The sequence below is a fragment of the Rhodanobacteraceae bacterium genome, assembly GCA_016713135.1.
Taxonomy (GTDB): Bacteria; Pseudomonadota; Gammaproteobacteria; order Xanthomonadales; family SZUA-5; genus JADKFD01.
Genome location: JADJPR010000003.1, coordinates 115,344 through 172,153 on the forward strand (window position 1 = coordinate 115,344; position 56,810 = coordinate 172,153).

The following is a 56,810-nucleotide window of genomic DNA, read 5'->3' on the forward strand; positions in this document are numbered from 1 at the left end:
CGAGCCTTGGGGCGTGGGTGGATCCAGCGCATGAATGAGGCGCAGCAGATCGACATGGCCTGCAAGGGCCGCTCGGCGGGCGAACCCTGGGTGGAACTCGAGCGCTGGCTCCTGCGCAGCACGCTGCCGGCCGCGCGCGCGGCGCGCTTCGCCGCATGAAGCCGCTGGCACTCCTCGGTGGCACCTTCGACCCGATCCACGTCGGGCATCTGCGCGCCGCCATCGAAGCGCGCGAGGCGCTCGCTGCGGAGGAACTCCGCCTTCTGCCGTGCGCCTTGCCGCCGCACCGGGAACAACCGCAGGTCGGCGCCGACCAACGCCTGGCGATGCTCGAAGCCGCGATCGCCGGGATTCCGGGATTGCGCAGCGACGATCGCGAACTCCGCCGCAGCGGACCTTCCTACACCTACGACACGCTGGTCGGCATGCGCGCCGAGGTCGGCGCGAAACGTCCGCTGGTGCTGGTCCTGGGGGCGGATGCCTTCGCTGGCCTGGCCACCTGGCACCGCTGGCGCGAGATTGTCTCGCTCGCCCACATCGCCGTGCTGACCCGCCCCGATGCGCACGGGTTGATCGACCCGCGAATCGAGGAATTGCTGGCGACCGCCGGCACCCAGGACGCCGCAAGCCTGCGCACGGCGCCCGCTGGCCGCGTCCTGCGGCTGCAGATTCCGCCGTTGCCGGTGTCGTCCACCCTGGTTCGCGAACGCCTGCGCGAAGGTCGCTGCGTGCGTTTCCTGGTCCCGGATGCGGTGATCGAGCTGATCCGGCGCCACGGCTGGTATGGCGCAGCGCCGGTCGCCAACCGCTGAACGCTGCCGCGGCGCCCGACCAGTGGCGCGCGGCAGCGGTTGCGCCGCGGACCTATAATTCCCGCCGTGTCCCACCCGAGGTTGTTCCGCATTGAATACCACGCGTAACCGGAAGTCCGCCCCCGCCGTCGAGTCCGCAGAGTCCGCGGCCGCCCCCAGCCCGAAGCGCGCGACCAAACCCAAGGCAAGCAAGGCTGCGACAACCAAACCAGCCGCCGCCAAACCGCGCCGTGCGGTGGAAAAAACCGAAGCCGCGGCGAAGCCGGTACGCAAGAAGGCGCCGGCGGCCAAGGACGGCGCCCAGCCGGCCGCGCCTGCCGCGCGCCCGGCGGCGGATGCAGCGCCCATCGCTGTGCCGAAGAAGAGCCGGGCAAAGAAGGTGTCCGAGCCGACCATCGACGTGCGCGTGCGCGACGCCGTGATCGCGCGGCTGGATGCGATGAAGGCGGTCGACCTCAGGATCATCGACGTGCGCGGCAAAACCAGTGTCACCGACTGCATCGTGATCGCCAGTGGCACCTCGACGCGCCATGTGAAATCGATGGGCGACGAGGTGGTGGTGACCGCCAAGAAGCACGGCATGCCACCGCTGGGCGTCGAGGGCGAAAAGGACGCCGAGTGGATGCTGGTCGACCTCGGCGACACCGTGGTCCATGTGATGCTTCCGCGCACTCGCGAGTTCTACGGCCTGGAGCGCCTGTGGACGCTCGCCGAGGAATCGCGCGCCGCCAGCGCCGTCTGAGCCCCGCTCTTGCGCGCGCACGTGCTGAGCATCGCCGAGCGCGCGCCTGCCTGGGTCAAGGAGGGCTTCGATGAGTACGCGCGACGGCTGGCCCACAAGTTGCCGCTGTCGCTGACCGAGTTGCCGCTCGGCGCGCGCGGCAAGAATGCCGATCTAAAGCGCGCCATGGCCGACGAAGGCCAGCGGATGCACGCCGCGCTACCTAGGAATGCGCGGGTCATCGCGCTCGACGGCCGCGGCGAGTCCTGGTCCAGCGAGGCCCTGGCCAAGCACCTGAACGCCTGGATGATCGACGGTCGCGACCTCTGCTTCCTGATCGGCGGGCCCGACGGATTGGCGCCGCAATGCTTGATGGTCGCGCACCAGAAATGGTCGCTCGGCCCGTTGACCCTGCCGCATGCGCTGGTACGCATCGTGCTGGCCGAGCAGCTCTACCGCGCGGTCAGCATGCTCGGAAACCACCCCTACCACCGCGCCTGATGCCATGCCGACCTTGATCCTCGCCTCGGCCTCGCCGCGCCGGTTGCAATTGCTGACCCAGATCGGCATCGGTGTCGACGTCATTCCCTGCGACTTGCCCGGAGTCAGGGCTGCCGGGGAATCGCCGTTGGCGTACAGCCAGCGGGTCTCGCGCGAGAAGGCCGAGGCCGGCTGGCGCGCAGCCGGTTGCCCGCGCGATCGCATCGCGCTCGGCGCCGACACGGAAGTGGTCCTGGGTGACCGCGTGTTCGGCAAGCCCGCTGACGCGGCCGACGCGCGCGCAATGCTCGCGGAACTCGCCGGTCGCGAGCACCAGGTGTTGAGCAGCGTTGCGCTGAGGGGCGCCAAAGTCGACCGCGTGCTCACCTCAACCACGACGGTGCGCTTCGCGGCGTTGACGCCCGAACAGATCGCGCGTTACGTCGACAGCGGCGAGTCGCTCGGTCGCGCCGGCGCGTATGCGATCCAGGGCCTCGCCGGCTGTTTCGTGGAGCGCATCGACGGCAGCTATTCCGGGGTCATGGGATTGCCGCTGTGCGAGACCACCGAACTGCTGCACGGGATCGGACTCGACCCTTTGCTGCGCTGAACCGGCGGTTGGCTGCGCCCGATGTTCAGCCTCGCCACACTCGCGGTTCATCGCCTCGCAGTTACTCTGGGTGGCCATGGATGGCCGCCACGCGCGCCCATCCGTTATAAGCCGATCATCCCGCTGCCGACCGCCAACGCCCCGTGTCCGAAGAAATCCTGATCAATGTCACTCCCCGTGAGACCCGCGTCGCGCTGGTGGAAAACGGCATGCTGCAGGAGGTCTACATCGAGCGCGCCCGGCGGCGCGGCTATGTCGGCAACATCTACAAGGGGCGCGTGTCGCGGGTGATGCCGGGCATGCAGGCGGCGTTCGTCGAGATCGGGCTGGAGCGCACGGCTTTCCTGCACGCCAACGACATCGCGCGCATGCCACAGGACCCGGAAGCCACAGATCCGCCGCAGACCGCCGTGCCGCCGATCGCGGAGCTGGTGCGCGAGGGCCAGGAGATCGTGGTCCAGGTGGTCAAGGACCCGATCGGCAGCAAGGGCGCGCGGCTCACCACGCATTTGTCGATTCCCTCGCGCTACCTGGTGCTGCTGCCCTACGCCCGCAGCCTCGGCGTGTCGGTGCGCATCGAGGACGAGGCCGAGCGCGCGCGCCTGAAGGAACTGATGCAGGCGAACAGCGCCGAACGCACCCAGGGCTACATCGTGCGCACCAACGCCGAGGGCGTCGGCGCCGAGCCACTGCGCGCCGACATGGCCTTTCTCGACCGCCTGTGGCTGTCGGTCGGCGATGACATGGCGCGCGCCAAGGTGGGCGAGCGCATCTACGAGGAACTGCCGCTGTCGCTGCGTGCGCTGCGCGACTTCCTCAAGCCGCATGTGGAGAAGGTGCGCATCGACTCGCGCGAGACCTTCGACCGCGCGGTGCGCTTCACCGAGGAATTCATCCCCGAGTACACCGAGCGTCTGGAGCACTACCCGGGCGAGCGCCCGATCTTCGACCTGTACGGCGTCGAGGACGAGATCCAGCGCGCGCTGCGCAAGGAGACGCCGCTGAAGTCGGGCGGCTACCTGATCATCGACCAGACCGAGGCGATGACCACCATCGACGTCAACACCGGCGGTTTCCTTGGGCACCGCAACCTCGAGGAGACGGTGTACAAGACCAATCTGGAAGCGGCCCAGTCGATTGCGCGGCAACTGCGGCTGCGCAACCTCGGCGGCATCATCATCATCGATTTCATCGACATGACCGATGACGAGCACAAGCGCCAGGTGCTGCGCACGCTCGAGAAGTCGCTCGCTCGCGACCACGCGAAAACCACCACCTATGAAATGAGTCCGCTGGGCTTGGTGGAAATGACCCGCAAGCGCACCACCGAGAGCCTCGAGCGCCAGTTATGCGAGCCGTGTGCGGCCTGCGCCGGGCGCGGCACGGTCAAGTCGGCGGAAACCGTGGGCTACGAGATCTTCCGCGAGATCACCCGCGCGGTGCGCCAGTTCGAGGCGCGCAGCGTGCTGGTGCTGGCCTCGCCGACGGTGGTGCAGCGCGTGCTCGACGAAGAATCTGCGGCTCTGGTCGAACTGGAAGGATTCATCGGCAAGCCGATCCGGTTCCAGCCGGAAGAGCAGTATTCGCCGGAACAGTACGACGTGGTTGTGCTGTGACCAGCATGAACCGGCGAGGCTGCAGGTGAAATCGGCGCAGCGCCGTCTGCGCCGGCTGCGCCGCTGGCTGTCGGCGAGCGTCGCCGCATTGCTCGTGAGCGCTGCAGCGCTGATGGCGTCGGGACGGCTGCTGGTTCCCTGGTTGATCGACTCGCCGGAACAGGTCGCTGGCTGGCTCAGCGAGCGGATCGGGCGCAGTGTCGAGCTGGAATCGGTTTCGGCCTATTGGGATGGCCCCGGCCCGGTGTTGGACCTCGGCGGATTGAAGATCTCCGCGATGGCCGGGGAGCAAGCCGCGATCACCCTCGGTCGTGCCCGGGTCCATACCGATGTGTACGCGCTGCTGCTCCCCGGAAGACATTTGATCCGCGACTTCCTGCTGGTGGATGCCAGCCTGGCGCTGGTGCGCGAGACCGATGGCAGGGTCACGCTGGAGGGGTTCGGGCGCAGCGTGCCTGGTGGCCAGGGGCTCTCTCAATGGCTCGGCCGGGTCGGGCACGTCGGCCTTAGCGGCGGGCGCCTGGGCCTGGTCGACCGCGCCAGCGGGCGCAGCTTCGAACTGGATGCGGTCGAACTCCGGATGCGCCAGCAGGGCGACCGGCTGACGCTGGGACTGGAGCGACACGCGGCGGTCGGCGACGGCCGGCTGAGGGTCGTGCTGGAACAGCGCGGGCCGTTGCAGTGGCCGCCGCGCGACGCAGAGCTGTACCTGGAGGCCGCCCGCTTCCCGATCGCCGATCTCGGTGGCCTGAGCGCGGCCTTCGATATCCAGGTGCGTACAGGTGTCCTCGACGGCCAACAATGGACCGGCTGGCGCGAGCGCGGATTGGCGTCCTCGGTGGGCGACTGGCAGGTGCAGGGTCTGGTGCTCTCGGCACCCGGTTTCGACTGGACCGACGGTGGCATTGTCGAGCCAAACCTGCATCTCGAGGCGGGGCGCCTGGTCCTCGATGGTCGCGACGATGGAACGGGCTTCGTGGCCGACATCCAGCTCAGGGCCGGCGAAGACGGCGCGGCACCGGAGACTGCAATCAGCTTGCGAATGCCGCACGGAGGCGGTGTGCGGGTGACTGCGAGCGATTTATCCTTGGCGGTGCTCGCGGGCACGGCGCAATTGGTCTCGGCACTCCCGTCGAAGCTGCGGTCGGGGCTGTATGTCGCCCAGCCGCAGGGCGTGATCCGCGAACTGATGGCCCGTGTCGAGGATGGCCGCTGGCAGGTGCACGCCGATGTCGCGGATGTCTCGCTGCGCCCGGCCGCGCCACGCTGGCCCGCGGTACAAGACCTCGACCTCAACCTCTCCGGCGGACGCGGCGGGCGTCGTTGTCCGGGTGAACGCGGATGCCATGCAATTCGCCATCCCCGGAGTTTTCCGGGAGCCGGTCGACGTGGCATCGCTCGACGGGCTGGCAGGCATCTACGCGAGCGCCGGGGGGTGGACCACCGAAGTACCGATCGCGCGCGTCCAGGGCGTTGGTTTCGCCGCTGACCTGGCGTTGCGAGTCGACCAGGATCCGGACAGCGGCCCCCTGCTGCAGGCTGTTGCGCACGTGCCGGGCGCCGAGATCGAGGCCGCCAAGGCCTTCTGGGCGATCAACAGGATGCCGCCGCGGACAGTCCAGTGGCTGGACGCGGCGCTCGGCGTCGGTCACGTCGACACCGGCCAGGTGGTGTTCCGCGGCGCCCTGCGTGACTGGCCATTCGTCGACCACCAGGGGCGTTTCGAGGCGCGCTTCGCGGTCTCTGGCGCCGGCCTTGACTACCACCCGGACTGGCCCGCGGCCCAGGACCTGAGCGCGGAAGGCGCGTTCATCAATTCCAGCATGGTGATCGATTCGGCCACGGGAACCTTGCTCGGCAATCGCGTGGTGCGCGGTCGCGGCGGCATCCCGGCGATGAAGGATCCGATCCTCGAACTCGATCTCGGTGGGGTCGGCGACGCCGCGAACTGGCTGCAGCTGATGAAGGCCTCGCCTTTGCGGCGCAGCCATGCGGACGTCCTGTTCGGCATGGACATGCGCGGACCGGCCTCGGTGGACGCGAAGATCATCATTCCTTTGCGGCCGGACCTGGGCCGCAGCAGCGTGGAAGGCAAGGCGCTGCTGGATGGAATCGCATTCAGCGACACCAAGTGGGACCTGGAATTCGCCGAGGTGCGCGGCCGCGCTGACTTCAGCGATTCGGGCTTCGCCGCCGATCGCCTGACGCTGGACCTTGGTGGCCACGGCGGCGAGTTGTCGCTGGCGGTTGGCGCATTCAGCTCCGACCCGGCGCTGCAGGTGGAGGCCGCGCTGCATGGGCAGGTATCGGCGCAGGCACTGTTCGGGCATCACGCCCAACTGGCGACAATCCTTGGCCAGGTCTCCGGCAGCGCCGCCTGGGATGTCGATGTCAAGGTGCCGCGCAAGCTGCTGAATGGCGCACCGGTGCGCTCGCAGATCCGCTACCGTTCGGATCTTGTGGGCATCGCGGTCGCGTTCCCGACGCCGCTCGGCAAGCCGGCCGAGACCCGGTTGCCGCTGCAACTGATGGTCGAACTGTCATCCGACGAGGCGGTCGCGCCCCAACTGCGCCTGGACCTCGGCGACCGCGCGCGGCTGCTGGCCGTGGTCGGAACGCGCACTTCGGATTTCCGCGGGCAACTCCAGCTCGGAGCGGAGGTCCCGCGAGACCTGCCGGCGCGCGGCCTGCGCGTGTCCGGTCGTGCGGACGAGATCGACGTGGCCGGCTGGGCCGGTTGGGTATTCGCGACGACCACCGGAGCGCCTGGGGATGCTGTGCTGTCCGATATCGATGTCGGCATTGGTGGGGCAGACCACCTGCGCCTCGATCGCAGCGAAGGCCCTTGGGTCCTGCATCTGGACGGGCCCACTGCCGCGGGACAGGTGCGTTTCGAGGGCGAGGGCGAGCGCCCGGCCGCGGTGGTCGCCCAGTTCGAGCGCTTGCACCTGCCTGAGCCGGGGGCGGGCGTCGGCGAGATGTCGATCACGCCAGCCATGGTGCCGACCTTGCATTTGTGGGTTCGCGACCTGCGCATCGGCGATGCACAGCTCGGCGAGGCGCGCCTGGAGGCCTTCGCCAGCGACGGCGGACTGCGCGTGGACCTGCTTGAAGCGCGCTCGCCGCATTTGCAGATCCACGCCAGCGGCGATTGGTCGATGACGGCCGGTGGCGCCCAGTCGCGCTTCAAGATCCGCATGGTCGCGGAGGATCTGGGGCGGATGCTGAGCGGACTCGGTTTCGCCGGGGTCATTGCCGGCGGCCAGACGCTTGCGGAGATCGACGCCCACTGGCGCGGCGCTCCCTACGCCTTCGCGCTGGAGCGGCTCAGCGGATTCATCGATGTGTCGATCGGCCAGGGGCGCTTCCTCGATGTCGACCCCGGCGCCGGGCGGATCTTCGGATTGCTGTCGCTGCGTGAGTTGCCGCGTCGCCTGACCCTGGATTTCCGCGACCTGTTCCAGACCGGCATGAGTTTCGATCGCATCGAAGGCCGCTTCCAGCTCGCTGACGGCAATGCCTGGACCGAGAACCTGACGGTCCGCGGGCCGGCAGCGGATATCCTGATCATCGGTCGCACCGGCCTGGCGTCGCGCGACTACGACCAGCAGGTCATGGTGGCGCCGCATGTTTCAGGCATGCTGCCGGTCATCGGCGGTCTCGCTGCAGGACCGGTGGGCGCCGCGGCAGGCTTCCTGGCGCAGGGCATGGTGACCCAGGGCGACGACATCGAGAGTTCTTCACGGGTTCACTACAGCATCGCCGGATCATGGGAGAAGCCCGTGGTGGCGCGCCTGACCCCGGTGCGTCCGGATGCGCCGGTGCGTCGGCGCGAGAGCAGCCCGCCGGGGCGGGCTTGGTGTTCCCCTCGCCGCTCGGGCCACTAGCAGGTGGGCTCGCTTGAAGTAGGCTAAGCTCGAAAGCGCGGCGCAGGTGGCGCGGCGAGAATCTGGATGTTGCCGAAGGTGGGTGGACACATACGATGATCGACCTGCATTGCCATCTGTTGCCGGGCATCGATGACGGCGCCAAGGACCTGGCCACCTCACTGGAGATGGCGCGGGTGGCCGTGGCCGATGGCATCCATACGATTGCCTGCACTCCGCACATCTACCCGGGTTTGTACGAGAACGACGCTGCTGGCATTCGTCGGGGCATCGCCGCGCTGCAGAGGGAGCTGGACCATGCCGGCATCGCGCTGAAACTGGTCGAGGGCGCCGATGTGCACCTGACGCCAGACTTGGTGGCCGGGATCAAGGCCGACCGCATTCCGCGCCTGAACCGCACGCGCTATCTGTTGCTGGAACCGCCACACCACGTCGCACCGCCGCGCTTCGAGGAGCAGGTGTTCAACCTGCAGGCGCATGGATTCGTACCCTTGATCACGCATCCGGAACGGCTGACGTGGATCGAGGACAACTACCCGATGTTCCTGCGCCTTGCGCGCGCCGGCGCCTGGCTGCAGATCACGGCCGGCGCGTTGACCGGCCGCTTCGGCCGGCGGCCGAAGTACTGGTCGCAACGACTGCTCGACGAAGGTCCGGTGCACATCATTGCCAGCGACGCGCACAGCGTGCACCGGCGCCCGCCCTTGCTGGCCGAGGCGCAGGTGGCCGCAGCGAGGCAGGTCGGCGACGACGAGGCCTGGGCGCTGGTGCGTGAACGGCCACAGGCGGTGCTGAAGAATCTTGCCCCGGAAGCGCTGCACCCTGCCACCCGACCTCCGGCGGGACTCGTCGCCAGAACGACCGGGTTTGTGCGGCGATGGCTGGGTCGCGGATAATGCCCAAATGTGAAATGGAGATGCCCTTGATGTTCCTCAGAGTCTGCCTGTGCCTTGCGCTGCTCTGCCTCGCTGCCTGTGCTGGCGACGGCATGCGCGACGTGCGCGACGGCCGTGCGCGGATGGTGACCACGACCGACACCTTGCGACCACCAGACACCACAGGTGCCACCGGCGCCTACGAGGGGGTTTCCGAATACCGGCTCGGCGCGCGCGATGTACTTGATATCGAGGTCTACCAGATGGCCGAATTGACCCGCCGGGTGCGAGTCAATTCGAAGGGCATGATCTCTCTGCCACTTCTTGGACCGATCAAGGCGGTCGGAAAGACCGCGTCGGAACTCGAAGACGAGATCACCAGGTTGCTCGCGGACGACTTCCTCCAGGATCCGCAGGTCACGGTGTTCGTCGCCGAGTACACCAGCCAGCAGATCACCGTCGAAGGTGCCGTCAATGCCCCGGGGATCTACCCGCTGAACGGAAAGACCAGCTTGCTGCAGGCGATCGTGCGTGCTGGCGGCGTCAGCGAGTACGCCAACCCGCGCGGCATCATCATCTTTCGCGTGATCGACGGCCAGCGCATGGCGGCGGTGTTCGACCTGCGCGAGATCCGCGGCGGCAATGCGGAGGATCCGCAGGTCTATGGCGACGATCTGATCGTCATCGATGAATCGGGGTCGAAATCGGCCTGGCGGACCCTGCTCGGCGCGATGCCCGTACTGGGCATGTTCCGCGTCTTCTGAACAGTCCGCGCCAGCGATCCATTTCCGGAGCAAGACATGCAGGATGCAGTACCCAACCATGACCCGGCTCGTGGGAATCTCCCCGCGGCGTTGCCTTCCCGTAGCCAGCAACTGGCCCTGCTGGATCCGCGCACGCAGGCCCTGTCCACTTTGCTGCGCGGCGGCGGTGGGGAAGGGGACCAGGATGAGGGCGGTCTCGACCTGCTGAAGTACTGGCATGTCATCGTCAAGCGCAAGTGGACGGTGCTCAGCGTTTTCGTGATCGTGCTGCTGACCGGCGTGATGATGACGATGCTGACCACGCCGATGTACCGTGCCACGGCGACCGTGCAGATCGAGCGCCAGGCCGCGCGGGTAGTCAATGTGCCAGGCATGGAGCCGATCGAAGGCATCTACGACTTCGAATTCTACGAAACCCAGTTCCAGTTGCTGCGCAGCCGATCGATGGCCGAGAAGGTCGCCGCGGGCCTCGATCCTGAGGACCCCGTGTTCGCGGTCATGAGCGCTCCGTCGCCGATGGCCAAGCTGATGCAGATCGTCCTTGGCTTCGGCGATGACGATGGCGCCAGGTCGATCCCGGAACAGAAGCGCCAGGATCTGGTCAATCTGGTGCGCTACGGCCTGACCGTGGAGCCGGTACCGAGGTCGCGCCTGGTACGCCTGCATTTCGACAGCCCGGAAGCCGCGTTGTCGGCAACCATCGCCAACGCGGTGGCCACCGGTTTCATCGAGTCCAACATGGAACGGCGGATCGACAACAGCTCCTACGCGCGTGAGTTTCTCGAAGATCGCCTGGAGCAGGTCAAGCTAAAGCTCCAGGACTCCGAGCAGGCCCTAGCCGACTATGCGCAAAAAGAGCAGATCATCAATATCGAGGGTCGCGAGACGATGCTGTCGAACGACCTGACCTCCCTGCGCGCAGCGCTGACGACGGCGCGCCAGGAGCGCATCGATGCCGAGGCGCGCATGCGGCAGGGGAGTGGGGTCAGTGCTTACTCGCATCCATTGATGCTGCAGAACGAGGGGGTGCAGGCGCTGCGCGCGACACGCGGCAAGCTGGAGGCGGAGTACCAGGAGAAATTGCTGGTCTACAAGCCCGGCTATCCGTTGATGGTTCAGATCCGGAGCCAGATCGAACAGATCGACAAGCAACTGGACGCCGAGGTCAAGCTGATCAAGTCGGGCCTGACAGCGGCCTATGAAGCTGCGCGCGACAAGGAGTCGATGCTCCAGGCGCAGGTCGACCAATTGGCGAAATCGGTGCTGGAAGTGCAGGGCAGCACCACCAACTTCACCCTGCTGGAACGCGAAGTCGAGACCAATCGGCAGCTCTACGATGCCCTGCTGCAGCGGTACAAGGAAATCGGCATCACCTCCAGCGTGGATTCCAACAACGTCAGCATCGTGGATACGGCGTTGCCCCCAGGTGGTCCTTACGCGCCGAATGTATTTCGCAATGTGCTGATGTCCCTGATGCTGGGACTGGTGCTTGGTGTGTTGCTTGCGCTGTTGTTCGAGTTCCTGGACGACACTCTGAAGCGACCGGACGAGATCGAGAAGCATCTGGGCATCGGCGTGCTCGGCGTGATTCCGAAGCTCGAGGGTGTCGGTCCCGAGGAGGCTTCGCTGGACCCGCGTTCGGCTTTCTCCGAGGCTTACCGTTCGGTGCGTACATCGCTGCAGTTCTCCACCGAGGCCGGTGTGCCCAAGGTATTGCTGGTCACCAGCGCGTCGGCCGCGGAAGGCAAGACCACCACGGCGTTGACCTTGGCGCGCAACTTTGCGCAGCTCGGACGCCGCGTCCTGCTGATCGACGGAGACCTGCGCAATCCTTCCCTGCACCGGGTGCTGGGTTGCGACAATTCGGTTGGCCTGTCCAACTTCCTGGCCGGCAGCATCAAGCCCGCCGCCGCGATCAAGCCGACCAAGACGCTGCGCCTCACCTTCATCCCCTCGGGGCCGCTGCCGCCGAATCCGGCGGAACTGCTGGCGGGTCCGAAGATGGTCTCGCTGCTCAGCCTTGCCGGCGAGAAGTTCGACCAGGTCATCATCGACGGCCCGCCCATCATGGGACTGGCGGACTCGCCGATATTGTCCAACTTGTCCTCAGGTACCCTGCTGGTCATCGAGGGTGGCGGTACGCGCATCGCAACCGCGAAAGAGGCGCTGAAGCGATTGATTGGCGCCCGCGCGCACGTGGTAGGCGCGCTGATCACCAAGTTCGACGCGCGCGTTGCCGGCTACGGCTACGGCTATGGCGGTGACTATGGTGGCTACCAGTACTATGCATACGGTGGCTCGACGCCGGCCCGATTGACCAAGGACTGATCGCGTGCGTCTGACGCCCGACTGCCGCAACTGCACCCAGCTGTCCGTGGTCTCGGGCCGCGCGCCTGATGCTCTCGGCGCCACTTGCCGGGCGCGTCTGCAGCGGCCGTTCGCAGCAGCCTGCGCCGGATGTCGCCGTCATTCCCCTTACGGGTGCTGATCCGTGCCCCAGGCCGCCCTCGATCTGGTCTTGGCGCTCTTCAGGGATCCTGGCCTGGTGGCGGAGTTCCGCGAGCGCGCGCTGCCGGGTGACATCGGGCAAGTCATCCGCATCGCAGCCGGGGAGGGCGCGGCGACTGATGCTGCCGTGGAGGCGACCGGATTGCCTGCCGAGACCTTGGGTGAGGCTTGCGTGTTCTTCCTGCAGCAGATGCTGTTTGCGCCAGGAGCGGATTCATACCGGGTTCTCGGGGCACTTCCCGAAGACCCCCAGGAACGCTTGCGCGAACACTATCGCTGGTTGATGAAATGGCTGCACCCCGACCGCAATCAGGATGGCTGGGAGGCCGTCTATGCGGAACGTGTCACGACTGCCTGGCAGGATTTGAAGACACCAGACCGACGCGCCGAATACGATGAGCGCGCGCCATCCGTTGCGCTGCCGATGGTGCCGGTGTCCCAGTCGGGTTGGCGCCTGCCGGTCGCTGACTCGGTGCCGCGGGGACCCTTGCTCTCCGGTCGAGTCGTTCGCAATCTTCCGGGCATTGTGTTGGGCACTCTCGCCAGCCTGGCGGTCTTGATGGTTGCTGCGACTTACTGGGCGCGCTCGAGCGCGGAACGCCACTGGTCGGACCGCGAGGCAATTCGCGAACCGACGGGTTCCCAGCTTGTCCCGGAGCCGCCGGCGACAACTGCCGATGCCGCGGACCCCACGCCTGCTGCCCTGGCGACTGACGGCGGTGATCCGGCAAGCACAGACAAGCTGCCGGCGCTGTCCGGGGAAGCGGTTACCAGCCCCCAGGTGAGCTCGCAAATGCTCGTGCTGGCGGATGATCCACAATCGCCGCGGGCATCCGAAGCGGTGGCGATCGCGCCTGATGTTGCGACCGCCCCCCGTGGTGGCGCTCCCTCCCGCAGCCGAGGCCGCTGACGGCGCGACTGAACTCGACTTGCCGCTTGCGCGGGAAGCGGCGGCTCCCGCGGCTGACGTTGCGACCGAACCCCCCGTGGTGGCGCTCGCAGCCGCTGCCGGAGCCGACGCGATTGATCCGGATTTGCCGCTTGCGAAGGAAACGGTGGCTTCCGCGCACGATGCCGAAACCGATCACGTCTCGGTTGCCCGAGCCGACCCAATCAAGACGACGGTGTCGCAACCTGAGCAAGTGGCGACGGACGCTGTCGCCCAGGCAGCCCCCGAGCAGGCAGATTCGCCGCCGTCGCCCGCGTACACGCCCCAGGCACCGGCACCGGCATCGGTGTTCGTGACTGCGCCCGAGCGCCGTCCCGCTTCGACTGCGCCGGCATTGCCGCCGCCGGCCGTGTCGCTGGTGATCGCGGCTTCGCCCGAGCGCAACCACCCGCCCGTTTCCGCCGAAGGCGAGATCTCGCCGCTGTCAGCGGATGCGACTTCGGCCGGCAACAGTCTGGTCAGTTCGCCGGCACGATCGGAGCCCGATTCTGTTCCCTCGGATCCGGTCGTACCGACCATCGCCGTGAATGTGCCGGTGCCAGCGCCGGCGGAATCCGAGCCCGCAGACGAACCCGCAGCCCCAACAACTGCAGTGGCCAATCCGGTCGCGACTCAGGCGAGCGTCGCCCCGGCGCAAGGCCGTGCCGAGGAACTGGTTCGTGAGTTCGTCGCCGCCTATGCCGCAGGTGACCGCGGGCGCTTCGACCGCCTGGTGACTGCAAGTGGTCGCGATCAGCCCGCGCTGGCTGACATGCGTCGACGTTTCGACACGACCGAAATGCGCTTCCTCGAGATCTCCCAGGTGCAGTGGCGGCTGGATGCGGATACCGCGCAGGCCTCTGCAAGTTTTCGCGACACCTATGTTCCGCGCGGCTCCCGACGAGCGGTGACCGAGGCAGGACGGATTGCCTGGGAGATCCGCATCGAGGATGGGAATCACCGCATCGCGGGGCTCGCACGCAATGCTGCACGCTGACAAGGCGGGCATCTCGGCCGCGGGTCCGTGGTCTACGCCAGCCGGTCGCTACGACCGATGAGGCGCGTGCCACGAACGATCATCGCGGCTGTGGCGCTCGGTGCGCTTTGGCTGGTGCTGGTCCGCGGCTATGCAGATTATCTGGCGCGGCCCCTCCCCGAGCGCGCGCTCACGCTCGACAGCGCCCAGCCCGAGGCCTTGGTGCGATCGGCGGAAAGCGCGCTGCGGCAGGGGCGCGCCGACCTTGCGCTTTCGCTCGCGCAGCGTGCCTTGCGCACCCAACCTCTCGAGGGTCGCGCCTTGCGTGTGCTGGGCGCTGTTGCCGAGCTGAGCGGGGATCGCGACGCCGCGAATGCGCTGATGCAGGCTGCTGCAGCCAGGGCCCCGCGCGATTCGGCCACTCAGTTCTGGCTTGCCATCAATGCATTGGCCGACCGCGACCTCGATCGCGCGCTGGCCAAGCTCGACCGCCTCGTGCGCGTCGAACCGGAATTGCAGGGAGATGTGTTTCCGATTCTCGCGACAGTGGCGACCAACCCTGTGGGCGCGCGCGCCATGGCAGGCTATCTCATCGCTGACAGCCCGTGGCGTGCCAGTTTCCTCTCCGGCTTGATCAGCCAGGCGGGCGTGGCCGACCTGCGACGCCTCTTTCGTGCGATCGAGGCGGCAGGAGGGCGACTCACGGACGAGGAATTCGACCAGTTCGCGATGCGCCTCTGGGGCGCGCGCCAATGGCGCAGCCTGCGCGCCTGGATCAAGCATCGCTCACCTGGTCCGAGCGCTACGCTGGTCCACGACGGCGGCTTCGACGGCGATGGCCGCGGACCCTTTCTGGGCTGGAGCCAGCGACGCGTTGCCGGAGCGGACACCCAGATCGCGGCCAACGCGGGCAACGGGCGAACCGCGCTGAGGGTGAGTTTCCATGATCGTCGGGTGCCGTATGCGCACGTCGAGCAGGCCCTGCTGTTGCCGCCGGGACGCTACCGGCTGTCGGTGCAGGCGCGCCCGGTCGATCTGAAGACGGCACTCGGCATTGGCTGGGTGCTGTCCTGTGTCGAAAACGGCAAGACCCTGGGCCAGACCGAATCACTCCTCGGAAGCAGCGACTGGCGTCCCACCAGCGCGCACTTCGAAGTCCCCGAGAATGATTGCGGCGGGCAGACACTGGTGCTCAAGCTCGCCGCGCGTATCGCCGCGGAACAACAGGCCGCAGGCGTGATCTGGTTCGACGACCTCAGCATCACGCCCGAAACCGTCTCTGTGTCACCGGGAGCGGCCGAAAGCGGTGGCTGATAAACTGTCGACATGCGCACGAGCTTGAGCTTGGTGTGCGTTCAGGCTAAGCTGCGAGCCAAATATTCTGTCGTTGGTGGGGTCGAGCGCATGAATGCGATTGCGAGCGGTGTGGGAATTCTTGCCCTGAGCTTGCTCGGCGCAACCGCGGTGACGGCCCAGGATTCGGATGCAGGCAAGGAAGTGGGGCGCTTGCAGGATGTCCAGGGTACCGTGCTGTTGAAGAAGGGCGATCAGTCGATCCCGGTTGTCGAGGGCCAGCCGCTGATGGCCGACGACGAAGTCCTCGTGACCGAGGGTGCGCGGGCACTGGTGGTGTTCAACGACGGTTGCGATCTGGAACTCGCCGAGGAGGAGGTCTACGAGGTCTCCCGACGCTCTCCCTGTGCGATGCTCTGGTGGGCGGCTCCGGCGGCGGCAGGCGTTTCCTGCGGCGCCGCGCACGCACAAAAATCGAATAACTCGCGTACGCTGGCGGCGGTTGGACTCGCGGCAGGTGGCGCGCTGATGGGGACGTCGCAGGGGCGCGAAACCGATTTCCGTGAATATGCTGCCGCGCTGGAGTCGGCCGAAGGCGATGTGCTTGCGACCAACAAGGACCAGCAGTTGGAGGCGATCCGCCCTGGTACCCGCTTGCATGCCGATCAGGAAATTCTGGTCAAGTCCGGAGCCAAGGCTCTGATCCGCTTCGACGACGGCTGCACCACCGAGATCCAGGTGGGCGAGGACGAGGAAGACCGCTACATCATTCCGCACAACTCGCCATGTTTCACGCCGGGAACCTGGTGGGCCAGCACCGCGGCGGCTGCCGGATTGTGTGTCACTGCGGAGAACGAGGACGACGTTTCCTCGCCCTGAGCGGGGCCTCCTCAGTTGCGTCTGCGAAGCGCCGCCCAAAAGCGGCGCTTCGTCATTCTGGACAGCGTTCTGCAATCCTGTCGCGCGCTGCCAGCGTGCGTCCGATCAGTCGAGCCGCGAAACCTGCGCGATCCAGTCCTGCAGGTTGTAGTAGTTGGTGACGCGTGCGATGCGTCCGTCAACGATGTCGAAGAAGGCCCCGCCCGGTAGCCGGTAGCGCTGTCCACGCGCAGGCGGCAGGCCTTCATCGCCCGACAGGTACTGGCCGCTGACCACATACTCCGCAGCCGCGTGACGCCCGTCAGGACTGGCGAGGACGCGCACCTCGGACAGCACTTCCAGGTAGCAGCGTGCCATCCGCTGCAGGAAGGCACGGAAGCGCTCGCGGCCGACTTGGCGTTCGCCCTGGTTGAGGTCGTGCGCCACATTCTCGGCCAGCAGTTCCAGCATGCCTTCCCAGTCCGCGCGGTTGAACGCAGTGTAGTAGCGTGCGATCAGCTCGCGGGTCGCGTGGGCGGAATCCTGGCTCATTCGAAGCGGTACCCGAACTCGATGCGGAAACGCTCGAGGAATTCCTCGCGCGTGAAGCGCTGGTTCTGGGTGCCGGGCTGCTCGATCTTGATGGCGCCCATCAGCGAGGCGATGCGCCCACTGGTTTCGAAATCGAGGTTGTTCATCAGCCCGTAGATCAGGCCGGCACGATAGGCATCGCCGCAACCGGTCGGGTCGACGACCGCCGAAGCCTTCGCCGTCGGGATCTCGATGACGCCTTCGCGGGTGTACCAACGCGAACCCTCGCCGCCGCGGGTGACGATGTACGCCGACACCTTCTGGGCGATCTGCTCCGGCGTCCAGCCGGTGCGCTCGCTGAGCAACTGGGACTCGTAATCGTTCACCGAGACATAGGTCGCATTCTCGATGAAGTTGCGGAATTCCTCGCCATTGAACAGCGGCAGCGCCTGACCTGGGTCGAAGATGAAGGGCACGCCCATCGCCCTGAACTCGGCAGCGTGCTGCAGCATCGCGTCGCGGTTGTCCGGCGCGACGATGCCAAAGGAGATGCCGCGCACATCCTGCACGTGCGCGCCGTGGCTCTGGGTCATTGCGCCCGGATGAAAGGCGGTGATCTGGTTGTCGTCCAGGTCGGTGGTGATGTAGGCCTGGGCGGTGTAGTAATCGGGCAGTTCGCGCACGCAGCGCAGATCGACGCCGAGCGCCTCGAAATGCGCGCGGTAGGGCTCGAAGTCGCGCCCGACCGCGCCGAAGGGCACCGGGTACCCGCCGAGCAATTTGAGGTTGTAGCTGATGTTGCCGGCGCAGCCGCCGAACTCGCGCCGCAGCGTCGGGACGTAGAAGGCCACGCTCAACATGTGCACCTTGTCGGCGAGGATGTGGTTCTTGAAGCGGTCCTCGAACACCATGATGGTGTCGTAGGCCATCGAGCCACAGATCAGGGCTTGCTTGGGCGCCATGCGGGTTGCAGTCCGGACAGGGAAAAATCAGCGGGAGACTAGCGCGGAAGGGGGCGGGAGGTCACCCGGATTTGGCGGGAACCGGTCGCCCCTGCCGATGCGCTTGTCCGCGCATCGAACTGTCGCGTACCCGTGACTGCATTTTTGTCCGCGAAGGACGCCAAGGACGCAAGAGCGTCTTCGATTGCGCAGCATCCCCATGCTGCGACTCCCGGTGCCTGCCTCAGCGCACCACTGCCACTGCTTGCAGCAGCAGCAACTCGCAAGCGCCGTTGCCGGTGTCCTCGCGCGTCAGGGAAGACCGCCAGTGCCAGCCATCCCCGCGACGGGCCTCCACCAGCAGGCCTTCGAGGTAGATGATTTGCCCCGCGCGTACCTTGCGGAGTGCGGACTCGACACCGCGGTCGGCCGGGATGATGTGGACGTTGGCCGCCGAGCGGACGATCTCATCCGGCGGAATCGGCGGTTCATGGGACCAGCGGTAAGTGAAGAACCGGGCGCCCTGATCGACACTGAGCTGGTCGATGACCGCCGTATCGGACATGCGGCCCCAGCCAATGGCGAAGTCCAGCGGCGACAGCGCCGCGCCTTCGTCGAAGCGGTAGCTGAGGCGCGACAGCAGGCGCGATTCGGCCCTGAACTCGGCCAACGGGGTCAGTTCGAAATCGCCATGGCGGATGCTCGGCCGGCTGCCGATCTCGCGCTGTACCGGTGGCCTGGGAGCGAGCACGCCCGGTGGGCGCTCGATTGGCGAGGGCTCGCGCGTGTGCAGGTGCCAGAGGGCGCCGCCAGTACAGATCGCCAGGATCAGCAGGTGCTCGCGCTTCATCGCCGCCGGGTGGTCTTGCCGGAACCTGGTGAGAACGTTCCAAGCACGCGCTGACCCGCCTGCGCAATGATTGCGGCGATGGCATGCATCAGCGGCTCGCGCGCATCGCTGCGTCGCCACAGGAGGCCCAACTGGCGCTTCGGCACCGGGTCGCCGAAAGAACGCAGCACAAGGTTTTCGTTGACTGCAACCGGCGGCATCACCGCGAGTTGCGGCAGCAAGGTGACACCGACATTGGCGGCGACCATCTGCCTCAGCGTCTCCAGGCTGGTGGCGCGGAAGCCGCTGCGCTCGGCCGCGCCGCCCAATTCGCAGAGTGCGAGCGCCTGGGTGCGCATGCAGTGACCCTCTTCCAGCAGCAGCACCTCACGGTTGCGCAGATCGCTCATGCGCACGCTGGGCGGAAAGTCACTGGCGCGTTCGCGCGGCAGCGCCAACAGAAAGGGTTCCTCGAACAGCAGGGCGGCGGTCATCGCATCGTCGCCGGCGGGTAGCGCAAGCACCGCGGCGTCGAGGTCGCCGCGCTCCAGCTGCGCCAGCAGCTCCTCGGTCTTTTCCTCCACAAGCAGCAGTTCCAGGCGCGGGAAACGCTGGTGCAGCGCCGGCACCGCGTGCGGCAGCAGGTAGGGTCCGAGGGTCGGAAAGATCCCCAGGCGCACACTGCCGGCTTCCGGATCGCGCGCGCTCCGTGCGATCTCGCGGATCGCGTCGACCTGCATGAGGACGTTGCGCGCCCGCGCAACGATCGCCTCACCTGCGCTGGTCAGCAGCACGCTGCGCGGCTGGCGCTCGAAGATCTGCACATCGAGTTCTTCCTCGAGCTTCTTGATCTGGGTCGACAGCGTGGGCTGGCTGGCGAAGGAGGCCTCGGCGGCGCGGCCGAAATGCTTGTGGTCGGCGAGGGCCACCAGGTATTTCAAGTCGCGCAGGTTCATCGCTTGTCGCCGCAGGATTCTGCCACCGATCTTATCGTAACCATTCGTCCGCGGAGATTGATCCGGGGCAAGCGCTGGCCGGCGGTCAATCGCTGCGCCGCCGGCCTATCATTCGTGGCGCGTGCACCATCAGGTCGACCATGAACGACGTCACCAATCCCTCCAGCGTCCCGGGAAAGTCGCACCTCGGGATGCGCGAACCGTTCCAGGGCATCCTCGGCCGCAACACCGCCGATTATTCGATCATGGCTGCGCAGCGCCACCACGTGGCGCTCAGCCACATGGCGGATGCCAAGGCCAATCTGATCATCACCGTCTCATCCATCGTCCTGACCATCGCGCTCGGGCGGGTCAACGATCCGGAACTGCGCACCAGCATGCTCACCCTGGCCGGCTTCACCCTCGTGGCGTTGCTGCTGGCGATCCTCGCGGTGCTGCCCAAATACCGGCCATTGCGCCTGAAGGATCCGGACAACCTGCCGAACTATTTCAACATCATGTTTTTCGGGCATTTTTCGGAGATCCCTCGGGAGCAGTTCTTCCGCCTGTGGGCGGACGCGCTGCGCACCGATGCGGCGGTCTACGAAAACCTTGCCAACGACCTGTACTCGATCGGCATTTACCTCGCGCGGCACAAGTACCGCTACCTGCGTTTCAGCTATGTGTTCTTCCTGACCGGCTTCGTCGTTGCGGCGGTCGAGCAGGTGATCCGCTTCGCGACCTGAGGCCGTGCGCATCGGCCACATCCTGGGCGCGCTGCTGGAAGTCGAGCGGCTCGCCGCGGCGCTCGCCGACGTTGTCTCGCGCGGTTGGCCTTGGAGCGTCGACGAACTGCCACGCGAAAGAGCGCTTCACCTCGGACGTGTGGACCTTGCCGGCGCTCCCTGCGCGAGCGTCGGCGATTCCGCCGCGTTGATCCTCGTTGAAGCAACCGCCGGCAGCTATCGACCCGGTGGGTGGCTGGAACTGCAGACCACCCTGAGCGGCGCGCCAGTCGGCGTCTGCCTTGCCTGCGAAAACCCGATGCAGGCACTCGGCTGGTACCGCGGGCTGGGGCTGGCCGGATCCACGCGGCCGGAGATCGATGGGGCGATCTCTGTGGACCTGTCGCAAGGACAGTGGCTGCGGTTCGTGAGCCGGGCAAGCGTACAAGCGGCGCCAAGTTGGCGTCCGCTGGCGATCAGCTTCGCTCGGGTGGACGCACAGGGCCGGCAGTCGCCCGGCCTGCGCCCACGCTTGTTGGCTGGTCCGGAGTGCGAGACCATCGAACTGCTCTGACAGACACAGAAACCCGCCGCTGCTACCAGCCGCCCTGTGCGACGAATTCGGGCGCTCTACAATTGCTTCCTTCGCATCAGCGTTTTTCTCTTCAGCATCACGTGGCGCTGGCGCTCAGCCCGTCCCGCCCACCGTCAGTCCGTCCACACGCAGGGTCGGCTGGCCCACACCCACGGGCACGCTCTGGCCTTCCTTGCCGCATACGCCGACGCCCTGGTCGAGTTGGAGGTCGTCGCCGACCATCGAGACCCGGGTCAGCACATCCGGACCGTTGCCGATCAGCGTGGCGCCCTTGACCGGCGCGGTGATCTTCCCATCCTCGATCAGGTAGGCCTCCGACGCGGAGAACACGAACTTGCCGCTGGTGATGTCGACCTGTCCGCCGCCGAAATTGACCGCGTAGAGGCCCTTCTTGACCGAGCGGATGATCTCCTCGCGGGCGTGCGGGCCGGGGCGCATGTAGGTGTTGGTCATGCGCGGCATTGGCAGGTGCGCGAAAGACTCGCGACGACCGTTGCCGGTGCTCGTGGTGCCCATCAGGCGCGCGTTGAGCTTGTCCATCAGGTAAGCCTTGAGGACGCCGTTCTCGATCAGCGTGGTGCACTGGCTGGGCGTGCCCTCGTCGTCCACCGAGAGCGAGCCACGGCGGCCGGGCAGGGTGCCGTCATCGACCACCGTGACCAGTTCGTGCGCCACGCGCTGCCCGATTCGCCCGGAGAATGCGCTGGTGCCCTTGCGGTTGAAGTCGCCTTCCAGGCCGTGGCCGATCGCCTCGTGCAGCAGGATGCCCGGCCAACCCGAGCCCAGCACCACGGTCATGCTGCCGGCCGGGGCCGGCACCGATTCCAGGTTGACCAGCGCCTGGCGCACCGCCTCGCGGGCGTGCGCGCGGGCGGCGTCGCCGTGCAGGTACTCGTCGAAGCCGCGGCGTCCGCCGCCCCCGGAGAAACCCACCTCGCGACGCCCGGCCTGCTCGGCGATCACCTGCACGCGGAACTGCATCAGCGGGCGGACATCCGCGGCCAGGGTACCGTCGCTCTGCGCGATCAGGATGGTGTCGACCTCGCCCGACAGGCTGACCATGACCTGGCGCACGCGCGGATCCAGGCTGCGCGCGTAGGCATCGATCTCCTTCAGCAGCGCCACCTTAGTCTCGCTGCTGGCGCTGTCGATCGGGTCGATCGCCGGGTACAGCGGTGTGACATCGCGGCCGCGCAGATGTGCCAGGGTGCCATGATCGCCGCTGCGCGCGATCGCGCGCGCGCTGCCGGCCGCCTCGATCAACGCCGCCGGTTCGATCGCATCCGAATAGGCGAACCCGACCTTCTCGCCCGACACGGCGCGTACGCCGACACCCTGCTCGATGTCGTGCGAACCTTCCTTGACGATGCCGTCCTCCAGGCCCCAGCCCTCGTGCCGGGTGTGCTGGAAATACAGGTCGGCGCTGTCCACGCCGGGCCCGAGCAGCGTGCCGAGTGCCTGCTCGACAGCATTCAGGTCCAGGCCCGCGGAGAGGAACTGGCGTTCGGCCAGCGCGATGGGTTTGGCGCTCATCCGGCGAGTCCGAGCAACTGGCGGAAATGCGCGATGGTGGCCGGCAGGCCCTGGTCCAGCGTGATCATCGGTTGCCAGCCGAGTTCGGCCAGCGCCAGGTCGATCACCGGGCGACGCTGGGTCGGATCATCCGATGGCAGCGGCAGGTAGTCGATGCGCGAGGTCGAGCCCGTCAGCGCCAGCACCTTCTGCGCCAGTTCGAGGATGGTGAATTCGCCCGGGTTGCCCAGGTTCACCGGTCCGGTGAATTCGTCGCGCGAGTTCATCAGCCGGATCAGGCCCTCGACCAGATCGTCGACATAACAGAAGGAGCGCGTCTGCTGGCCCTGTCCGTAAACCGTCAGCGCTTCGCCGCGCAGCGCCTGGACCACGAAATTGGACACCACGCGACCGTCGTTCGGGTGCATCCGCGGGCCGTAGGTGTTGAAGATGCGCGCTACCTTGATGCGCACCTGATTCTGCCGGTAGTAGTCGAAGAACAGCGTCTCGGCGCAGCGCTTGCCTTCGTCGTAACACGAGCGGATGCCGATCGGGTTGACGTGACCCCAGTAGGCTTCCGGCTGCGGATGGATCTTGGGATCGCCGTAGACCTCGCTGGTCGAGGCCTGCAGGATCTTGGCTTTGACCCGCTTGGCCAGGCCGAGCATGTTGATCGCGCCATGCACGCTGGTCTTGGTGGTCTGCACCGGGTCATGTTGGTAGTGGATCGGCGAGGCCGGGCAGGCCAGGTTGTAGATCTCGTCGACTTCCACATACAGCGGAAAAGTAACGTCGTGGCGCATCAGTTCGAAGCGCGGGTTGCCGATGAGGTGCGCGACATTGGTCTTGCTGCCGGTGAAGAAGTTGTCCACGCAGAGCACGTCGTGCCCCTGCGCCAGCAGCCGCTCGCACAGATGCGAGCCGAGGAAGCCCGCGCCGCCGGTGACCAGGATCCGCTTGCGGTCGATCTCGCGCATCAGACGAACTCCGGCCGGGTCACGCTGCGGCCGCGGCCAATGCCGTAATAGGCAATGCCGGCCGCCTCGACCGTTTTCGGGTCGTAGATGTTGCGGCCGTCGAACAGCACCTTGGCCGAGAGCTTTTGCGCGATGCGCGCGAAATCCGGGCTCCAGAAGGCCTTCCACTCGGTGACGATGGCCAGTGCGTCGGCGCCCGTCAGCGCATCGGTGGCGTCATCCACAAGGACCAGCTCATCGCGCTGGCCGAATACGCGCTCCGCCTCGTAGCGCGCCTCCGGATCGAAGGCACGCACCTTCGCGCCTGCCTGCCACAGCGCGGCCAGCAGGTAGCGGCTGGGCGCCTCGCGCATGTCGTCGGTGTTGGGCTTGAAGGACAGGCCCCAGACCGCGATGGTGCGGCCCTTCAGGTCACTGCCGAAGTGGCGGCTGATCAGCTCGAACAGCTTGCTCTTCTGGTCGTGGTTGACCGCCTCCACCGAATCCAGGATGCGCGTGGCGTAGCCCACGCCGCGCGCGGTGCGGCCGAGCGCCTGCACGTCCTTGGGGAAGCAGGAGCCGCCGTAGCCGATGCCGGGATAGATGAAGGCGTAGCCGATGCGCGGATCGGAGCCGATCCCGAGGCGCACCGACTCGACGTCCGCGCCGACGCGCTCGGCGATGTTGGCCACCTCGTTCATGAAGCTAATCTTGGTCGCCAGCATCGCGTTGGCGGCGTACTTGGTCAGCTCCGCCGAGCGCTCATCCATCTGCACGATGCGCTCGTGGTTGCGGTTGAACGGTGCGTACAGGGTCTTCAGCGCCTGGATCGCCTTCGCGCTGCTGGAGCCGATGACGATGCGGTCGGGCTTCATGCAGTCCTTGACCGCATCGCCTTCCTTGAGGAATTCGGGGTTGGAGACCACGTCGAACTCAAGGTCCGCGCCGCGCTCGGCCAGCGCGGCCGCGACCTGCGCGCGCACGCGGTCGGCGGTGCCCACCGGCACAGTCGACTTGTTGACCACCACGGCGTAGCGGTCGAGATGGGTGCCTACGGTCTTCGCCACGGCAAGGACATAGCGCAGGTCGGCGCTGCCATCCTCGTCCGGCGGCGTACCGACGGCGATGAAGATCACCTCGCCATGCGCCACTGCGACAGCGGCGTCGGTGGTGAAGCGCAGGTGCCCCGACTGGCGATTGCGCTCGACCAGATCTTCCAGGCCAGGCTCGTAGATCGGGATCTCGCCACGGTTCAGGCGCTCGATCTTGCCCGCGTCGACATCGACGCAGATGACCTGGTTGCCGGCTTCCGCCAGGCAGGCCCCTGTCACCAGGCCCACATATCCTGTCCCGAAAATCGCTACTTGCATGGGTGCTTCCGCGTGGTTCCAAGTAAACGCCGGACTATAGCGGCTGGTGTTGGTGTGGGTTGTTGGTGTTGGAAAGGGCGTTGCACGTGGCCCGTGGCCTTTCGGCCTCCGCGGTCTGCCGCTTCCAATACCAACAGCCCACACCAACACCTGCCCTTGCACCGCCGTCCTGTTGCAATGCAACATCGGGGCAGGAGGACGCCATGCCCGATTCGATGCCTGATTACCTGCGCGCGGTGCTGACTTCTCGCGTTTACGAGGTGGCGATCGAGTCGCCGCTGACCGAAGCGCGGCGCTTGTCCCGGCGCATCGGGCACCGCGTGCTGCTCAAGCGCGAAGACCTGCAGCCGGTGTTCTCGTTCAAGCTGCGCGGTGCCTACAACAAGATGGCCAGCCTGAGCGAAGCCGAGCGCGCGGCGGGGGTGCTGGCGGTCTCCGCCGGCAATCACGCGCAGGGCGTGGCGCTGGCCGCGCGCGAGCTCGGCTGCCGCGCGACCATCGTGATGCCATCGACGACCCCGTCGATCAAGGTCGACGCGGTGGCGGCTTTCGGCGCCGAGATCATCCTCGAAGGCGATGGCTACGACGCCGCAGCAGCGGTGGGCAAGCGGCTCGCTGCCGAGCGTGGCCTGACCTTCGTGCATCCCTACGACGATCCGCTGGTGATCGCCGGACAGGGTACGGTGGCAATGGAACTGCTGCGGCAGCACCCGGGTCGGTTGGACGCGGTCTTCATTCCGGTCGGCGGCGGCGGGCTTGCGGCCGGGATGGCGGCTTACCTCAAGGCGCTGCGGCCGGAGATCCGGGTGATCGGGGTGGAACCGGTGGACGCGGCCTGCCTCGATGCCGCGCTCAAGGCCGGCGAGCCAGTGACCCTGGACCAGGTCGGATTGTTCGTCGATGGCGTGGCGGTCAAGCGCATCGGCGACCACACCTTCAAGGTCTTGCGCCAGCACATCGACGAGATGGTGCTGGTCGGCACCGACGAGATCTGCGCAGCGATCAAGGATGTGTTCGATGACACCCGCATCGTGCTGGAACCGGCTGGCGCCCTGGCGCTCGCGGGGCTCAAGCGCTACGCCGAGGGGCTGGCCGAACCGGCCACGCTATGCGCGGTGGCCAGCGGCGCCAACGTCAATTTCGATCGCCTGCGGCATATCGCCGAGCGCGCAGAGATCGGCGAGGCGCACGAGGCGGTGCTCGGCGTCACCATCCCCGAGCAACCGGGCAGCTTCCTCGGTTTTTGCCGCGCGCTCGGGCCACGCAGCGTCACCGAGTTCAACTATCGCTACGCGCCGGGCGCTGCGGCGCAGATCTATGTCGGGATCGCGCTCCGGCGCGGGGCTGCCGAGCGCAGCGAGCTCCTCGGCCAGTTGCGCGGCGCCGGCTATGCCGTCAGCGACTACACCGACAACGAGCTGGCGAAGCTGCACGTGCGCCACATGGTCGGCGGGCGCGCTGAGGTGAATGGCCGTGAGCGGGTCTACCGCTTTGAGTTCCCCGAGCGCCCCGGCGCGCTGCTGCGTTTTCTCGAGCAGATGGGCACCCGCTGGAACATCACTCTGTTCCACTATCGCAGCCACGGCGCAGCCTACGGCCGCGTGTTCGCCGGTATCGAGGTGGCCGATGCTGCCGACGAATCCGCCCTTCACGCCAGCCTCGGCGTGCTCGGCTACGACTGCGTCGACGAGACTGATAATCCGGTGGTGCGCCAGTTCCTGCGCACCTGAACGCAAAATCCGGACGGGGTCCGATCCGTCCCCAGCGCCCCCCAGCCACCTGCACTCCGACGCATGCGCCTGCGCCCACCCGCGAAGCTGAATCGCTTCCTGCACATCACCGGACGCCGCGCGGATGGTTATCACCTGCTGCAGACGGCCTTCGAGCTGATCGACTGGTGCGACGAGCTCGAGATCGAGGCGCGCGATGACGGCGTGATCGCGCGGGTCGGCGGCATGGCCGAAGTCGCGGCGGATGACGACCTGGTGGTGCGCGCGGCGCGCGCGCTGCAGCCGCTGGCGCCCTCGGGTGCAGGCTGCACGCTCGCCCTGACCAAGCACATCCCGACCGGCGCGGGCCTGGGCGGTGGCAGCGCGGATGCGGCGGCGACGCTGCTGGCGTTGAACCATCTGTGGCAGTTGCGCCTGGGCGCGGATGAACTGATCCGCATCGGCGCGCGCCTCGGGGCCGATGTGCCGGTGTTCCTCGGCCAGCAACCGGCGTTCGCCGAGGGCATCGGCGAAGAGCTGCAGCCGCTGCCCTTATGTGCATCGGCATTACCTGGTGGTGCACCCGGGCGTGGCATTGGCCACCGGGCCGATGTTCGCGCACCCTGCGCTGCGCCGGGACTGCGCGCCGGTGTCGGTTGCGCAGTATCTGGCCGGCGGCATCGAGGACAATGTGTTCGCGCCGGTGGCCTGCGCGCTGGCGTCCGGGGTGGTCGCGGCGATGGACTGGCTGCAGCTACGTTGTGGCGAGGCGCGGCTGACCGGGAGCGGCAGCGCAGTGTTCGCGGAAGTGGCGGATCCGCTGGCTGCGCAGACGCTTCTGGCTGAGCTTCCGGTGAACTGGCGCGGTCGCGTGGCGGTTTCGGTCGCGAATTGGTTTGACAACGCCTTGGCGCGGGCCGGAAAATAGCGGGCTCCGTGGACAGCCATCGGGCCCGGTCACCAGACCAGGCAGCGGGCCATCGCGGACGGCTTGGGGCGTCGCCAAGTCGGTAAGGCACGGGATTTTGATTCCCGCATTCCTAGGTTCGAGTCCTAGCGCCCCAGCCAATTATTCCCATGAGCTCGAAGCGTCCAGACCTCTCCCCGCCCGGTTTGATGGTGTTCACCGGCAACTCGCACCCGCGTCTGGCCAGCCAGATTGCGTTCGAGCTGGGTGTGCCGCTGGGCAAGGCCAATGTGGGCCGCTTCAGCGATGGCGAAGTCGCCATCGAGATCCTCGACAACGTCCGCAACCAGAATGTCTACCTGGTGCAGCCGACGTCGCCGCCCGCCGCAGAGAACCTGATGGAACTGCTGGCGTTCGTGGACGCGCTCAAGCGCGCTTCCGCCTCGTCGGTGACCGCGGTGATGCCGTATTTCGGCTATGCGCGCCAGGACCGCCGGGCGCGCAACGCGCGCGTGCCGATCACCGCCAAGGTGGCGGCCGACATCATCGGCACCGTCGGCACCGACCGCGTGCTCACGGTGGACCTGCACGCCGACCAGATTCAGGGTTTCTTCGACGTCCCGCTGGACAATGTTTACGCCTCGCCGGTGCTGCTGGCCGACATGTGGCGCAACTACGCGGGCGATTCGATCATCGTGGTGGCGCCGGACGTCGGTGGCGTCGTGCGCGCGCGGGCGATGGCCAAGCGCCTCGACGATGCCGACCTGGCGATCATCGACAAGCGCCGCCCGAAGGCCAACGAATCGGTGGTGATGAACATCATCGGCGACGTGGCCGGGCGCACCTGCATCCTGGTCGACGACATCGTGGACACCGCCGGCACCCTGTGCTCGGCGGCGCGCGCGCTGAAGGAGCGCGGCGCCAAGCGCGTCGTCGCCTATTGCGTGCATCCGGTGCTGTCCGGTGCAGCCGTCGACAACATCAGCAACTCCGCGCTCGACGAGATGGTGGTCACCGACACCATCGCGCTGCGCCCGGAAGCCCGCGCCTGCAGCCGCATCCGCCAGTTGTCGGTCGCCGAGTTGCTGGCCGAGACCATCCGGCGCATCGATGGCGGTGAGAGCGTGAGTTCATTGTATGTGGATTGAAGCGGTGAAAGGTGAAAAGTGAAAGGGCGGCCAGGGCGCACCCGCTTCTCCTTTCACTTTTTACCTTTCACTTTTTACCGCTCCGAGTAGCGAGTCCTGTGGCTGCACGCGGCTACAGCACTCACCCCTCGGATCGGCTGGTCGCGGCCGGTGTTGCGGAGGTGAGGCGTGGCGAACGGATCGCCGCGGCCTCTCATCAACGGCGTTCCCGGATGGAATGCCATCATTGAAGGATGTTTGAAATGGCCAAGATTCGAAATGTGCCGGTGGAATTCCGCGCTGACGAAGGGAAGGGTGCGAGCCGCCGCCTTCGCGCCGCGGGCAAGGTGCCGGCGATCCTGTACGGTGGCGGCCAGGCGCCGCGCGCGCTGCAGATGGACCAGCTGCTGGCCTATCGCTACGCCAACAACGAGTGGTTCTACACCTCCATCCTCGAGCTGGACGTGGGCAACGAGACGCAGAAGGCGCTCCTGCGCGACCTGCAGCGTCATCCGTACAAGCCGATGCTGCTGCACATCGACTTCCAGCGCGTGTCCGAGACCGAGCCGGTGCGCCTGCGCGTGCCGCTGCACTTCCTGAATCAGGCCACCTCGCCGGCCGGCAAGACCGGCGGCTCGCTGATCCTGCACGAGCTCAACGACGTCGAAATCAGCTGCCTGCCGAAGGACCTCCCGGAGTTCCTGGAAGTCGACCTGGCGGACCTGAAGATCGGCGACACCATCCACGTGTCCGACATCAAGTTGCCCGAGGGCGTGGAAATCCCGTCGCTCAAGCTGGGCCGTGAGCACGATGTGGCGGTGGTCGTGGCACGCATGGCGATCGAGGAAGCGGCGGAAGCGCCGGCCGAAGGCGCTGCGCAGCCGGTTCCGGCGGCGGGCAAGAAGCCGGCCGCTGCGGCCAAGGCTGCGGCCCCGGCGAAAGCTGCCCCGGCCAAGCCGGCGGCAAAGAAGTAATTCGCGCCGTTGAGTATCGCATCGGCCGGCCGGCGACGGCCGGCCGATGTGTTTTCGGAGCGGGGAAAAGTGAAAAGTGAAAAGTGAAAAGTAAGGCCGAGGGTGAAACGTCAAACGTAAAACGTCAATCGAAACGCTGGCCAGTTGACGTTTTACGTTTCACGTTTGACTTCGATGCGCGGGGGGTGATTCCCTGCCGAGTGAAACGTCAAACGTAAAACGTCAATCGAAGCGGTGGCCGATTGACGTTTTACGTTTCACCCGACCCACGATTGACTCTCCGATCTGTCATGTCTCCGGGCAACCCCATCCGCGTCGTATTCGGGCTCGGCAATCCCGGCGCCGAGCATGCGCGCCAGCGGCACAACGCTGGATTCTGGTTCGCCGATGCGCTGGCGGAGCAGTTGGGCGTGCGCCTGTTGCCGGAGTCGAAGCTGAACGCGGAGGTCGGCAAGGGGGCGGGCGGCCTGCTGCTGGTCAAGCCAACCACCTACATGAACCGCAGCGGCATCGCGGTCAGCGCGGTGCTGAACTACTACAAGATCGATCCTTCCGAAGCGCTGCTCGTGCACGACGAACTCGACTTGCCGCCGGGGGTTGCGCGCCTCAAGTTCGACGGCGGCCACGGCGGCCAGAACGGTTTGCGCGACACCATGGTGCAACTCGGGCATGGCAAGTTCCACCGTTTGCGCATCGGCATCGGCCACCCTGGCCGCAAGGAACTGGTCACGCCCTGGGTGCTCGGCCGCCCGAGCGTCGCCGACGAGCAGGCCATCCGCGGCGCCATCGATGCCGCGTTGGCGGTGTTCCCGCTGTGCCGGGAGGGCGCGCTGGACCGGGCGATGATGTTGTTGCATACCCCGAAGCCTTGACCGGCATCTATCCGGGTGCGGTCAAACGTAAAACGTAAAACGTCAATCGGGACCGGGGCGAATTGACGTTTTACGTTTCACGTTTGACCTTGCATCCAATCATTCAATCAGGGCCCCGTGCCCGCTGGAGTTCCAACCCCATGGGCATCAAATGCGGCATCGTCGGCCTGCCCAATGTCGGCAAGTCGACGCTCTTCAATGCGCTGACCAAGGCGGGCATCGCGGCAGCCAACTACCCTTTCTGCACCATCGACCCGAATGTCGGTGTGGTGCCGGTGCCGGATCCGCGCCTGGATGCGTTGTCGAAAATCGCAAAGCCGCTGAAGATCATCCCCACCACCATCGAGTTCGTCGACATCGCGGGCCTGGTCAAGGGAGCCGCGCAGGGCGAAGGCCTGGGCAACCAGTTCCTCGCGCACATCCGTGAGGTCGATGCGATCTCGCACGTGGTGCGCTGCTTCGAGCACCCGGACATCGTGCACGTGGCCGGCAAGGTCGATCCGATCTCGGACATCGAGACCATCGACACCGAACTGGCGCTGGCGGACCTGGACAGCGTCGAGAAGGCGCTGAACCGCGCCGAACGCGCCGCCAAGGCGGGCGACAAGGACGCGATCGCGCGCCGCCCCGTGCTGCAGAAGGTGCGCGATGCACTGGATCAAGGCAAGCCGGCGCGCACCGTCGAGCTGAGTGCCGACGAGAAGCTGCTGTTGCGCGACCTGTTCCTGCTGACGCTGAAGCCCGTCATGTACGTCGCCAACGTGCGTGAGGATGGCTTCGAGAACAATCCCTTCCTCGACGCCGTGCGCGCGCGCGCCGCGACCGAGGGCGCCGAGGTGGTGCCGGTGTGCGCGGCCATCGAAGAAGAGCTGGGCCAGCTGGAAGATGAGGATCGCGCGGCTTTCCTCGCCGACATGGGCCTGGACGAGCCCGGCCTCAACCGCGTGATCCGCGCCGGCTACAAGCTGCTCGGCCTGCGCACCTATTTCACCGCGGGCGAGAAGGAAGTCCGTGCGTGGACGATAAAGGCCGGCTTCACCGCCCCGCAGGCAGCCGGCGTGATCCACACCGACTTCGAGAAGGGCTTCATCCGCGCCGAAACCATCGCCTACGACGACTACATCCGCTGCAAGGGCGAAGCCGGCGCCAAGGCCGAAGGCAAGCTGCGCCTGGAAGGCAAGGACTACATCGTGCAGGAAGGCGATGTGCTGCACTTCCGCTTCAACGTCTGACCGCCGGGCAGAGCAAGCTCCGCTCGGCAAACAGCCCCGAGCGGAGCGAGCTCCGCGCTACGGGCGGCCTGCGTAGTGCCGAGCTTGCTCGGCAAGCAGCCCCCAAGCGGAGCAAGCTCCGCTCTACAGAGTGGCTTCGCGTAGTGCCGAGCTTGCTCGGCACCCGCCTCCATTCACATCAGAAATAGACGCGCACACCGGCCGTCAGGTTACGGCCCGGCAGCGGCGCGCGGTCTTTGAGGACCGAGGTGTGCAGCCTGGCTTCGGCGTCGCCGAGGTTCTCGCCCTTGAGATACCACTCGAAGTTCGCCGAGCCGGCGTCGAAGGTGTAACCCAGGTACGCATCCCACAGCGTGAAGCTGTCGCTCGTGCTCTCCAGGGCGGCAACGCGGTCCTGTTCGAAGTAGTGCAGGGCGCCCACACTGGCTTGCCAGGCGCCGGTGTGCCAGCGCAGTTCCCCACCCAGTCTGCTTTGCGGGATCCGCGGAAGGTCGCCGCCACCGACGACGTGTGCCCGCACGCGGTCGCCGTACCCACGCAGATCGAAGTGGCCCACGCTCGTCTCACCCAGGTGCCACAGTCCCTCTGCTTCGAATCCCGTGAACCGGGCATCCTCCTGGGTCCACTGCCAAACCGGGAGATCGTCCTCGATGTCGCCGGTGTCCAGCTGGTAGATGAAGTCGTCGAAGCGCGTGTGGAACAGGTTCACGCTGCCCGTGAAGCGCTCGCTGCGCCAGCGCAGGCCGACATCGAACTGATTGGCGATTTCCTCGTCGAGGCTGGCATCACCGATTTCATAGGCCGCAGTGGCCGCGTGCGGACCATCCGAAAACAGCTCTTCAGCGGTGGGAAGGCGCGCCGCCCGGTCTGCGCTCAGGGTGAGTGAGACCGGTCCGGTCAGCGGCACGCTGGCGCCCGCGGACAGGCTCCAGCCGCGGTGGTCCGCCGACTGGCCAGTGCGGGTGTCGATCTCCTGCGAGTCGTAACGGGTGCCCAGCTCCAGTTTCCAGTCGCCGAGGTCGCGCTGTTCGATCAGGAACAAGCCCAACTGCGAGGTGTCGCTCGGTGGCACGAAGGCTTCCTCGCCCGCGGCTTCGAAGTCCCGCTCGCTGAAGCTCAGGCCATAGGCGCCGCGCCAACCGCCGACCTCTGCATGCACGACATCCACGCGTCCGATCAGCTCGTCGTTGTCGAAGCGCGTGCCCACCTCGTCGCCCTCCAGCTCGACATGCTCATAGCGATTGTGGCCGATCCGCACGCGCACATCTTCGGCGAGGTCCGACCCGGTCTTCAGTCCTCCCTTGAGGTCGATGCGTGTCTGGTCCATGTCCAGGGGCACGACCTCCTCTTCCTCTTCGCTCTTCAGCGCGCGCTCTTCCGCGTGCTCGTGCGCATGTCCCGGGATGCCGTAGTTGGAGCGGTAGCTGCTGACCGCCAGGCCGATGAAGCCCGACTCGCCGATCCACGACGCGCCCACGGCACCACCGTGGTTGCGCAGCGCGCTGTTCTCGACGATTCCTTCGGGCTCGTCCTCGTCTGCATCGACCTCTGCGCGTCCGGGGATCTCGTAGTCCTCCACATCGCGGTGGTAGGCGTCCGCACGCAGGACGAAACGCTCATTGCCCGTCTCGATGCGCGCCATCCCGAAGCGCGCATCGGCCACGCTGTCGACACCGAACTGGGCGCGTCCGCTGAATGGCGCCTGCGCGCCTTCCTCCGCGATCCGCCCATCCACGACATTGACCACCCCGCCGACCGCGCCCGCACCGTAGAGCAGCGTCGCCGGACCGCGCAGCACCTCGATCTGGTCCGCGAGGAAGGGCTCGATCGTCGTGGCGTGGTCCACGCTCACGGTCGAGGCGTCCATCGAGGATATGCCTTCGCTCAGGACCTGGACTCGCGCGCCATCCTGGCCGCGAATCACCGGGCGGCCAACGGCCGGGCCGAAGAAGCTCGTCTGCACGCCGGGCTCATGCGACAAGGTTTCGCCCAGCGTATCTGCCTTGCGCTGCTCGAGCTGAGGGCCGCGCAGCACCGATGCGGGCTGGATCAGATCCCCATAGGCGCTCTTCAACGGATCCGCTTCGACGATTACTGCGTCCAGTTCACGTGCATGTTCCTGCGCGTGTTCTTCCTGGCCTGCCGCCGTCGCGCGCAGGGAAGTGGCGATCAGCAGTGTCAGGAGCAGAAGTCTGGGTTGTTGCGCGCGCATGGCTGAATCCTGGATGTTGTTATAACATCACACTATCGCGATGCATCAGAGTGCGCAAGCCGTCAGCGTTCGTGGAATAGCCTGCCGCGGTCCGGGTCAGGCGCGACTGCTGCGCCAGGCGTATGCCGCGGCCAGCAAGGCCAGTCCCAGCAGCGCTGCGCCGACGCCAGGAATCAGCATCAGCATCGGCAGTCCGAGCAGTGCCAGACCCAATCCGAGCGCAAGACCGTCCATCCGTGCGGCTGGCTCCGGACGCTTGAGCGCAAGCCGGACCAGATGATCGAGGCTGAGTTTGCCGGGTCCGTTGAACACCAGCGGGATCAACATGACCACGAACAGCAGCGGCAGCTTGTAATTGCCGTGACCCATGTCGGAAATCGCGTAGCCCTTGAGCAGGTCGCCCCACATGTCCCACATGTCCGGCCAGTGCACCGCGGCGGTGGCCACGAAGGTCAGGAACAGCAGCGAAAAGGCGAAGAAGCGCGTGGCGAGACCCAGCCACAGCGCGATCGCGCCGACGAGCTCGAACCAGGTTGCCATGGTCCACGACACACTGGCCGGGACGAGATTGAAGGGGAACCGGAAAATCGCCCTGGATGCCGGCGAACCAATTCTCGCCGCGGAACTTCTCCAGGCCCGCCTCGAAGAACTCCCATCCCATCACCAGGCGCATGACCAGGCGGGGAACGTACTCGCCCATGGCGCGCAGGCGTTCGACGATGGCGTCGTAGAGTCCGAAGATCATCAGGGTCATGGCTTGGGCGTCCGCAGTCGATGACTGGATCAGACCGGCCGAGGCCTGGATTGATTTCACGGATCGAGCACACGGAGGCCGGGCATCTTCCCAATGTTGTGCCGCTGCCACGGCCTTGCCCCCGTGCGCCCGGACAATGACCCGCGCAGCTCACACTGGCCACACACACCAGGTGTCTGCTGGAGCCTCCTCAGGTCCCGAGCGCTTCCATGTCTCGCATCGCCTTCACCGGATCCACCACCTTCAAGCTGTTCGTCCTTGGCTTCCTCTCGCTGCTGTTGCTGATTCCGCTTGGCCTGGTTTACGACCTGGTGCAGGAGCGGGCGAGCCTGGCGCACGAGGCGGAATCGCGCATTGCCGCGGGCTGGGGTCGCGAGCAGAGCCTGCTGCTGCCGCTGCTGCGCTTCGAGTTCACCCGCGACAGCGTCAACAAGGACAACGAGATCATCCGTGAACGCCGTACCCGCTGGCTGACGCCGGTGCAGGCCGACGTCAAGGCCACGCTCAAGGTCGAAACCCGCCAGCTCGGCATCTACGAGCTGCCGATCTACAGCGCGGCGGTGCGCATCGAGGGCAGCTACAACCCGGCCGCGGCGCGTGCCGACCTGGACGAGCCCGACAGCTGGACCTTGCAGCAACTGACCCTGCAGTTCGCACCGGGCGACCTTACCGGCTTGCGCGAAGTGCGCCGGGTGGAGCTGGCAGGCAGCGAGCTCAAGCTCAAGCCGGGGGCGGAACGCTGGGTGGTCGACCACGCCGTGCGCGGCAGTGAATCGCGCGCGGTGCTCGCCACCCCAATCGCAACCGACGTCGCAATCGCAGCGAGCCTGGGCTTTGCCATCGACCTGGAACTGGCCGGTGCGCGGGCGCTCGACTTCGTGCCCAACGCCGCCGAGTTCAGCGTGGCGGTGCAGGGCGACTGGCCGCATCCCGGCTTCGCCGGCGGCGCGCTGCCGCGCGAACGCGAGGTCAGCGCGGCGGGTTTCAGCGCCGGCTGGCGCCTGCTCGATCTGTCCACCGGCATCCCGGCGGTGATCGGCGACGCGGGCTCCATCAGCCAGTGGGGCAATCAGGCAGTCGGCGTGGCGCTGGTCGAGCCGGGTGGGCTGTACCAGCAGAACGAGCGCACCGCCAAGTACGGCGTGCTGGTGCTGGCGCTGACCATGGCCGCGCTGTTCCTCACCGAGGTGCTGGTCGGCGTGCGCCTGCATCCCTTCCACTATGCGCTGGTCGGCATGGCGCTGGCGGTGTTCTACCTGCTGCTGCTGGCGCTCAGCGAGCACATCGGGTTCATCCCGGCCTATCTGCTGGCCGCGGCCGCGGTGGTCGCGATGGTCGGCGGCTATTCGGCGGCGGTGTTGCGCGGCTGGGGCAGGGGCGCGGTCGGTGCCTGTGTGCTGGCGACGCTTTACGGCTTCTTGCTGGTGCTGATCCGCGCCGAGGAAATGTCGCTGCTGCTGGGTGCGATCGGCCTCGCCCTGCTGCTCGCCGCCGCGATGTACCTGACCCGACGTCTCGACTGGTACAGTGCCGGCCCCGCCGATTCCAGTGACCCCCAGGGCGCCACGCCATGAACCTGCTCGCCATCGAATGCTCGACCGAAGTGCTGTCGGTGGCGGTCTGGAGCGCCGGCGAAGTCTGCGAGCGCATCGACGCGCCGGGCCCGCGCCACGGCGACCGCCTGCTGCCGCTGATCGACGCCGTGCTCGCCGATGCACGCATCGGCAAGCTGGACCTGTCCGCGGTGGCCTTCGGTTGCGGTCCCGGCGCGTTCACCGGGGTGCGCATGGCGGTGGCCGCGGCCCAGGGCATCGCCTACGGCCTGGACATCCCGGCGCTTCCAGTTTCGTCGCTGGCGGCGCTGGCGCAGGAGGGTTTCGAACGCGGCGCGGTGGCGCCGATCCTGGCGCTGGCGGATGCGCGCATGGGCGAGCTGTACGCGGGCTACTTCGATGTCGACGCCGACGGCCTGGTGCTGTCGCTGGGCGACGAGCGGCTGCTCACGCCAGCCGCGCTGGAGCTGCCGGGGGACAACATCTGGTGCGCCGTCGGGCCCGGCGAGCGCGCCCACCGCGAGGCGCTGAAACAGCGCTTCGGCTATCGCCTGGACCGCGTCGACGGCCCGCTGTACCCGCAGGCGGGCAGCATCGCCCGCCTCGGCGCCCGCGCCTTGCGCGCGGGCCAGGGCGTGCCCGCGCGCCAGGCGCTGCCAGTTTATCTCCGCGACAAGGTGGCCTTTACCGAGGCGGAGCGGCGGGCGAAGCAGTGATGGAGCGGTGAGTGGTGAGTGGCGATGAAGCTGTGAGTAGTGAGTGGTGAGTAGTGAGTGGCAGAAGCGGTGCCCCGCAAGCCGAGACTCAGAGAGTGATCACTCGCCGATACCACGCCGGTGCCTCGAATCGCTCTTGCCACTCACAAAGCGGTGCCCCGCAAGCCGAGATTGAGAGAGGAATCACTCGCTGATCCTGCAAAGGTGCCTCGAATCGCTCTTGCCACTCACTACTCACTACTCACTACTCACAGCTTTAGCCCCACTCACTACTCACACCCTTCTATACTCCGCGCCCCTTTTCCCCGGTGCGCGCCATGTCCTCCGCCGTCCCCAAGATCGGCTTCGTCAGCCTGGGTTGCCCGAAGGCGCTGGTCGATTCCGAGCGCATCCTGACCCAGCTCCGGGCGGAAGGTTATGCCATCGTGCCGACCTACGATTCGGCCGACGTGGTGGTGGTCAACACCTGCGGTTTCATCGACGCCGCGGTGGAGGAATCGCTGGAGGCGATTGGCGAGGCGCTGGCGGAGAACGGCAAGGTGGTGGTCACCGGTTGCCTCGGCGCGCGTTCGGAGCTGATCCGCGAGAAGTTCCCCGAGGTGCTGTCGATCAGCGGCCCGCAGGACTACCAGTCGGTGCTGGATGCGGTGCATGCGCAGAAGCCGCCGCAGCACGATCCCTTCATGGACCTGGTGCCGCCGGCCGGGCTGAAGCTGACCCCGCGGCACTACGCCTACCTGAAGATTTCCGAGGGCTGCAACCACCGCTGCAGCTTCTGCATCATCCCGTCGATGCGCGGCGATTTGGTCAGCCGGCCGATCGACGAGGTGCTCGTCGAGGCCGAGAAGCTGGCCGAAGTCGGGCGTCAAGGAGCTGCTGGTGATCTCGCAGGACACCAGCGCCTACGGGGTGGATCTCAAGTACGCCGAGCGCAGCTGGCGCGGGCGCGCGCGGCAGACGCGCTTCCTGGACCTGGCCGATGCGCTGGGCGAGCTGGGCATCTGGGTGCGCATGCACTACGTCTACCCGTACCCGCACGTCGACAAGGTGTTGCCGTTGATGGCGGAGGGGAAGATCCTGCCGTACCTGGACATCCCGTTCCAGCACAGCAACCCGCGCATCCTCAAGCTGATGAAGCGCCCGGCCAGCGGCGAGAAGAACATCGAACGCATCCGCGCATGGCGCGAGATCTGCCCGGAGATCACCCTGCGCAGCACCTTCATCGTCGGCTTCCCCGGCGAGACCGAGGCCGAGTTCGAGGAGCTGCTGGATTTCCTCGACGAGGCGCAGCTCGATCGCGTCGGCGCCTTCGCCTACTCGCCGGTGACCGGCGCGGCGGCCAACGCGCTGCCCGATCCGGTGCCGGAGGAGCTCAAGCAGGAGCGCCTGGCGCGCTTCATGGAGAAACAGGCGGATATCAGCGCGGCCCGCCTGGCGCGCAAGGTTGGCAGCGTGCAGCGGGTCTTGATCGACGAGGTGGGCCCGAGCGTGGCCATCGGCCGCAGCAGCGCCGATGCGCCGGAAATCGACGGCAAGGTGACCATCGCGCTGGGCCGCAAGGGCCGCGGACGCAAGGCCGCGATCGCGCGCGCCGACGCGCCCACGCTGAAGCCCGGCGATTTCGTCGAGGTCCAGATCGTCGAAGCCGACGAGCACGACCTGCATGGCGTCCTCGCTGGTTGAGCCGCCCTTCGACCAGTTGGGCGACGTCGCGCAACTGATCGACTGGCCCTGGGACGACGCGCTCGCCGTGCTCAATGCGCAGGCACAGGCGCGCCTGCCGGGTGGCCTGGGCTTCGTCGAGCAGACGCCCGCGCTGGTTGCCGATGACCTGTCCTACGAGCAGCGCATCGGCGAGCGCGGCCAGGTCGCGATGCGCCGCGATTCGCTGCACGACCTCTACGGCGCGCTGATGTGGCTGCGCTGGCCGCAATCCAAGTGGTCGATCCACCAGGGCCAGATGGCCGGCGTCCGCGCGCACGGCGCCCGGCAGCGCTCGCGCCACCAGCAGGCGCTGACGCACATCGACGAGGCGGGGCTGGTCGTGGTCACGCCAGACCGGGGTTTGATCGACGCCCTGCACGGGCACGACTGGACCGGCCTGCTCGGCGCGCGCCGCGGCGACTGGTCTCGGGCGCAGGTGCGGGTCATCGGCCACGCGCTGTTCGAACTCCGGCGCACCCAGCCGCACGATTTGCTCGCCGGCAAGGTAATTGCGCTGCTGGCGCCCGCGGGCACGCCACAGGACACGGTCGATGACTGGGTGGCACAGGCGCTCGCCGATGGCCGCGCCGCCGCCGACCCCAAGGACCTGCCGACGCTGCCACTGGCGGCGATACCGGGCTGGGATCCGCGCAACACCGAACCGGCATTCATCGCCAGCGCGCCGTGCTTCAGGCCGCGGCCCGCAGGTCGGGTCTATGCGCCGCCGCTCCTGCCGCCCACAACCCACAACCCACAACCCACAACCCTTGGTTCAGGGTAGCGGAATCGGCGTCGTCGAATGTCGCAGCGCGCGGCGCAGCCAGCGCGAACGCTGGGCGCGGCCGGTGACGGCGGCCACCAGGTGCTTGGGCCGTAGCGGTTTCAGCAGGTAGTCGTCGCCGCCGGCCGTGAGCGTCTCGAAGCGGCGCTCCTGGTCCTCGTCGCCAGAGATCAGCACCACCGGCGTGAAGGCGGTCTTCGGGTGCGCGCGGAAAAGGCTCAGCAGTTCCAGCCCGTTGAGGCCCGGCATGTGCAGGTCGAGCAGGATCACATCGGGAATGAACTCGTCGAGCACGTTCAGAGCGTGCGTGGGATCGGTGATCACGCGGGTGTTCATCCCGGAGCGCTTGAGCACCGACTCCACCACCATGGTCATCGAGACATCGTCATCGATCACCAGCGCACGGTAGGGATCCAGGCGGTCGCGCAGCACCTCGACGATCTCGCGCGCCAGCGCATCCACCGCACCCGGCAGCACGAAGAAGCCATCCGCCGCCGACTGGCTGGCGCGCAGGCGCAGGCGCGGGTCGTCCGAGCGCGATACCACGAACAGGCCGATGCGGCGGCGTGCGGCGTCGAGCGAAGGGTCGAGCTGAACCAGCTTCTCCCACACGTCCAGGCCCGCCGCCGGCAGGATCAGCGCCCTGACCTGCGGCTGGTTCAGCCAGTGACCGGTCTGTCGGTCCAGGCGGAGCAGCGGTTGCACCTGGTAGCCGAACTCTTCCAGTTCCATGCCGAGCACGCCGGCATCGCGGCCGGTGGGGTCGATGAACACGATGGTATCCGGCGCCGCCGGTGCTTCTGGCGCCGGTGCTGGCGGTTTGCCGGCAGCCACTTCCGGCGCGCGCGGCGGGGCCTTCAGCTCGGGCGTCATCAGTTCCAGCGCGGTGGAAGTCTCCAGGCGCTGCAACTGTTCGTTGACCGCTTCCAGCAGGGCTTCCATCTGCAATCGCTTGCCGTCCATCGGGCCTGCCGATGACTCGGTGAAGGCACTCAGGTACGCCGCAAAACCGAGAGCCGCCTCGGCCAGCGATCCGTGGCGCGGGTCGTTCAACGGCTCGGCCAGCTCTTCGGCGCGCACGCAGACATCCTCCGCGCGGCTGGGTTCCCAGCGCTCCGCGAGCAAGGCGCGCGCATCGGCAATCAGCTGGCGGATCGGTTCCAGGTCGATCACGGGCAAAATTCCTCATAGGGATTGGCGTAGCCGAGGCCCGCCAGGATGCGAATCTCCAGCGCTTCCATCCGCGCAGCCCCAGCCGCGTCCTCGTGATCGTAGCCGAGCAGGTGCAGCACGCCGTGAACGGTCAGGTGCGCGTGGTGCGCCTGGGTGCTCTTGCCTTGCTCGCCGGCTTCGCGCGCGATCACCGGCGCGCACAGGGCCAGGTCGCCGATCAGGCGTTGGCCGTCCATGGTCGCGTCCGCGGGAAAGGACAGGACATTGGTGGCGTAGTCCTTGCCTCGGTAGTCGCGGTTGAGCTGGCGGCCCTCGTCGGCACCCACCAGGCGCAACGACAGCGCGAAACATCCACGCCGCCGGGCGCCCGCGAGCGCCGCCAGCGCCCAGCGCTGGTAGGACGCCTTCGCCGGCAGGCCGCGGCGTTCGCAGCCGTAGCCCAGCGCCAGCACCAGTTCCACACTCATCCCCGATTCTCGAAGCGTTCGTAGGCCTGGACGATACGCGCGACCAGCGGGTGGCGGACTACGTCGCCGCTCTGGAAAAACGTAAAACTGATGCCGTCGACGCCGTTCAGGACCTCGATCGCATGGCGCAGCCCGGACTGGTCCTTGCGCGGCAAATCGATCTGGGTGACGTCGCCGGTGATCACCGCGGTGGTGCCGAAGCCGATGCGCGTCAGGAACATCTTCATCTGCTCGATGGTGGTGTTCTGCGCCTCGTCCAGGATCACGAAGGCATCGTTCAGCGTGCGCCCGCGCATGAAGGCCAGCGGCGCGATCTCGATCACATTGCGCTCCAGCAGGCGGGTCACCTTCTCCACGCCCATCATCTCGTAGAGTGCGTCGTACAGCGGCCGCAGGTAGGGATCCACCTTCTGCGTCAGGTCGCCGGGCAGGAAGCCGAGTTTCTCGCCGGCCTCCACCGCCGGGCGCACCAGCAGGATTCGCTGGACGCGGTTGCGGTCCAGCGCCTCGACCGCGCTGGCCACCGCGAGGTAGGTCTTGCCGGTGCCGGCCGGGCCGATGCCGAAGTTGATGTCGTTGGTGGCCACCGCGTGCAGGTAGCGCACCTGGTTGGCGCCGCGGCCCTTGACCACGCCGCGCTTGGTGCGGATCACCACTTCCTGCGCGCCCTCGGCCATGGACTCGGCGTACTCGTCGGCGCCGAGGTCCTTGATCGCCAGGTGCACGCTGGCCGCGGTCAGCGTCTCGTCCTCGGCGGCATCGTACAGCTTCTTCAGCAGCCTCTCGGCCGCACGCACCGCCTCCGGCGCGCCGCTGACCTTGAACAGGTTGCCGCGGTTGGCGATCTCCACGCCCACCCGCAGTTCCACCTCGCGCAGGTGCTCGTCGAACGGGCCACACAGGTTGGCGAGGCGTTCGTTGTCCTCGGGTTCGAGGGTCAGCGTGACGGATTCGACAGCAGAGGGCTTCGGGGGGCGGGGCATGACATCGTCCTGGTGAGAAGATTTTTTGTCCGCAAAGGACGCAAAGGACGCAAAAGTGAAGCCACTGCTCGTGAACCAGCGGCCCGCCCAAAATCCTGGCTTCCACTGTACCTTCGCTCTACTTTGCGTCCTTTGCGTCCTTTGCGGACCCAGTGCTCTTGGGCCGGACTGTCAGTCCTCAGCCGGCGCGACCAATCTACCGCGCAGACTGTTCGCCATCGCCCCGGTGATCACCACGTCGACGAACTGGCCGATGAGCTGGGGTGGGGCGGGGAAGTTGACGAAGCGCATGTTCTCGGTGCGGCCGGTGAGTTCGGCGGCGCTCTTCTTGCTCAGGCCCTCGACCAGCACGCGCTGGGTGCTGCCGACCATCGCTTCGCTGATCTTGCGTGCGTTGTCGTTGATCTTTGCCTGCAGGCGGTAGAGGCGTTCCTTCTTCACCTGCTCGGGCGTGTCGTCCGGCAGGTTGGAGGCGGGCGTGCCTGGGCGGCGGCTGTAGACGAAGGAGAAGCTCTGGTCGAATCCGACGTCCTCGACCAGCTTCATGGTCGCCTCGAAGTCGGCATCGGTCTCGCCGGGGAAGCCGACGATGATGTCGGTGCTGATGCTGATGTCCGGGCGCACCGCGCGCAGCTTGCGGATCTTCTGCTTGTACTCGATCGCGGTGTGGCCTCGCTTCATCGCGGCGAGGATGCGGTCGCTGCCCGCTTGCACCGGCAGGTGCAGGTAGTTGGCCAGCTTGTCGCACTGCGCGTAGGCGGCAATCAGGCTGTCGTTGAATTCCACCGGATGCGAGGTGGTGAAGCGGATCCGGCCGATGCCCTCGATCTCGCTGATGTACTGGATCAAAAGGCCGAGGTCGCACACCTCGCCGTCATGCATCTCGCCGCGGTAGGCGTTGACGTTCTGGCCCAGCAGGTTGACCTCGCGCACGCCCTGTCCGGCCAGGGACGCGACCTCCGCGATCACGTCGTCGAAGGGGCGCGAGACTTCCTCGCCGCGGGTGTAGGGCACCACGCAGAAGGAGCAGTACTTGCTGCAGCCCTCCATGATCGAGACGAAAGCAGTCGGCCCTTCCGCGCGCGGCTCCGGCATCCGGTCGAACTTCTCGATCTCCGGGAAGGAGATGTCCACCTGCGGCCGACGCTCGGCGCGCAGTTTGCTGACCATCTCCGGCAGGCGGTGCAGGGTCTGCGGGCCGAACACCAGGTCGACGAAGGGCGCGCGCTTGACGATCGCCTCGCCCTCCTGGCTCGCCACGCAGCCGCCGACGCCGATCACCAGGTCCGGCTTGGCCTTCTTCAGCTGCTTCCACTGGCCGAGCTGGCTGAACACCTTCTCCTGCGCCTTCTCGCGGATGGCGCAGGTGTTCACCAGGATCACGTCGGCCTCGGTCTCGTCCTCGGTCAGGGTCATGCCATCGCTTGCGGCGAGCACGTCGGCCATCTTCGACGAGTCGTACTCGTTCATCTGGCAACCGTGGGTCTTGATGAACAACTTGCCAGCCATGACGCGCACTCGGGACAGCGGAAAGGGCGCGCATTGTAGGGCAGGCGGGCTGAGTGGGCGAATTGCCCGCGCCGGCGCTGCTATCGTCACCCGCATGTCACGCAAAACCGCCGACGTTGCCGCGTCCGCCCCGCTCGCCGAGCGCATGCGCCCGCGCACGCTCGACGAGATCGTCGGGCAGGGCCATCTGCTGGCGCCTGGCAAGCCGCTGCGGCGCGCGCTGGATGCCGGCAAGCCGTATTCGATGATCCTGTGGGGCCCGCCGGGTTGCGGCAAGACCACGCTGTCGCGGCTGGTCGCGCATGCCGGGGACGCCGAGTTCATGGCGATGTCGGCGGTGCTCGGAGGGATCGCCGAGGTGCGCGCGGCGGTGGCCGCGGCCAGGTCGCACCGCGAACTGGGCCGGCGCACGGTGCTGTTCGTCGATGAGGTGCACCGCTTCAACAAGGCACAGCAGGATGCCTTCCTGCCGCATGTGGAGGACGGCACGATCACGCTGATCGGCGCCACCACCGAGAACCCGTCCTTCGAGGTCAACTCCGCGCTGCTTTCGCGCTGCCGCGTGCATGTACTCAAGCCGGTGGCGACCGACGAACTGGCCGCGGCCCTACGGCGTGCGCTCGAAGACCGCGAGCGTGGCCTCGGCGAGAGTGGCCTGCGCGCGGAACCCGGCGCGCTGGAGCGGCTGGCCGAGGTGGCCGATGGCGATGTGCGCCGCGCGCTGACTCTGCTCGACATCGCCGCCGACCAGGTCGACGACGGCGGCGAGATCACGCTGGAGCTGCTCAAGAGCGTGGCGAGCGAGACTCATCGCCGCTTCGACAAGGGCGGTGAGGCCTTCTACGACCAGATCTCGGCACTGCACAAGACCCTGCGCAGCTCCAACCCGGATGCCGCGCTGTACTGGTTCTGCCGCATGCTCGACGGCGGCTGCGACCCGACCTACCTCGCGCGCCGGCTGACCCGCTTCGCCAGCGAGGACATCGGCAACGCCGACCCGCGTGCGCTCGGCCTGGCGCTCGATGCCTGGCAGGCCTACGAACGCCTGGGCTCGCCCGAGGGCGAGGTAGCGCTGGCCCAACTGGTGCTTTATCTCGCCATCGCCGCGAAAAGCAACGCCGCCTACAGCGCCTACGGGGCCGCGCGTGCGTTGGTCGAGAGCGGCGGCAGCCTGGCGGTCCCGCTGGAGCTGCGCAACGCGCCGACCAGGCTCATGAAGGGATTGGGCTACGGCCAGGGCTACCAGTACGATCACGACGCCGACCAGGGCATCGCCTTCGGCCAGCGTGGATTCCCCGAGGAACTCGGCGAACAGGCGCTGTACCAGCCGGTCGACCGCGGCATGGAGGCCAAGATCCGCGAGCGGCTGGAATGGATCCGGGAAGGCGCAGGGAGGCGTTGGGGCGATGAGGCGGGGAGGGCGCGAAGGCATGAGGGCATCCAGAAGCCGGCGAGGGCACGAGGGCACGAGGGCACGAGGGCACGGGAACAGCGGAAAGCTCACAGCTGGCGAGCTTGTCGCTGTTGCGTGCCCTCGTGCCCTCGTGCCCTCGTGCCCTCCCTTCGCCACGCGCCAAGTCCAGTGACGCCCCTCACCCTCAGTCTGCTCGTCGCCGCCGGCGGCGCCACCGGCGCCCTGACGCGCTACTGGATTGGACAGGGCGTGGTGCGCCTGGCCGGCGCCCCGGCACCGTGGGCTACCTTGACAGTCAACCTGGTGGGTTGCGCCCTGGCCGGATTGTTCTTCGCCTGGGCCAGCCAGCGCCACGACACCGCAAGCGTGCACGCGCTGGTGCTGGTGGGTTTCCTTGGCGGGTTGACCACCTTCTCGGCCTTCAGCCTGGACGCGCTCAGCCTGTGGCTGCGCGGGCAGGAGCGCCTGGCGCTGGCCTACGTGCTGGCGAATGTGCTGCTGTCGCTGGCTGCGGCAGCGGCAGCCTTCGCGCTCGGGCGGCGGCTGCTGTAGCCCGGCGGTACGCGCGCCAGCGCGTTCCCCGGGTACTTGCGGCAGGTGCGCCGGCGGTGAATCGCTGCGCGATACACCGCCCTACGCGGATCGCGCCCGCGTCAGGTCCACGCCGTGCGTGATCTTCTCCAGCCACTGGCCGAAGGGCGCCAGTTCGCCGTAGCGCTCGCAGACGGCGAGGGTGTAGTCGAGCACCAAAGGCAGGTCGCCCAGGTACCCGGACTTGCCGTCGCGGTAGTTCAGCCGGGCGAAGATGCCGAGCACCTTGAGGTGGCGCTGCAGGCCCATCCAGTCGAACCAGCGGCGCCAGCGGGTGGTGCCCACCTGCACCAGTCCGGCCTCCACCGCGCGCAGCCGGTATTGCTCGACCCAGCCGTAGACCCGCGCGAGCGGCCACTGGATGTAGCAGTCCTTCAGCAGCGAGACCAGGTCGTAGGTCAGCGGGCCGAGCACCGCGTCCTGGAAATCGATGATCCCGGGATTGGCCCCGGGGACGATCATCAAGTTGCGCGAATGGTAGTCGCGGTGCACGAAAGCCACCGGCTGCTCGGCGGCGCTGTTCAGCAGCCGCTGCATGGTGCTCTCGATCACATCGGTCTGGTCGCAACTGGCCTCGAAGCCGAGGTGGCGGCGCAGGAACCAGGTCTCGAACAGCTCCATCTCGGTGGTCAGCCGCTGCGCGTCGTAGGCGGGCAGTCCGGTCGTGTCCACCCGCGTCTGCATCGTGAGCATCGCCGCGAGCGCGTCGCCATAGAGCGCCTCGACCGTGCCATCGTTCAACTCGGGCAGGTAGGTGCGCACGCCGAGGTCCGACAGCAGCAGGAAGCCCCGCGCGCGGTCCTGGGCAATTACTTCAGGCGCGTTCAGCCCCGCCGCGCGGATGCGCCCGGCGATGTCGATGAATGGACCGACATCTTCCTTGTCCGGCGGCGCATTCATCACGATGTAGCTGGCGCCCGCGCTATGCACCCGCCAGTAGCTGCGGAAGCTGGCATCGGCTGAAGCCGCCGCCGGCGCGCTGTCGAGCGTGCCGAGATGCGACTGGGCGAAGGCGGCGAGGGCGGAGAGGCGGTCTGCGGTGAGGCTCATCGTATCTGCCGGGTATGGAAGCTGTTTTCTTGTCCGCAAAGGACGCAAAGGACGCAAAGGAAAGCAGAGAACTTATCCGGGCAGTTGCCATGTGGGCCACTTTCCGCGAGATCCGACGCGACCATCGCCAACTCGGCTCTTCTTGGCGTCCTTTGCGTCCTTTGCGGACAAAAAGAAGCTCCCGGACTCCTCACGCCGTCAGCAACCTCAACGCCTCCTCGTACTTCGCCCGCGTGCCTTCGATGATCTCGGGCGGGATGCGCGGACCGGGGGCGGTCTTGTTCCAGTCCAGCGTTTCCAGGTAGTCGCGCACGAACTGTTTGTCGAAGGACGGCGGGTTGCGTCCGGGCTGCCACTCGGCGGCAGGCCAGAAGCGCGAGGAATCCGGGGTCAGGATCTCGTCCATCACGCGCAGGGTGCCGTCCTCGTCCAGGCCGAATTCGAACTTGGTGTCGGCGATGATGATTCCGCGCGCCGCGGCGTGCCTGCGGGCGTGGTCGTACAGCGCCAGGGTGGCTGCGCGCACGCGCTCGGCGAGGTCGGCGCCGACCAGTTCCACCGCGCGGTCGAAGCTGATGTTCTCGTCGTGGTCGCCCACCGCGGCCTTGGTCGACGGGGTAAAGATCGGCTGCGGCAGTTCGCCGGCCATCTCGGTGCCCGCCGGCAGCGCGATGCCGCAGACGCTGCCTTTCTGCTGGTACTCCTTCCAGCCCGATCCGATCAGGTAGCCGCGCGCGATGCATTCCACCGGCACCGGTTTCAGCCGTTTGGCGACCACGCTGCGGCGGCGGTACAGCGCCGCGTCCACGCCTTCCGGCAGCACACTGACCGGGTCGATGCCGGTCAGGTGGTTCGGGCAAATGCCCGCGGTCAGGTCGAACCAGAAATTCGACATCTGGGTCAGGATCTCGCCCTTGCCGGGGATCGGATCGGGCAGGATCACGTCGAACGCGGAGAGGCGGTCGGTCGCGACCATCAGCAACTGGCCGTCGGGCAGCGCGTAGACATCGCGCACCTTGCCGCGGTGGATCCGGGTCAGGCCGGGCAGGTGGGATTCGGAGAGCGTGGTGGTCATGGCAGGGCTTCAGGCGATCTCGGCGAAGGCCTCGGCGGCCACGCGCAGGGTTTCGGCGATGATCGCTTCGTCGTGGGCGCTGGAAGTGAAGCCGGCCTCGTAGGCGCTCGGCGCGAAGTACACGCCGCGCTTGAGGCAGGCGTGGAAGAAGCGCTTGAAGGCCTCGATGTCGCAGGCTTGCGCGGCGGCGAAGCTGGTCACCTGCGAGGCCTGGGTGAAGAAGAAGCCGAACATGCCGCCGATTGCGACCGTGTGCAGCGGGACGCCGGCCGCCCGCGCCGCGTCTTCCAGGCCCTTGCACAGGGCCTGGGTGCGCGCCGACAGCGTCTCGAAGAAGCCCGGTTCCTGGATCAGTTTGAGGTTGGCCAGGCCCGCAGCCATCGCCACCGGATTGCCGCTCAGCGTGCCGGCCTGGTACACCGGGCCGAGCGGGGCGATGCGCTCCATGATCTCGCGCTTGCCGCCGTAGGCACCCACCGGCATGCCGGCGCCGATCACCTTGCCGAAGGTGGTCAGGTCCGGGGTCACGCCGTAGATCGATTGCGCGCCGCCGAGCGCCACGCGGAAGCCGGTCATCACCTCATCGACGATGAACACCGAGCCGTACTCGTCGCACAGGCTGCGCAGGCCTTCGAGGAAGCCGGGGACGGGCGCGATCATGTTCATGTTGCCGGCGATCGGCTCGACGATCACCGCGGCGATCTCGTTGCCGACCTCCTTGAAGATCGCGCGCACCTGGTCGAGGTCGTTGAAGTCGGCAGTGATGGTCAGGTCCGCCAGCGCCTTGGGCACGCCCGGCGAATTCGGCAGGCCGAGGGTGAGCACGCCGCTGCCGGCCTTGACCAGGAACGAGTCGCCGTGGCCGTGGTAGCAGCCGGCGAACTTCAGGATGCGCTCGCGCCCGGTGTAGCCGCGCGCCAGGCGGATCGCCGACAGGCAGGCCTCGGTGCCCGAGGACACGAAGCGCACCAGGTCCACGCTCGGCACCAGCTTGATGATCTCGGCGGCGAGTTCGGTTTCCAGCGGATTCGGGCAGCCATAGCTCATGCCGATCGCTGCCATCTCCTGCACCGCCTTGACCACCGCCGGGTGCGAATGCCCGGCGATCATCGGCCCCCAGGAGCCGATGTAGTCGATGTAGCGATTGCCCTCGACGTCCCACAGGTAAGGACCCTGCGCCCGCGCGACGAAGAAGGGCTCGCCGCCGACCTGCTTGAACGCGCGCACCGGCGAATTGACGCCGCCGGGAATGACCGCCTGGGCGGCGAGGAAGGTTTCGTGGTTGGTGGGCATGGGCTTCGAAAAGGGTTCCTGGCTGAGAGCGTTGGTCCGCAAAGGACGCGAAGGACGCAAAGGAAAGCGGGAAGCGGGCGCAGGAGGCCGGCTGGTCTTGCGCAAATTACGAGATCAAGCCGCGGTGCGTACGCCGGTTGATCGTGCTGTGTCGTAATGGCAGCGCTGCGGGACGTCGAAGCCACACGCCACGGCAAGAATCGCTTTCTTTTGCGTCCTTCGCGTCCTTTGCGGACAAAAATAGCTGGTTTCTTAAAGGAACAAATCCGGCAACAACGCCATCCCCGGCTTGACCGCGTAGCGATCGAAATCCTTGACACCGGCCTCGCGCAGCACGTCTTCGTCGATCAGGAACTGGCCGGTGCGCTGGCGGCTGGGGGTGGTGAGAACGGCGTGGGCGGCGTCGGCCATGATTTCGGGGGTGCGGCAGCGCTCGGGGTCGACGCCGGGGATCATCGCCAGCGCGGCGGTGTGGATCACCGTGCGCGGCCACAGCGCGTTGACCGCGATGCCATCGCTGGCGAACTCCGGCGCCATGCCGAGCACGCATTGGCTCATGCCGTACTTGGCCATGGTGTAGGCGGTGTGCGGCGCGAACCACTTCGGATCCATGTTCAGCGGCGGCGCCAGGGTCAGGATGTGCGGGTTGGTCGAGCTCTTCAGGTGCGGGATGCAGGCCTGGCTGACCATGAAGGTGCCGCGCACGTTCACCCCGAACATCAGGTCGAAGCGCTTCATCGGCGTGTCCAGCGTGCCGGTCAGGCTGATCGCGCTGGCGTTGTTGACCAGGATATCGATGCCGCCGAAGGCCTTCTCCGCCTCGGCGACCGCGTTCTGGACGTCTTCGTCGTTGCGGATGTCGCAGCGGACCGGCAGCGCCTTGCCGCCGGCCGCCTCGATGGCTTTGGCTACCGAGTAGATCGTGCCCGGCAATTTGGGGTGCTCGCGTTCCGACTTGGCCGCCAGCACCACATTGGCGCCATCGCGCGCCGCGCGCAGCGCGATCGCCTCGCCGATCCCGCGCGAGCCGCCGGTGATGAACAGGGTCTGGTTGCGCAGGCTGGACATGGGGGCTCCGGTCGGGGATCGAGGGGGCGAATGCTAGCCGGGTTCGCCAAGTGAGCGGGCCGGTGTTGGTGTTGGTTGTAGGTGTTGGTAAAGGCCGGGAACCGGGCTTCGTCCAACACTAACAACCCGCACCAACACCCGCTTCACCCCTCGGGTTCCTCACTCCTGAACCGCGGCAACGCTTCAACGATCCGCTGCAGCCTCTCGTCCGCATCGGTGAGTTCCAGCAGTTGCTGCTTCTCGCCGAGGGTGAAGGGCAGCAATTCGGCGAGGCGGAAGCTCACCCAGCTGGCGTCGTCGAGTTGCGCCTTGGTCGGCTCGGGCGCGCCCTCGATCAGATTCAGGATGAGGTTTTCGGCGAGCGTGGCGAGCAGCGAGAACTGCGGCGGCAGCGGGCGGGTGGGTTCGTCCGGCCACAGGCTCAGGCGTCCGATCATCAGGCCGTCGTGGCGCGCGTGCGCGTGGTCGACATGGAAGCGCTGCAGCCCGTTGCAGCGGATGCCCAGCAGGCCGTCGGGCATGGTGTAGAAATCGACGATCTGCGCCAGGGTGCCAATCGCCAGCGCCGAGGCAGTCTCGCCGGACTCGCGCCCGCGCAGCAGCAGGGTCACGCCAAACGGGCGGCCGTCGCGTGAGCAGTCGCGCACCATCGCCAGGTAGCGCGGCTCGAAGATGCGCAGCGCCAGCGTGCCGCCGGGATAGAGCACGGTCGACAGCGGGAACAGCGGGTATTCGCCGGGCTTCACGGCTGGCCCGCCTGCAGCCGCTGCAGCAACTGGCGCGAGGCGCCTTCGAAGCCGCCGTTGCTCATGAAGATCACGTGGTCCCCCGCGGCCAGGCGCGCCTGTACTGCGTCGAGCAGTGCCTTCACCGAGGCGGCGACCTGCAGCCGTGCGCCGACCGGCGCCAGCGTCGCCGCGGCATCCCAGTTCAGCTCGGGACGCGCCAGCACGTGCACCGCGTCGGCCGCGTCGAAGGCCTGTGGCAGCGCCGCCGCATGCGCGCCCTGGCGCATCGAATTGCTGCGTGGCTCCATCACCGCCACCAGTCTCGCCGCGCCGATCCGCGCGCGCAGGCCGGCCAGCGTCGTCGCGATCGCCGTCGGGTGATGCGCGAAGTCGTCGTAGATCGCCACGCCGGCGGCACTTCCGACCAGCTCCAGCCGCCGCCGCACGCTGCCGAAACCCGCCAGCAGCGCCAGCGAGCGCGCCGGATCCAGGCCGACCGCAGCCGCCGCCGCGATGGCCGCGACCGCGTTGGCGACGTTGTGGCGCCCGGCCAGCGACCAGTGCGCCTCGCCGACAAGAGCGCCAAGATGCCACAACCGGAAGCGCGAGCCGTCGGCAGCGACCAGCTCGCCGCGCCAGTCCAGGTCCGAGGCATCCAGGCCGAAGCGTTCGACCGGGGTCCAGCAGCCCATCCGCAGGACTTCCGCCAGCGCCGCATCTTCGCCATTGACGATCAGCCGCCCGTTGCCGGGCACGATGCGCACGAGGTGGTGGAACTGGCGCTGGATCGCGGCAAGATCGGGGAAGATGTCGGCGTGGTCGTACTCCAGGTTGTTCAGGATTGCGACGGTCGGCCGGTAATGCACGAACTTGCTGCGCTTGTCGAAGAAGGCGGTGTCGTACTCGTCGGCCTCGATGACGAAGTCCTCGCCGCTCCCGAGGCGCGCCGAGACCGGGAAATCCTGCGGCACGCCGCCGATCAGGAAACCCGGATCGCGCCCCTGGCGGTCGAGCAGGTAGGCGAGCAGTGCGGTGGTGGTGGTCTTGCCGTGGGTGCCGGCCACCGCCAGCACGCGCCGCCGGTGCAACACCCGCCGCGCCAGCCATTCCGGGCCGCTGGTGTAGGGCAGGCGCTGGTCCAGCACCTGTTCCACCGCCGGATTGCCGCGCGACATCGCATTACCGATCACCACCTCACGTGGTGGCGGATCCAGGTGCGCGGGCGAGTAGCCCTGCATCAGCGAGATGCCGAGCGCTTCGAGCTGGGTGCTCATCGGCGGGTAGACGTCGCGGTCACTGCCCGCCACTGCCAGTCCCGATTCGCGCGCGATCGCGGCGATTCCGCCCATGAATGTGCCGCAGATGCCCAGGATGTGGATGTCGGCGGTCATTCGAGCGGGAACATCCGGGTGGCCAGTTCATTGCTGAGCATGAACAGCCCGAGCGACAGCGGCAAGGCGAACCAGAACTTCAGCGACAGCGCATGGCGCCAGATGTGGGCGTCGACCACGATGCTCCACAGCAGCAGCGAGAGAAAACCGAGTTGCAGGAACTGCACGCCGAAATCGACCGAATCGCTCGGCGAGCGCACCAGCGCCGCGGAGATCGGCAGCAGGATGAAGGTCAGCAGCACGCCGGTGGCATACAGCGCGATGCCGGCCTGGATGAAGCGCGCCGTGCGCCGGAACAGGCTGAGCACCGCCCAGATCATCGCCACTCGCAGCATCACGCGGCCCAGAAGGGCGCCAAACAGCACCTCGCGACCGATCGCCTGCAGGTAGAGCACGCTGGAGATCAGGTCCAGCGCGATGAATTGCGCCAGCAGCCAGGGTGACGGCGGCGCGTCGGCCGGCGTGCCGCGCAGCTGCAGCAGATCGGTGGTCCAGCGCAGCAGGGCGATCGGGCTCATCGACTCTCGGGCATCATGAGGGGCATGCAGGACGCGGACATTGCACCGGAGATTGTCGACGCGCGCGGGCTCTTCTGTCCGGAGCCGCTGGTGCTCGCGCGCCGGGCGCTCAAACAGCATGCCGCAGGCCGCGTGCTCGAAGTGTGGGCGACCGACCCGCTGGCCTCGCTGGACATCGAGGCGCTGTGCGCGCGCGGCGCCTGCGTGTACCTCGGATGCCGCAGCGACGGCGACGGCATCATGCGCATCCGCATCGAGGCGCGCTGAATCTCAGCCCAGCGCGCGGACGATCCGCTCCAGGATTTCGTCGACCGAACCCTCGCCCGGCACCCGCACCAGGGTGCCCTGTTGCTGGTAGTAGTCGATCACCGGGGCGGTCTGCTCGGTGTAGACGTTCAGGCGATTGGACACTGATTGGGGGTTGTCGTCCGCGCGCCCTTCGGCCTTGGCCCGCCCGGCCAGGCGCGCCAGCAGGGTTTCCTGGGCGACGTCCAACTGCAGCGCCTTGTCGACCGGCTGCTTCAGCCGCGCCAGCATGGCATCCAGTGCGCGTGCCTGCGCCAGGTTGCGCGGGTAGCCGTCGAGGATGAAGCCGGCGGCCACGTCCGGCTGGCCGAAGCGGTCTTCCAGCATGCCGAGGACGATCTCGTCCGACACCAGCGAACCCGCCTCCATCACCGCCTTGGCCTGCAGCCCCAGCGGCGTGCCGGCCGCCACCGCTGCGCGCAGGATCTCTCCGGTGGAGATGTGCGGCACCGCCAACCTGTTCTTCAGCAGCGTGGCCTGGGTTCCTTTGCCGGAACCGGGTGCACCCAGAAGTACGATGCGCATGCGATTGATCTCGAGAAGCGTCGGCGAGGCTGCAGAGCTTGCCAGCGCGCCATTGTTAGGAAAAGACAAACGATGGTCGAACCTAGCGTGCCGCGCCGAAGGCTGTCAAACCGGTGGGGCGGGGCGGGGCGTGGGAGCGAGCGGGGCGCTGATCGAGGCCCGTTCCCGGTTGTGGGTTGTGGGTTCTGGGTTGTAGGCGGCAAAGCTCGAACGCCGCCGCACTGTGGGAGCCGACTCTGTCGGCGATCTTTCTCGCGGCCGCCCGCAGAAGGTCGCGGCTGAAGCCGCGCCCACTGGCTGCCGGCACGCCCGCGCTTGCCGCCCACAACCCACACCCAACCCACAACCCACAACCCACAACCGGCCCGATTGCCGCCCCGCCCGCAATTTGACACGCTAACGGATCGACGGAGAAAGCCCATGCCCGCGCCCAACCTGCTCTACGCCCAGTCCGGGGCGTCACCGCCACGATCAATGCGACGGCCTCTGCGGTGATCGAGACCGCGCGCAAGCACCCCGAGCGCATTGGCCGGGTGTATGCGGCGCGCAACGGGATCATCGGCGTGCTGCGCGAGGAGCTGATCGACACCCGCTTCGAGCGCGATGCGGATATCCGCGCGCTGGCGCACACGCCGGGTGGGGCTTTCGGGTCCTGTCGCTTCAAGCTGAAGTCGCTGGAACAGGACCGTGCGCACTACCAGCGGCTGATCGATGTCTGCCGTGCGCACGACATCCGCTACTTCCTTTACAACGGCGGCAACGATTCGGCCGACACCTCGCTGAAGATCTCGCAGATCGCCGCCTCGCTGGGGCACGAATTGCATTGCATCGGCGTGCCGAAGACCATCGATAACGATCTCGCGCTGACCGATGTCTGCCCGGGTTTTGGCTCGGTCGCGAAATACGTCGCGGTTTCGACCCGCGAGGCCAGCCTCGACGTGCTCAGCATGGCCGAGTCCTCGACCAAGGTCTTCGTGCTCGAGGTGATGGGTCGACACGCCGGCTGGATTGCCGCCGCCGCCGGGCTGGCAGGCAGCCGCGAGGGCGATCCGCCGCACCTGATCCTGTTCCCCGAGGTGGCCTTCGACGAGGCGCGCTTCCTCGCGGCGGTCAAGGATGCGGTGGAACGCCATGGCTACTGCACCATCGTCGCCAGCGAGGGCGTACGCGGCGCGGATGGCAAGTTCCTCGCCGAAGCCGGCACCCGCGATGCCTTCGGCCATGTGCAGCTGGGCGGTGTCGGGCCGCTGATCGCCGAGAAGGTGCGCGCGGCGCTCGGCTACAAGTACCACTGGGCGGTCGCAGACTATTTGCAGCGCTCGGCGCGGCACATCGCCAGCAAGACCGACCTGGCGATCAGCCGCAAGGTCGGCGTGGCCGCGGTCAAGCTGGCGCTGGCCGGCCAGAACGCGGTGATGCCGGTGGTCAAACGGCGCTCCAGCAAGCCCTATCGCTATGACATCGTGGCCCAGCCGCTGTCGGCCATCGCCAACCAGGAGCGCAAGATGCCGGCCAACTTCATCCGCGAGGATGGCTTCGGCATCACGCGCGCAGCACGTACCTATCTGGCACCCTTGGTCGAGGGCGAGGCCTATCCGCCGTATGTGGACGGCCTGCCCGACTATGTGAAGCTGCGCAATCGCGCGGTGGCCAAGAAACTGCCCGACTACAAGGTGTGAAGTGAACTGGATTCTGGCTGCGCTCGCGTTCCAGGCGATCGTCCTCATCCTGCTGGCGCGCAAGCCGTTGTGGCGCGCGCTCGGCGTGTCCGGCCTGATTGCGGTGGGCGTGGTTGGCTGGCTGTGGAGCGCGACCGACGGCGGCCGCAGCAATACCGAGGCCTGGTTGGTGCTGACGGCACTGCCGCTGGTGACGCTCGGCGTGGTCGCCTGGCGCGAGGCGCTCGGCAAGCTGGCGCTGGGCTTCGGCATCGGCCTGACGCTGGCCCTGCTCGCCGCCTGGCGCTGGGCGACGGCCAACCCCGCCGTGGACGCCACTGATGCGGTGATCGTCTACGCCAGCCTGGTGCTGGTGGCGATGGTGGCACTGTTCATGATCGCCGGCGTGCTCGGCATGCGCCTGCTCGTCGCGCATGGGCGTCGGCTGGACGCCGGGAACGGCTGAGCTGGCGCGCGGCCCGTCAGGCGGCCGCCAGTTGCATCGTGGACTTGTTGGGTGCTCCTTGCAGCGAGGGCACCAGCAGCCCATGACCACGCTGGCCGGAACTGAAATTCAGCATCGGTCGTCGCGCCGAGGTCGCCGAGTCCCAGGCATAGATCGCCACGTCGCCCCGGTCCCATTCGCCACGCATGCGCAGGACCGCGCGCTCACGCACCAGCGCCAGCGCGTGGGCGCCCTCGGCTTCGAGCAGGGCGGGCGAAGGGCCGGGGCCGAGGAAGATCGCGATGGATTCGCTGCCAGGCCTGCTGGCCTGCGGCTCGCCTTCAACGGCGATCACCTGGAGGTCCTCCACGCCGCGTGCGCGGGCTGCCGGCTGGCGGTGGGCTGGCGACTGCCAGAAGCCCAGCAGGGAATCCAGCGAGTCCCAGGCCGACAGCATCACGCTCTGCGAGGTGCTGTTGTGTCCGAAGTGCTCGATCGACGTGGCCGACGCGAGCGCCAGCATGCGGCCGCCGGCGCTCGCCTGCAGGCGCGGCAGCGCGTCGAGATACTCGGCCAGCCGTGAGCGCTCGCCGCCCGGCGTCAGCACCAGCAGAAAGGCCATTCGCCCGGAACCGCGGACGCGATCAGACATTCAACGCTCCCCCCAGCACGCGCGACGGTCGGATTGACCGTCCGTTGCAATCATGGCGCGGAAGCGTACGCCAAAAATGCCGCCATGGTCACATTCCGTGACAGGGATGACGATCTTCGTCACGTTCTGCCGCAAATGGCACCTCGGCCAATCGGAAGCCGTGTGCGCCATCCGCGTTCAGCCCCCGTATACTCCGCCCGCTTTTCGACTGGCCCCATGACCTCCGGCATATGCCGCAGGTCGCTCCCGGGCGCTTTTCGACGCATCACTCTCACAACCGGGGAAGTTTTCCATGATTGAGCAGTACGGAATCATGATTGCGCTGGGATGCGCGGTCGTCGCGGTGCTCTACGGCATCGTCTCGACCCAGTGGATCCTCAAGCAGCCGGCGGGCAATCCGCGCATGCAGGAGATCGCCGCCGCCATCCAGGAAGGCGCCAAGGCCTACCTCAATCGCCAGTACACCACGATCGGCATCGTCGGCGCTGTGCTGCTGGTCGTGATCGGCTTCGCGCTGTCCTGGCTCACCGCGATCGGCTTCGCCATCGGCGCGATCCTGTCGGGCCTGGCTGGCTACATCGGCATGTTCGTCTCGGTGCGCGCCAATGTGCGCACCACCGAAGCCGCGCGCAGCGGCATGAACGCCGCGCTGGCGGTGGCTTTCCGCGGTGGCGCGATCACCGGCATGCTGGTGGTGGGCC

Annotated in this window: 50 protein-coding genes, 1 tRNA gene and 4 pseudogenes (2 of these 55 cut by a window edge); 33 read left to right on the forward strand and 22 right to left on the reverse strand. The window is 67.3% G+C overall.

The genetic code is table 11. The features are described from left to right. From holA to IPK27_04790, 15 genes are all read left to right on the forward strand, one after another. Positions 1 to 159: the final stretch of a DNA polymerase III subunit delta gene (gene holA, locus IPK27_04720; protein MBK8066940.1), read on the forward strand. 861 nt of this gene lie to the left of the window's left edge; only the last 159 of its 1,020 coding nucleotides appear in the window; the start codon falls outside the window, past its left edge; the stop codon is at positions 157 to 159. Further along, the gene (gene nadD / locus IPK27_04725; protein ID MBK8066941.1) at positions 156 to 812 is read left to right on the forward strand and encodes a nicotinate-nucleotide adenylyltransferase; all 657 of its coding nucleotides are present in this window, start codon (positions 156 to 158) and stop codon (positions 810 to 812) included. The genes holA and nadD overlap by 4 nt, the downstream gene beginning before the upstream one ends. Before the next feature lie 439 nt (positions 813 to 1,251). Continuing rightward, positions 1,252 to 1,554, forward strand: coding sequence for a ribosome silencing factor (gene rsfS / locus IPK27_04730; protein MBK8066942.1), 303 nt, complete (start codon positions 1,252 to 1,254; stop codon positions 1,552 to 1,554). A gap of 9 nt (positions 1,555 to 1,563) precedes the next feature. Continuing rightward, the gene (gene rlmH / locus IPK27_04735; protein MBK8066943.1) at positions 1,564 to 2,034 is read left to right on the forward strand and encodes a 23S rRNA (pseudouridine(1915)-N(3))-methyltransferase RlmH; all 471 of its coding nucleotides are present in this window, start codon (positions 1,564 to 1,566) and stop codon (positions 2,032 to 2,034) included. Positions 2,035 to 2,038: 4 nt separating this feature from the next. After that, positions 2,039 to 2,623, forward strand: a complete 585-nt coding sequence (maf, locus tag IPK27_04740; protein MBK8066944.1) for a septum formation inhibitor Maf — start codon at positions 2,039 to 2,041, stop codon at positions 2,621 to 2,623. Positions 2,624 to 2,766: 143 nt separating this feature from the next. Next, a complete protein-coding gene (rng, locus tag IPK27_04745) occupies positions 2,767 to 4,239 on the forward strand; it encodes a ribonuclease G (GenBank protein ID MBK8066945.1) in 1,473 nt (490 codons plus the stop codon). Positions 4,240 to 4,264: 25 nt separating this feature from the next. Next, the gene (locus tag IPK27_04750; GenBank protein MBK8066946.1) at positions 4,265 to 5,728 is read left to right on the forward strand and encodes a hypothetical protein; all 1,464 of its coding nucleotides are present in this window, start codon (positions 4,265 to 4,267) and stop codon (positions 5,726 to 5,728) included. Then, positions 5,628 to 8,126 carry a hypothetical protein gene (locus IPK27_04755; GenBank protein ID MBK8066947.1) on the forward strand — a complete coding sequence of 833 codons (2,499 nt, stop codon included), beginning with the start codon at positions 5,628 to 5,630 and terminating at the stop codon, positions 8,124 to 8,126. The genes IPK27_04750 and IPK27_04755 overlap by 101 nt, the downstream gene beginning before the upstream one ends. A 95-nt stretch (positions 8,127 to 8,221) precedes the next feature. Next, complete coding sequence (locus IPK27_04760; GenBank protein ID MBK8066948.1) at positions 8,222 to 9,022, forward strand: capsular biosynthesis protein; 801 nt, start codon at positions 8,222 to 8,224, stop codon at positions 9,020 to 9,022. 29 nt (positions 9,023 to 9,051) lie between these two features. Beyond that, complete coding sequence (locus IPK27_04765) at positions 9,052 to 9,765, forward strand: polysaccharide export protein (GenBank protein ID MBK8066949.1); 714 nt, start codon at positions 9,052 to 9,054, stop codon at positions 9,763 to 9,765. Positions 9,766 to 9,855: 90 nt separating this feature from the next. Then, complete coding sequence (locus tag IPK27_04770; protein MBK8066950.1) at positions 9,856 to 12,093, forward strand: polysaccharide biosynthesis tyrosine autokinase; 2,238 nt, start codon at positions 9,856 to 9,858, stop codon at positions 12,091 to 12,093. 163 nt (positions 12,094 to 12,256) lie between these two features. Continuing rightward, complete coding sequence (locus IPK27_04775; protein ID MBK8066951.1) at positions 12,257 to 13,183, forward strand: DnaJ domain-containing protein; 927 nt, start codon at positions 12,257 to 12,259, stop codon at positions 13,181 to 13,183. 232 nt (positions 13,184 to 13,415) lie between these two features. Then, complete coding sequence (locus IPK27_04780) at positions 13,416 to 14,198, forward strand: hypothetical protein (GenBank protein ID MBK8066952.1); 783 nt, start codon at positions 13,416 to 13,418, stop codon at positions 14,196 to 14,198. A gap of 90 nt (positions 14,199 to 14,288) precedes the next feature. Beyond that, the gene (locus IPK27_04785; GenBank protein ID MBK8066953.1) at positions 14,289 to 15,491 is read left to right on the forward strand and encodes a hypothetical protein; all 1,203 of its coding nucleotides are present in this window, start codon (positions 14,289 to 14,291) and stop codon (positions 15,489 to 15,491) included. Positions 15,492 to 15,503: 12 nt separating this feature from the next. Further along, positions 15,504 to 16,349 (forward strand): hypothetical protein, encoded by an 846-nt coding sequence (locus IPK27_04790; protein ID MBK8066954.1) that lies wholly within the window; start codon positions 15,504 to 15,506, stop codon positions 16,347 to 16,349. Between the two features lie 105 nt (positions 16,350 to 16,454). Here IPK27_04790 and IPK27_04795 read toward each other — a convergent pair whose 3' ends face one another. From IPK27_04795 to IPK27_04810, 4 genes are all read right to left on the reverse strand, one after another. After that, entirely contained in the window at positions 16,455 to 16,880 is a 426-nt protein-coding gene (locus IPK27_04795) for a nuclear transport factor 2 family protein (GenBank protein ID MBK8066955.1), read from the reverse strand. Continuing rightward, the gene (locus IPK27_04800) at positions 16,877 to 17,821 is read right to left on the reverse strand and encodes a carbohydrate kinase family protein (protein MBK8066956.1); all 945 of its coding nucleotides are present in this window, start codon (positions 17,819 to 17,821) and stop codon (positions 16,877 to 16,879) included. Before IPK27_04800 ends, IPK27_04795 begins: the two co-directional genes overlap by 4 nt. A 223-nt stretch (positions 17,822 to 18,044) precedes the next feature. After that, the gene (locus IPK27_04805) at positions 18,045 to 18,650 is read right to left on the reverse strand and encodes a hypothetical protein (protein MBK8066957.1); all 606 of its coding nucleotides are present in this window, start codon (positions 18,648 to 18,650) and stop codon (positions 18,045 to 18,047) included. After that, the gene (locus tag IPK27_04810; GenBank protein MBK8066958.1) at positions 18,647 to 19,585 is read right to left on the reverse strand and encodes a LysR family transcriptional regulator; all 939 of its coding nucleotides are present in this window, start codon (positions 19,583 to 19,585) and stop codon (positions 18,647 to 18,649) included. The genes IPK27_04805 and IPK27_04810 overlap by 4 nt, the downstream gene beginning before the upstream one ends. A 140-nt stretch (positions 19,586 to 19,725) precedes the next feature. On the opposite strand from IPK27_04810, the gene IPK27_04815 reads away from it, so the two are divergent. Both IPK27_04815 and IPK27_04820 read left to right on the forward strand, forming a co-directional pair. Then, entirely contained in the window at positions 19,726 to 20,310 is a 585-nt protein-coding gene (locus IPK27_04815; GenBank protein ID MBK8066959.1) for a hypothetical protein, read from the forward strand. A gap of 4 nt (positions 20,311 to 20,314) precedes the next feature. Beyond that, positions 20,315 to 20,863 carry a hypothetical protein gene (locus IPK27_04820; protein ID MBK8066960.1) on the forward strand — a complete coding sequence of 183 codons (549 nt, stop codon included), beginning with the start codon at positions 20,315 to 20,317 and terminating at the stop codon, positions 20,861 to 20,863. Between the two features lie 114 nt (positions 20,864 to 20,977). Here IPK27_04820 and tldD read toward each other — a convergent pair whose 3' ends face one another. From tldD to IPK27_04835, 3 genes are read right to left on the reverse strand one after another with little or no spacing between them, the layout of a single operon-like run. Then, entirely contained in the window at positions 20,978 to 22,417 is a 1,440-nt protein-coding gene (gene tldD / locus IPK27_04825; protein MBK8066961.1) for a metalloprotease TldD, read from the reverse strand. After that, complete coding sequence (locus IPK27_04830) at positions 22,414 to 23,373, reverse strand: SDR family oxidoreductase (protein MBK8066962.1); 960 nt, start codon at positions 23,371 to 23,373, stop codon at positions 22,414 to 22,416. Before IPK27_04830 ends, tldD begins: the two co-directional genes overlap by 4 nt. Further along, complete coding sequence (locus tag IPK27_04835) at positions 23,373 to 24,722, reverse strand: UDP-glucose/GDP-mannose dehydrogenase family protein (GenBank protein ID MBK8066963.1); 1,350 nt, start codon at positions 24,720 to 24,722, stop codon at positions 23,373 to 23,375. Before IPK27_04835 ends, IPK27_04830 begins: the two co-directional genes overlap by 1 nt. Before the next feature lie 215 nt (positions 24,723 to 24,937). Here IPK27_04835 and ilvA point away from each other — a divergent pair, with 215 nt between their 5' ends. From ilvA to ychF, 7 genes and pseudogenes are all read left to right on the forward strand, one after another. Next, positions 24,938 to 26,452, forward strand: coding sequence for a threonine ammonia-lyase, biosynthetic (gene ilvA, locus IPK27_04840; protein ID MBK8066964.1), 1,515 nt, complete (start codon positions 24,938 to 24,940; stop codon positions 26,450 to 26,452). A 63-nt stretch (positions 26,453 to 26,515) separates the two neighbouring features. Further along, positions 26,516 to 27,359: pseudogene (gene ispE / locus IPK27_04845) on the forward strand (4-(cytidine 5'-diphospho)-2-C-methyl-D-erythritol kinase). Positions 27,360 to 27,423: 64 nt separating this feature from the next. Beyond that, positions 27,424 to 27,499: transfer RNA gene (locus IPK27_04850), tRNA-Gln, on the forward strand. Positions 27,500 to 27,547: 48 nt separating this feature from the next. After that, positions 27,548 to 28,486: a ribose-phosphate diphosphokinase gene (locus tag IPK27_04855; GenBank protein ID MBK8066965.1), complete on the forward strand. Its 939-nt coding sequence runs from the start codon at positions 27,548 to 27,550 to the stop codon at positions 28,484 to 28,486. 242 nt (positions 28,487 to 28,728) lie between these two features. Further along, entirely contained in the window at positions 28,729 to 29,439 is a 711-nt protein-coding gene (locus IPK27_04860) for a 50S ribosomal protein L25/general stress protein Ctc (GenBank protein MBK8066966.1), read from the forward strand. Between the two features lie 290 nt (positions 29,440 to 29,729). Continuing rightward, entirely contained in the window at positions 29,730 to 30,311 is a 582-nt protein-coding gene (gene pth / locus IPK27_04865) for an aminoacyl-tRNA hydrolase (protein MBK8066967.1), read from the forward strand. A 140-nt stretch (positions 30,312 to 30,451) separates the two neighbouring features. After that, positions 30,452 to 31,543 (forward strand): redox-regulated ATPase YchF, encoded by a 1,092-nt coding sequence (gene ychF / locus IPK27_04870; GenBank protein ID MBK8066968.1) that lies wholly within the window; start codon positions 30,452 to 30,454, stop codon positions 31,541 to 31,543. 178 nt (positions 31,544 to 31,721) lie between these two features. Here the strand turns inward: ychF and IPK27_04875 are convergent, their stop codons facing one another. Beyond that, a complete protein-coding gene (locus IPK27_04875) occupies positions 31,722 to 33,755 on the reverse strand; it encodes a TonB-dependent receptor (GenBank protein ID MBK8066969.1) in 2,034 nt (677 codons plus the stop codon). A 96-nt stretch (positions 33,756 to 33,851) separates the two neighbouring features. Beyond that, positions 33,852 to 34,500: pseudogene (locus IPK27_04880) on the reverse strand (DoxX family protein). Positions 34,501 to 34,718: 218 nt separating this feature from the next. Between IPK27_04880 and creD the strand changes: the two are divergent. The 4 genes and pseudogenes from creD (at position 34,719) to IPK27_04900 (ending at position 39,263) form a co-directional block, all read left to right on the forward strand. Then, positions 34,719 to 36,083, forward strand: a complete 1,365-nt coding sequence (gene creD, locus IPK27_04885; protein ID MBK8066970.1) for a cell envelope integrity protein CreD — start codon at positions 34,719 to 34,721, stop codon at positions 36,081 to 36,083. Then, positions 36,080 to 36,778, forward strand: a complete 699-nt coding sequence (gene tsaB, locus IPK27_04890) for a tRNA (adenosine(37)-N6)-threonylcarbamoyltransferase complex dimerization subunit type 1 TsaB (GenBank protein MBK8066971.1) — start codon at positions 36,080 to 36,082, stop codon at positions 36,776 to 36,778. The genes creD and tsaB overlap by 4 nt, the downstream gene beginning before the upstream one ends. 317 nt (positions 36,779 to 37,095) lie before the next feature. Further along, positions 37,096 to 38,461 (forward strand): annotated as a pseudogene (rimO, locus tag IPK27_04895) (30S ribosomal protein S12 methylthiotransferase RimO). After that, positions 38,442 to 39,263, forward strand: coding sequence for a DUF3025 domain-containing protein (locus IPK27_04900; protein ID MBK8066972.1), 822 nt, complete (start codon positions 38,442 to 38,444; stop codon positions 39,261 to 39,263). Before rimO ends, IPK27_04900 begins: the two are co-directional and overlap by 20 nt. On the opposite strand, the gene IPK27_04905 is transcribed toward IPK27_04900, so the two are convergent. The 4 genes from IPK27_04905 to miaB all read right to left on the reverse strand — a co-directional run bounded on the left by IPK27_04905 (position 39,255) and on the right by miaB (position 43,395). Continuing rightward, a complete protein-coding gene (locus IPK27_04905) occupies positions 39,255 to 40,436 on the reverse strand; it encodes a response regulator (protein ID MBK8066973.1) in 1,182 nt (393 codons plus the stop codon). The two genes, IPK27_04900 and IPK27_04905, sit on opposite strands and share 9 nt — an antisense overlap. Next, the gene (ybeY, locus tag IPK27_04910) at positions 40,433 to 40,903 is read right to left on the reverse strand and encodes an rRNA maturation RNase YbeY (GenBank protein ID MBK8066974.1); all 471 of its coding nucleotides are present in this window, start codon (positions 40,901 to 40,903) and stop codon (positions 40,433 to 40,435) included. Before ybeY ends, IPK27_04905 begins: the two co-directional genes overlap by 4 nt. Continuing rightward, a complete protein-coding gene (locus tag IPK27_04915; GenBank protein MBK8066975.1) occupies positions 40,900 to 41,886 on the reverse strand; it encodes a PhoH family protein in 987 nt (328 codons plus the stop codon). The genes ybeY and IPK27_04915 overlap by 4 nt, the downstream gene beginning before the upstream one ends. A 171-nt stretch (positions 41,887 to 42,057) precedes the next feature. Continuing rightward, a complete protein-coding gene (gene miaB, locus IPK27_04920; GenBank protein ID MBK8066976.1) occupies positions 42,058 to 43,395 on the reverse strand; it encodes a tRNA (N6-isopentenyl adenosine(37)-C2)-methylthiotransferase MiaB in 1,338 nt (445 codons plus the stop codon). Between the two features lie 94 nt (positions 43,396 to 43,489). Between miaB and crcB the strand changes: the two genes are divergently transcribed. Beyond that, the gene (gene crcB, locus IPK27_04925) at positions 43,490 to 45,361 is read left to right on the forward strand and encodes a fluoride efflux transporter CrcB (protein ID MBK8066977.1); all 1,872 of its coding nucleotides are present in this window, start codon (positions 43,490 to 43,492) and stop codon (positions 45,359 to 45,361) included. Positions 45,362 to 45,442: 81 nt separating this feature from the next. Here the strand turns inward: crcB and IPK27_04930 are convergent, their stop codons facing one another. The 7 genes from IPK27_04930 to IPK27_04960 all read right to left on the reverse strand — a co-directional run bounded on the left by IPK27_04930 (position 45,443) and on the right by IPK27_04960 (position 52,523). Next, on the reverse strand, positions 45,443 to 46,450 hold the full coding sequence (locus IPK27_04930; GenBank protein MBK8066978.1) for a phosphotransferase: 1,008 nt from the start codon (positions 46,448 to 46,450) through the stop codon (positions 45,443 to 45,445). A 190-nt stretch (positions 46,451 to 46,640) separates the two neighbouring features. Continuing rightward, positions 46,641 to 47,525 carry a phosphoribosylaminoimidazolesuccinocarboxamide synthase gene (locus IPK27_04935; protein ID MBK8066979.1) on the reverse strand — a complete coding sequence of 295 codons (885 nt, stop codon included), beginning with the start codon at positions 47,523 to 47,525 and terminating at the stop codon, positions 46,641 to 46,643. A 9-nt stretch (positions 47,526 to 47,534) separates the two neighbouring features. Beyond that, positions 47,535 to 48,818, reverse strand: coding sequence for a glutamate-1-semialdehyde 2,1-aminomutase (hemL, locus tag IPK27_04940; GenBank protein ID MBK8066980.1), 1,284 nt, complete (start codon positions 48,816 to 48,818; stop codon positions 47,535 to 47,537). Positions 48,819 to 49,070: 252 nt separating this feature from the next. Next, on the reverse strand, positions 49,071 to 49,886 hold the full coding sequence (locus IPK27_04945) for an NAD(P)-dependent oxidoreductase (protein MBK8066981.1): 816 nt from the start codon (positions 49,884 to 49,886) through the stop codon (positions 49,071 to 49,073). Between the two features lie 143 nt (positions 49,887 to 50,029). Next, entirely contained in the window at positions 50,030 to 50,632 is a 603-nt protein-coding gene (locus IPK27_04950; protein MBK8066982.1) for an LON peptidase substrate-binding domain-containing protein, read from the reverse strand. After that, positions 50,629 to 52,005 (reverse strand): UDP-N-acetylmuramate:L-alanyl-gamma-D-glutamyl-meso-diaminopimelate ligase, encoded by a 1,377-nt coding sequence (gene mpl, locus IPK27_04955; GenBank protein ID MBK8066983.1) that lies wholly within the window; start codon positions 52,003 to 52,005, stop codon positions 50,629 to 50,631. The genes IPK27_04950 and mpl overlap by 4 nt, the downstream gene beginning before the upstream one ends. After that, positions 52,002 to 52,523 carry a hypothetical protein gene (locus IPK27_04960; GenBank protein MBK8066984.1) on the reverse strand — a complete coding sequence of 174 codons (522 nt, stop codon included), beginning with the start codon at positions 52,521 to 52,523 and terminating at the stop codon, positions 52,002 to 52,004. Before IPK27_04960 ends, mpl begins: the two co-directional genes overlap by 4 nt. A gap of 24 nt (positions 52,524 to 52,547) precedes the next feature. Between IPK27_04960 and IPK27_04965 the strand changes: the two genes are divergently transcribed. Further along, entirely contained in the window at positions 52,548 to 52,790 is a 243-nt protein-coding gene (locus IPK27_04965) for a sulfurtransferase TusA family protein (protein MBK8066985.1), read from the forward strand. Positions 52,791 to 52,793: 3 nt separating this feature from the next. Here the strand turns inward: IPK27_04965 and IPK27_04970 are convergent, their stop codons facing one another. Then, on the reverse strand, positions 52,794 to 53,354 hold the full coding sequence (locus tag IPK27_04970; GenBank protein MBK8066986.1) for an adenylate kinase: 561 nt from the start codon (positions 53,352 to 53,354) through the stop codon (positions 52,794 to 52,796). A gap of 420 nt (positions 53,355 to 53,774) precedes the next feature. Here IPK27_04970 and IPK27_04975 point away from each other — a divergent pair. Both IPK27_04975 and IPK27_04980 read left to right on the forward strand, forming a co-directional pair. Beyond that, a pseudogene (locus IPK27_04975) lies at positions 53,775 to 55,033 on the forward strand (6-phosphofructokinase). Position 55,034: 1 nt separating this feature from the next. Next, positions 55,035 to 55,478, forward strand: coding sequence for a hypothetical protein (locus IPK27_04980; GenBank protein MBK8066987.1), 444 nt, complete (start codon positions 55,035 to 55,037; stop codon positions 55,476 to 55,478). Between the two features lie 16 nt (positions 55,479 to 55,494). Here the strand turns inward: IPK27_04980 and IPK27_04985 are convergent, their stop codons facing one another. After that, complete coding sequence (locus tag IPK27_04985; GenBank protein ID MBK8066988.1) at positions 55,495 to 56,109, reverse strand: DUF1330 domain-containing protein; 615 nt, start codon at positions 56,107 to 56,109, stop codon at positions 55,495 to 55,497. Positions 56,110 to 56,401: 292 nt separating this feature from the next. Between IPK27_04985 and IPK27_04990 the strand changes: the two genes are divergently transcribed. Then, positions 56,402 to 56,810: the 5' end (the start) of a sodium-translocating pyrophosphatase gene (locus IPK27_04990; protein ID MBK8066989.1), read on the forward strand. 1,649 nt of this gene lie beyond the right edge of the window; only the first 409 of its 2,058 coding nucleotides appear in the window; it begins with the start codon at positions 56,402 to 56,404; the stop codon falls past the right edge of the window.

Excerpts from the sequence above, each read along its gene's own strand:
- nadD (MBK8066941.1), top strand. The coding sequence starts at position 156 with ATGAAGCCGCTGGCACTCCTCGGTGGCACCTTCGACCCGATCCACGTC.
- rsfS (MBK8066942.1), top strand. The coding sequence starts at position 1,252 with ATGAAGGCGGTCGACCTCAGGATCATCGACGTGCGCGGCAAAACCAGT.
- maf (MBK8066944.1), top strand. The coding sequence starts at position 2,039 with ATGCCGACCTTGATCCTCGCCTCGGCCTCGCCGCGCCGGTTGCAATTG.
- IPK27_04760 (MBK8066948.1), top strand. The coding sequence starts at position 8,222 with ATGATCGACCTGCATTGCCATCTGTTGCCGGGCATCGATGACGGCGCC.
- IPK27_04765 (MBK8066949.1), top strand. The coding sequence starts at position 9,052 with ATGTTCCTCAGAGTCTGCCTGTGCCTTGCGCTGCTCTGCCTCGCTGCC.
- IPK27_04790 (MBK8066954.1), top strand. The coding sequence starts at position 15,504 with ATGCGCACGAGCTTGAGCTTGGTGTGCGTTCAGGCTAAGCTGCGAGCC.
- IPK27_04795 (MBK8066955.1), bottom strand. The coding sequence starts at position 16,880 with ATGAGCCAGGATTCCGCCCACGCGACCCGCGAGCTGATCGCACGCTAC.
- IPK27_04800 (MBK8066956.1), bottom strand. The coding sequence starts at position 17,821 with ATGGCGCCCAAGCAAGCCCTGATCTGTGGCTCGATGGCCTACGACACC.
- IPK27_04805 (MBK8066957.1), bottom strand. The coding sequence starts at position 18,650 with ATGAAGCGCGAGCACCTGCTGATCCTGGCGATCTGTACTGGCGGCGCC.
- IPK27_04810 (MBK8066958.1), bottom strand. The coding sequence starts at position 19,585 with ATGAACCTGCGCGACTTGAAATACCTGGTGGCCCTCGCCGACCACAAG.
- IPK27_04815 (MBK8066959.1), top strand. The coding sequence starts at position 19,726 with ATGAACGACGTCACCAATCCCTCCAGCGTCCCGGGAAAGTCGCACCTC.
- tldD (MBK8066961.1), bottom strand. The coding sequence starts at position 22,417 with ATGAGCGCCAAACCCATCGCGCTGGCCGAACGCCAGTTCCTCTCCGCG.
- IPK27_04830 (MBK8066962.1), bottom strand. The coding sequence starts at position 23,373 with ATGCGCGAGATCGACCGCAAGCGGATCCTGGTCACCGGCGGCGCGGGC.
- IPK27_04835 (MBK8066963.1), bottom strand. The coding sequence starts at position 24,722 with ATGCAAGTAGCGATTTTCGGGACAGGATATGTGGGCCTGGTGACAGGG.
- ilvA (MBK8066964.1), top strand. The coding sequence starts at position 24,938 with ATGCCTGATTACCTGCGCGCGGTGCTGACTTCTCGCGTTTACGAGGTG.
- IPK27_04855 (MBK8066965.1), top strand. The coding sequence starts at position 27,548 with ATGGTGTTCACCGGCAACTCGCACCCGCGTCTGGCCAGCCAGATTGCG.
- IPK27_04860 (MBK8066966.1), top strand. The coding sequence starts at position 28,729 with ATGGCCAAGATTCGAAATGTGCCGGTGGAATTCCGCGCTGACGAAGGG.
- pth (MBK8066967.1), top strand. The coding sequence starts at position 29,730 with ATGTCTCCGGGCAACCCCATCCGCGTCGTATTCGGGCTCGGCAATCCC.
- ychF (MBK8066968.1), top strand. The coding sequence starts at position 30,452 with ATGGGCATCAAATGCGGCATCGTCGGCCTGCCCAATGTCGGCAAGTCG.
- IPK27_04875 (MBK8066969.1), bottom strand. The coding sequence starts at position 33,755 with ATGCGCGCGCAACAACCCAGACTTCTGCTCCTGACACTGCTGATCGCC.
- creD (MBK8066970.1), top strand. The coding sequence starts at position 34,719 with ATGTCTCGCATCGCCTTCACCGGATCCACCACCTTCAAGCTGTTCGTC.
- tsaB (MBK8066971.1), top strand. The coding sequence starts at position 36,080 with ATGAACCTGCTCGCCATCGAATGCTCGACCGAAGTGCTGTCGGTGGCG.
- IPK27_04900 (MBK8066972.1), top strand. The coding sequence starts at position 38,442 with ATGGCGTCCTCGCTGGTTGAGCCGCCCTTCGACCAGTTGGGCGACGTC.
- ybeY (MBK8066974.1), bottom strand. The coding sequence starts at position 40,903 with ATGAGTGTGGAACTGGTGCTGGCGCTGGGCTACGGCTGCGAACGCCGC.
- IPK27_04915 (MBK8066975.1), bottom strand. The coding sequence starts at position 41,886 with ATGCCCCGCCCCCCGAAGCCCTCTGCTGTCGAATCCGTCACGCTGACC.
- miaB (MBK8066976.1), bottom strand. The coding sequence starts at position 43,395 with ATGGCTGGCAAGTTGTTCATCAAGACCCACGGTTGCCAGATGAACGAG.
- crcB (MBK8066977.1), top strand. The coding sequence starts at position 43,490 with ATGTCACGCAAAACCGCCGACGTTGCCGCGTCCGCCCCGCTCGCCGAG.
- IPK27_04930 (MBK8066978.1), bottom strand. The coding sequence starts at position 46,450 with ATGAGCCTCACCGCAGACCGCCTCTCCGCCCTCGCCGCCTTCGCCCAG.
- IPK27_04935 (MBK8066979.1), bottom strand. The coding sequence starts at position 47,525 with ATGACCACCACGCTCTCCGAATCCCACCTGCCCGGCCTGACCCGGATC.
- hemL (MBK8066980.1), bottom strand. The coding sequence starts at position 48,818 with ATGCCCACCAACCACGAAACCTTCCTCGCCGCCCAGGCGGTCATTCCC.
- IPK27_04945 (MBK8066981.1), bottom strand. The coding sequence starts at position 49,886 with ATGTCCAGCCTGCGCAACCAGACCCTGTTCATCACCGGCGGCTCGCGC.
- mpl (MBK8066983.1), bottom strand. The coding sequence starts at position 52,005 with ATGACCGCCGACATCCACATCCTGGGCATCTGCGGCACATTCATGGGC.
- IPK27_04960 (MBK8066984.1), bottom strand. The coding sequence starts at position 52,523 with ATGAGCCCGATCGCCCTGCTGCGCTGGACCACCGATCTGCTGCAGCTG.
- IPK27_04965 (MBK8066985.1), top strand. The coding sequence starts at position 52,548 with ATGCAGGACGCGGACATTGCACCGGAGATTGTCGACGCGCGCGGGCTC.
- IPK27_04970 (MBK8066986.1), bottom strand. The coding sequence starts at position 53,354 with ATGCGCATCGTACTTCTGGGTGCACCCGGTTCCGGCAAAGGAACCCAG.
- IPK27_04985 (MBK8066988.1), bottom strand. The coding sequence starts at position 56,109 with ATGTCTGATCGCGTCCGCGGTTCCGGGCGAATGGCCTTTCTGCTGGTG.